Source organism: Fumia xinanensis, from assembly GCF_014384905.1.
Taxonomy (GTDB): Bacteria; Bacillota; Clostridia; order Oscillospirales; family Ruminococcaceae; genus Fumia; species Fumia xinanensis.
This window is the reverse complement of the sequence record NZ_JACRSV010000004.1, coordinates 57,672-115,342: the sequence shown is the minus strand read 5'-3', so window position 1 is coordinate 115,342 and position 57,671 is coordinate 57,672. Positions and strand designations below refer to the sequence as shown.

Below are 57,671 nucleotides of genomic sequence, written 5' to 3'. Positions count from 1 at the left end.
TCATACAGAGGTTTTTTTGCCATTATGTTCTATGAAATGCCCTTACTTAGACGGTATAGACAACTTATCTCTCTGTATCAAACCGGATGGTTCCATACAGCCCTGCCAAACTCTTTATGACACCCGCTATAGCCTTGGGAATATTTTTCAGCTCGATATAGCTTCCGTCGAAAAAAAGGCGCAGGAAATGGCAGGACTCTCACAAAAGCGTCTGCAAATAGATTACGGGTGCAATAAATGCCTATTAAGAGAAGGATGCTCCAAAGGGTGTATGGCAGCAGCCGCTAATTTAAACGGCGACCCATTACAAGACGACGGAGAATGCGAGTATCGAAAGTTGATCTTTTTAAAGCAAAGTCTTTCTAGAATGAAAGGAAATTAAGTGATGAATCAAGACGTTGTTTTTCGCTGCCTTGCCAATGTATTAAGGCAGCCTGTAGAAAAAATATCTTCTATTTCACCGGAACAGGAACTCTCGGAAATCGGGCTGGACTCTCTCAGGTTTATTGAGCTTATCGTGGCATTAGAGGATGAGTTTCAGATCGAGATTCGGGACAGCGACCTGTTATTTGACAAATTCAATACCCTGGCCAAACTGCAAACCATGCTTTCATCTTATTTTGCTCCAGTAAAAAAATGCCTCATTCTGGATTGTGACAATGTTTTGTGGAAAGGGATTGCCGGTGAAGAAGAAATCGTTATAGACGATGATGTAATCGCCCTGCAAAAAGGACTAATCTCTCTATACGAAAAAGGAGTTCTGCTCTGCATTTGCAGCAAAAGTGATCTCCAAACCATCCGCCAGGTGTTCCAGGACAAAAGGATGATTCTCAAAGAAGAACACGTTATATTATCTAAGGTCAATCGAAATGATAAGGTCAGCAACATCCGGGAAATTGCGAGAGAACTTTCCCTGTTCCCCGACAGTTTTGTTTTTGCAGATGATATGCCCTATGAATTGGGGCTGGTATCCGCTATGCTTCCAGAGGTAGAGACGATTTTAGTGGATTACACGAACTTGAATTTCATGGAAAAAATCAAAAGTTCCTTTCCTCACACGGAAAGTGAAGAAAGGAACCGAACAGTTCTGTATCGGGAGCAGAAAAAACGGGAGAAACAGCGGATTTGCTGTGGCAGCGTGGAGGAATATAACGCCTCGCTGCAAACTGTAATTACCTGTGCAAAAGCAGTACAGTCCCAAGCAAAACGGTTATCCGAGCTCTCTCATCGGACAAACCGGTTTAACTTATCCAGTATCAGATATTCTGAGTAGGATATACGTGATATGCTCTTTTGTCCCGATTACCAAGTGGTCTCATTAGAAATATCCGATATTTACGGGGATATGGGAATTGTGGGCATGGGGGTGCTGCGTCAAAATATCATTGAAGGCTTTTTCATTTCCTGTCGGGTGTTTGATCGGGGGATAGAAGAAATGCTGCTGCAAAAACTACAAACCTTGTCCAACGAACCATTGGTAGGAGTTTATCGGCCAAACGAAAAGAATTGCCGGTATGCTGATTTTTATCCGAGTCATGGAGTGACAGTACATGAATCATGATTTCATCCTGGAAAAAATTCAAAAACTTGTGAAAGAAAACATAAGCTGTCCCGAGCTGATTCCTCTTTTAGAAAGACACAAATGCCTGTACCTGCGGCATCTGACAGGAGACGCAAAGGTCAACATGGATATCCAGCTTGCAAAAGCAGCCGCCGCAACACGTTATCAGGTATGCGCGCCTGTTTTTGCAGAAATCCATCAAATTCCCTATGCTGCCATCAAAGGGGCTGTTCTATCTCAGGACGCATACGGTTCTCCTTTTTTCCGGGCATCCGGTGACATCGACACACTCACTTCCAGAGAGTATGTCGATGTCATCAAGAGCATCTTTCAAAAGCATGGATTTATCCAGGGAAAGGTTACGGACGGCGGTATCGTCCCCTACTCCAGAAAAGAGCTGTTATTCCAAACAGCAATGAGCCATCAAACAGCGCCGTTTATCAAAAAGGCGTCGAATCCCTTATGTCCTTATGTAAACGTGGATGTTAATCTGGACATCATGTGGGGTGAAAGTGCGCAGAACACTGATATGGAATATGTGCTATCACACTCGATAGAAATGGAAATTGCAGGGATAACGGTGAAACGGCTCGCGCCAGAGATGGCATTTCTTTCGCTTTGCCTCCACCACTATAAAGATATGAATTCCATTTACCTTTTGTATGAAGGCAGCCTGCGGCTCTCCCTCTTTTGCGATATTTACTACTATACAGTTCGGAATTTACATCTTGACTGGAAACTCCTGCGTCAGCACAGCGAAGCTCTATCAGTTGGGTCGTATTTATACTATTGCCTTTACTATACCAATCAGATATTCGATGATCCCAGCTTGACGAATCTTTTGAAAATGTGGGAAGTTTATCGAGATGACCATTTGCTGGGCAGCCTTAGATTAACGGATGCCGAGCGAAAAACCTGGTCTGTGCCTTTCCCAGAACGGCTTTTTACCGAAAATATATCTAAGTTAATGGATGGAATACTGGACGATGCAGACCGGAAGAAAATTGCTTTAAATAAATGCTTAATGTAATATTAGTGAATCAATATGAGTGAGCATATTTTGGAGTAAATCGGTTTCCTGTTTTTTTGATTTTTTTAAATAGGCTATAAGCTTTTCACGTTCAGCGGAAGAACAGATTCGTCTTATCGTAGATTTCAGTACAAAACCTTTTATTATATTGGCTAAATTAATCAGTTCCTCTGCTTGTACAGCTAACTCATCACTTTTTAATAAGTCCCTGCAAACTTTTAATAGAATGCCTTTATACTCTACTAAAAATTGGACAAACATACGATTATAGTAAGAGCATTTCGATTCATAGAAATTTTTATCTTGAAAATATTTTTGCAGTAAGTCATAACTATTGATTCCGTAAGCAACCTTCTCATCTCCAAGACGCATATAGCTTGCGTTTGTCTTTCCAAGACATTCTAGTATCCGTTCTTTTAGTATTACTAAAACAGATTGGGAATCTTCATAATCCACGGCCAGCCAGGTATTAAACAATTCCCTGTTTGTGATTGCCATAATATCGGTAGTTTGTTCAACGCGATGAGGAAGTTGTTGCTCTTCTACTGCTTCAAAAGCTTTTCTATAGTCATCAAATGACACATTAATATTTTGGTACTTCTCGCCATGAAAAAAGTCGGAGCCAAAGAGTATTTGCGCTTCATCATCATATCCGTAAATAAATAAGTCGTGCATTCTTTCGGGGTTATTAGACCGGTACTCAGAAATAAATTTTTTGCACACATCGGTATATATATATTTGTCGCTATCAATGTTCCATTTTATAAAGGCAATGATATCCTGATTTTGCTCATGAAACCATGTTCTGTCATACCGGTAAACGGTTAGATATGGGCAGTCATCATAAAGATACCGGGTATTCCAAGGGGTGTGATCTCCCCCTAAGTCAATTAACACTTTATCACTTTCAGCATCGTACCAAACAATTGGCACCATCAGATTCAGCAAAATCCAGTTCATTGTTTTTTCCTGGGTTTGCAAAATAGATAAAGCATTAGCTATTACGGGATAGCCTGTTACAATCGGATATTCTACCGGCAGTACATTTTTCATCAATTCCTCCTTGTCAACGGGTGTTTATACTTCCATTTATAGAATAATGCAATTATGTAAAAAAATCAAGAACGTTACTCAACTGGTTAATAGGTCACAGATTATCTGGTAATATGGCCTTTACAGTCAGTCCCCAACCGCTTTTTGCCGTGTTGCCACGTGGTTGGAGTGATAATATTTGGATTTTTAAAGTGTCGTTGGACCAACAGGAAAAGGCAAAAACGTCAAAAAAGGACTGCTGAAAGACCAAATAACGATAATGCACCGCCTGCGGGCTTAAAATGTCATTATAAATATACAGCCAAACTTATCCCAGATTTTTATGGAGATAGGTTTGGCTTTTCTGATTTTTACAGGATATTATTGGGCAGCATCGGCTGCCGCTCTCCTCCGTTTCAGTTTGATTCTCAAAAATCAACTGAAATGGAGGAACTACAATTGAAAAATTATAAAAACAGTGATTATGCCCTTAATAAATTCAGTGAGGGTATCGTATACAAGTTTTCCGATGGTATTGTGGAAGTGACGTTGACTGATTATCTGCGGGATAACCCGGAAAAAACCGAAGCCGACTTTGCCGAACTAAAAGCCCTCTCTGACGCAATATATTATAAACAGGATCGGGAGGACAGTGCAAAAACTCGCCGCAATATTTCCTTGCATAGCGTAGAAACAACAGAGCAATGCTCTACCCTTCCTCTGGAGGACGAGTGGATAGAAACGAACAACCTCAGATATGCAGGACAAGCAGTACAAGGGTTATTAGAAAGTGGCATATTGACCGAAGTGCAGCAGAGAAGATTCGTTTTACATATTGTCAAGGGTCTGTCTTTCAGGCAGATTGCTCAGATGGAAGGGATAAGCCATAAAAATGTAGCAAAATCAGTATATTTGGCTATCCAAAAACTAAAAAAATTATTTAAGGAGTTAGGGTAACACTATCCTGTTTTTAGGACGATAAGTGAAAGCGAGTTTTGCTTTCGCTCAACCTAAACAACACACGGTATCTTGACAACCGAATAGATAATCACCAGATACTTTCCTTTTGCTGCGAGCCCAGACAGCAGTTGCGCCATGATCTGTATCAGTATGATACGGGAAGCGACAAACAACAGGCTATCAGTATTGGAATTTTCTAAATTTTTAGAAAATAGCATTCCAATATGGCCATAACCAGCAAAAGGGACAATGATACTCCTGTCCAGCCACAGCCCCGCCCGAAAGCGGGATCACGCAATGGGGGCAGCTCCGGGCGAACCTCGGAGGGGTGGAATTCCCGTGATGCCGGTATGCTGACGGCAGTCTGATGATTCCCTGTGTTCGGGACGTTGAGGACAAATAGAACACATATTGAAATTGTATAACAAAAGCGGGATCAGTCCTACTGATCCCGCTTTTGTCTACTTAAATGGGAGGTAAACGTGAATCAGATTATCAAAAGGGGGGATCTCTACTATGCAGACCTCAATCCAGTAATTGGCTCTGAGCAAGGGGGCTATCGCCCAGTGTTAGTGATCCAAAATGATATTGGTAATCAGTATAGTCCTACTATGATTGTCGCTCCAATTACCAGCCAAATAATCCATAAAAGTCATCTCCCAACTCATGTGCGGTTATTGCGAGTACCTCCGCTCAAAAAAGATTCTATCATCTTATTAGAGCAGATCCGTACTATCGACCGTGAAAGGCTTGGAGAGTTTATTGGTTCGTTAAACGACATTCTGATGAAACAAGTAGATTACGCGCTTGCTGTTAGTGTAGGCTTAATATATTTTAATGTCGATAACCAAAATCTCTAAATACCGTGGTCAACCGTTCTTCTTTCTGGTATAATATGGATGCACAATTTGTCGGTAAGGAGGAAAGAAAAAATCGAGTTGCCCGTTTTCGAAAGGATAGGTGCCAATGAAAAAAGATAATATTCAGCCATTAACTGATAGTGAAGAAGTTTACTGCGTATCCGACGTAGCCAAAATTCTGAGAATGTCAGAGCGTACCGCTTATGATTTTTGTAGTAAAACCAAAGAATTTATTGTGAAGCGCTGCGGTCCCCGGCTACTTAGAATCAATAAAGCTTCCTTCGACAGTTGGCTGAACAGTTAACAAACGGAGGCATGTATATGGCAAGTATCGTAAATCGTAACGGTAACATCTATGTCGTTTATAAATTAAAAGACAATTTTGGAAACTCTAAACAAGTGTGGGAGTCTGGCTTTGAAAGTAAAGAAGCTGCTCAAGATCGGATCGATAATTTAAAGGTATTGCTGAAGCAGGGAAAAGTCGTCATTCCCAACAATGTGACATTAGAACAATACTATCCCCTATGGCTGGAGAAAAAAGCTCCAAAATGGAGTCCTAAAAACTATTCTACTTATCAGTCTCATTTTGCAAATCACATTATACCCTATTTGGGATATATGCAGATGCAGAAGATTCGGACAAAAGACATTGAAAAGCTTTTTGAAATTCTTAGCAGAACGCTAAAATCTACCTATATCGGGGGTGTACGAGTTCGACCGCTGGAAAGTGATAACTCTATTCCACCGGAAAAGAAAAAATACCTGTCTCAATACACCATTCGCGGGGTTGATACGGCATTAAGAACTTTTTTCAACGATGCTGTGGATGAAAAGCTACTGGCAGAATCTCCTATGCCCAAGGATAAGCCTCAATATGAAAAGGTGGAGAAGGCAATCTGGGATGATGAGACAATGGCATATGCCCTTTCCTTGTTGGAAGAAGATAATAAGCAATTGCTTCATCTCGCAATTCACATGGCCTTTGTAGGGGCATTACGCGGGGGAGAAGTGACGGGTATTTTGATTAACTGTGTTGATCTGAAAAACAGTCGAGTGGCTATTCGCACTATCTTACAGCGTATCACCAAGGAAGCTCTAAAGAAGACCCGAAGAGAGGCTATTTCTTTTGTATTTCCCAATGTAGTTGAGGACAAAAAGGTAAAATCCTGTTTAGTATTAAAAGTTCCTAAAACGAAAAAAAGCGTCCGGGATATGTTTCTTACCGCGCCACTGGTAAAAGAAATTCAGCAAAGATTAGATCAGATTCAGCAAGATAAAAAGAGATTAGGTAATCAATACAACGATTATGGTCTGCTTTTTTGTCTGGAAAATGGAAATCCCATCGAGCCAGCCCTTATCACGAAGTGGTTTGAGGCCTGGCAAAAGGAGCGCAAAGAAAATTTTCCAGAGTTGGACTTTCACGGTTTACGCCACTCTGGGACTACATCTTTTGTAGCCAAAAGCCACGGCGATTACAAATCAGTTCAGGGAATTACGGGCCATTCAACAATGGAAATGATCGAACATTACACCCACGGACAAGACAGTGCACGGAAACGGCTTGTAGATAGGTTTGAGGAAAGTTTTTATAACCAAAATCATAATACCTTTCAAAAAAATATGAATCCTCTTCTGGCGGCACTAGTTGAAAAAGCAAAAGAGGATGCCACGACCCGCACCCTCTTACTGGAGTTATCAAATGATAACCCCGATATGCAAAAAGCACTTCTTACCGCCATTCTTAACGGAAGTTAACTCCCGCAAGAAACAACATAAATCGCACTTGCTCTATTTAATTTTATCTTACTGTACTTATTACACCTATTCCTATCCTTTAGAGAATCGGTTAGACGAAAAATTTGATAAACAACCCAGAAAAAACAAAACTAAAAATACTTTTTCTAACCAAAAAAATATTTCTCTAACCATCTTTTAACCGATTGATTAGAGAAACATTCTCTTATGGTGCAAAGCAACCCGCGAGTCCCATAATAGCGGGCTTTTTTTGGCACGCCCGGCGGGATTCGAACCCACGACCTTCTGATTCGTAGTCAGACACTCTATCCAGCTGAGCTACGGGCGCATATTAATTTTTTCAACCTCCGCGCCACAAGAATTACTTGATTCGTAGTCAAACACTCTATCCAGCTGAGCTAATGGCGCATCATCATGTTGTTTTGTCTCCGTATCGACAACGTATTATATGATAGCATAGCTCGCAAAATTTGTCAACAGTTTTTTACAGGGAAGTCCAAAAAACTTTCTGTTTCAGCTCAAAAGCGCAAGGATATTATTGACAGTTTTGCCCGGTATTTCAATGGTATTCTCCTCGTGCATACTCATAGTTTCCAGCGTGTGAGCATCCGAGTTTGTAATGACTTTATAATCTGCAGCCGACGGATACGGCGGATTTTTCACCTCAATTGTCCGCGTGTTCAATTCCGGCGGAATAAATCCCAGATTGGAGATGACAGAATAAGCTGATTTATCAATATGGGCGGGGATGGGAACGCCCCCGTAGCCCCTCACCTTATCAAAAACCTTTTCGATGGATAGGCTTGTAGCGTTAATGAGAAGCTTTTCCACCGTTCCGATTACCTTATCGTCTTCATCCATAATCAGCTGGTCGCCAAAAATTTCCGGATCGTTGGGCACATCGGGAAGCAGGGCATAGAGCTCTTCTCCCATATTCAGGGCGGCATCCAAGCAGGGAAACAAGGACAATATGTGAACTTCTTCCGCTGTAGTGATTTCGATAGCAGGAACCACCAAAATGCCCTGCTCCTGCCCCAGCTTGCAGATAGACGGCAGGTTCAAGGCGCTGTTGTGATCGCTGACAGCGATAGCATCAAGTTCTAAAATTCCTGCCATGCCGACAATATTATTTGGCGTCATATCGTTGTCGCCACAGGGGGAAAGGCAGGAATGGATGTGAAAATCATAGGTTATCCGCATTCCATCCACCCCCTTTTCCTATGAGCAAAGCCCCAGTTCTTTCGCCAGCTTTAAGGCGGTATCAAAATTTGAAGCCTGCGAATAGAGGACACACACTTCCTGGTCCTTGGCCTTTTGCAGGCAGGCGTCATCCAGACGGATTCCCTCACAGAGGATGACACAGCTAACGTCCGCCAAAACACCCACCGCTACAGTGTTGACGTTTCCCATGATGGTAATGAGGGCGTTATCCTCCTTCGCACGGCCCATGACCATGCTGAGAAGGTCACAGCAATAGATGCCGGAAATATCACGGATATTTCCCTCACCTTCCGAGGCCACTTCCAAACCGTGTTTTTTGGCAAACTCAATTGGCGTCATGGCTGCTGTCCTCCTTCTCTCCGGCCCGGAAGGGCCGGGGGATATACTCCTCAATTTTATGTACATCGTTTAACAGAGTCTGAATATTGGACTTAAAGTTAAAAATACAGTCATCAGTCGAGGCAAGCCCCCGCACCACGTCCTCTGCCAGCGCCCGGCAGGACGGAGCCCCACAGGAACCGCAGTCGAGGCCCTCCAGTTGCTCAGTAATTTCTTCGATTTTGGCCATCTTTTCCATGGCAGTCATCATATCGTCGTCCAGCTTCAAAACCGGAACGTATTCCAGCGGCGTATCCCAAACAATCACACCTTGAAGATCCAAATCATCCGATTCCACGTGGTTCATGCTGACCGGCAGATTCTTGCGGATGCGTTTGAGCTTGGTTTTGGCCACATATGGGTTCTCTACGTTGAGGACACCGCCGACGCAGCCGCCATTGCAGGCGTTTAGTTCGATAAAATCCACATTTTGGAATTTTTCGTCTTCCAGATCTTCTAGAACCCGGATTACGTTCTCGATGCCGTCAGCCGCCAGATAGTTATCGTTGATGAGCCCCGATGACTCTCCGCTGCTGCTGCCCCAGGACAGGCCGATGCGGCCCGCCTCGCTGGAAATGACCGGCTCGTCGTCCGCTACTTCTTTCATAAGGGGGAAAAGCTTTGGATAAATCTCGCTGACAGCCAATACGGCGTCCACTGCGCTCTTCTGGGTTCCCAAAGGCATTTTGGTTGCCGTCACCTTGGCAGCACATGGCGAAATAAACACCGCTCCTATTTTTTCGGGCGGCAGGCCAGTTTTTTCCGCTGCCGCCTTTTTTGCCAGGCGGGCTGCCACCTCAATGGGCGCATTTAACGGCAAAACATGTTCGATGAGGCCGGGAAAACGCACCCGGATAAGTCTCGTCACCGCCGGGCAGGCAGAGCTAATCACTGGCTTTATGAGCTTGCCGCTTTTCATCAGGCTTCGAGTCACGGCGGAGACGATTTCCGCTGCTTTGGCCACTTCGTACACATCGTCAAACCCAAACTTCAAAAGGGCGTTAAGGACGATATCCACGTCCTCCAGGTTGTTGAACTGCGCCATTAAAGAAGGCGCAGGCAACGCAATAACATATTCAAAACGGTGGATGACACTGAGTTCGTCAAAAATCGCTTTTTTGGCGTGATGCGGGCAGACCCGGATACATTCCCCACAGTCGATACACCGTTCGGCGATGATATAAGCTTTTTTGTTCCGCACCCGGATGGCCTCAGTAGGACAGCGCTTGATACAGTTGATGCAGCCCCGGCACTTGTCTTTGTCCAGCGTTACCGAATGGAAAAATTCCTGCATCCCGATTACCCCCTTTTTTCGGTGTGAATCGAAAACCCCGCGGAAGATTCCGCGGAGGCTTTGCGTCAGGTATTTACAGGTTCACCGTCATATAAACGGTGGTCCCCACCCCGACAGTGCTCTCAATGCGCATTTCGTCGGAGTATTTTTTCATGTTTGGAAGGCCCATGCCGGCGCCGAAGCCCAGGCTCCGCACCTCGTCCGGCGCGGTGGAGTAGCCCTCCTGCATGGCCTTGTCGATGTCGGCGATCCCCTTGCCTTGATCCTTGAGCACCATGCTGATTTTTTCCGGTGTGATCTCCACGTCGATATTTCCGCCGTCGGCGTGGATCACCATGTTGATCTCTCCCTCGTAGAGGGCAATGGCAACCTTGCGGATGGCTTCCGGAGAAATGCCGAGTTTTCGAAGCTGTTTTTTCACATTAGAGGACGCTTCTCCTGCCCGGGTGAAATCTTCGCCGTCTACCTCATAGGTCAGTTTCAACGAGTTCATCGGTAACTCCCCCCCGCAATCCGTTGTCCCACAGGAGGCCGCACGCGGTAAACATCCTGTGGCGGGTGCTCAGGAGCACCATGCCTTTTCGGCGCGCCAAAGCGATCATATCATCATCGGGCATTTTACCGCGGACAAAGACGATACAGACCATATCCATCATATCAGCCGTCCGCACCACCTGGATGTTGACGAGGCCGGTTAGCAGCACCGCCTGATTTTTGACAAATGCCAGGACGTCGCTCATCATGTCGGAGCCACAGGCATCGTGCACTTCGGTATCAAGGTTATCTTCTCCGCAGAGGACCTGGGCGTCCAGAAGCTCCGCTACTTGCCGTACATTCATGGGAGTTCCTCCTTCGTATGCTGTTCATGTCCCCCTTGCGGCGAATATGCCAAAAAATCATGATGCCTAGCAAAAAAATAGGGGAATATGATTAATTTCCGGATAAGTTCTTTTCATTATAGACTGTTTTTGCTTTGGTTTCAATAGTTCCGAATCAACTGCCTACTTTTTGTCTAATTTCGACAAAAAAACAAAATTCTCTTATACAAGATAATAGATAGCATTTTTTGCCGAAAAATGCTATAATAAACGGGTATGCATCCATGATATATCTGGCATATCAGAAAAATATGGCAGATAATTTGGAGCCCTGTCCCATATATATGTGACAGGGTGCTTTTCAGAAGGCGGCTGCCGCTTTTTTGAAAGACTCAAATTGCGTCAATCTACCTGCAATCAAATCATAAGGAGGTTCATCTATGTCTAACAAAAACGCCGGTGTTGCATTCAAAGGCACTCCGGAACAGGAAAAAGAGCTCAAAGAGGTCATCCTGAAACACAAGGATCAAAAAGGCGCTTTGATGCCTGTTTTGCAGGAAGCTCAGGAAATTTACGGCTACCTGCCCATCGAAGTCCAGACTATTATCGCGGAAGGCCTTGACATCCCGCTGGAAGAGGTCTATGGCGTCGTCACCTTCTACGCTCAATTCTCACTGTACCCCAAGGGACAATATAAGGTATCAGTCTGCCTCGGCACCGCCTGCTACGTCAAAGGTTCCGGCGACATTTACGACCGTTTACAGCAGCGCCTGGGTATTCAGGGCGGCCAGTGTACTCCCGACGGCAAATTCTCTCTCGAGGCCTGCCGTTGTGTCGGCGCATGCGGCTTGGCTCCCGTCATGACCGTCAACGAAGATGTCTACGGCAAAATTACCCCCGACGACGTGGACGACATTCTGGCCAAATACGCATAAGGGACAAAGTCCACAAACGAAAGGGACCGGTGAAGCTTTATGCAGGAACTGTCGCTGAACGTACTGGACATTGCGCAGAATTCCATCCGGGCGAATGCATCGCTCGTAACCATAACGGTTTTGGAGGACACGCCAAGGCACCTTCTCTCAATTTCCATTGAGGACGACGGCTGCGGCATGACCGAAGAACAGATAAAAAATGTGATGGACCCCTTTTTTACAACGCGGACAACCCGAAAAGTAGGCTTAGGCGTGCCGTTTTTCAAAATGTCCGCCGAAGCGACGGGAGGAACCTTTTCCATCGAATCGGAGGTGGGAAAAGGAACCCGTACAACCGCTACATACCACACCAACCACTTTGATATGCTGCCTTTGGGCGATATCAACGCCACGATGCTGTCTCTTATCTCGGTGAACCCGCAGCTGGACTTTCTCTACAGAAGAGAAATTGACGGAAAGTCCTTCGAATTGGACACCAGGGAGATCCGCACGATTTTGGAAGGTGTGCCCTTAAATTCCCCCGAAGTACTGACGTTTTTAAAGGAATTTCTCACCGAAAACGACAGCGAATTAAACCGAAAATAAAGACACAAATCAATAAGGTGGTGCAGCTAAATGAAAAGCTTAGAAGAACTGAAAGCCATTCGCGACAAAATGAAAAACAATGTCAATCTCCGTGAGGAAAACGGCGACAATATTCGTGTCGTCGTCGGCATGGCGACCTGCGGTATTGCCGCTGGCGCAAGACCGGTGCTCAACGCGTTTACCGAAGAAGTGGCAAAGAGAAATCTCCACAACGTAACCGTCACCCAAACCGGTTGCATCGGCATCTGCCAGTATGAGCCCGTCGTCGAAGTAATCGACGCAAACGGCGAAAAAACGACTTATGTAAAAATGACCGCGGACAAGGTGGCAAAGGTCGTTACCGACCATTTGGTCAACGGCAACGTCGTCAGCGAGTATACCATCGGAAACTTAAAATAAGGAGGTCGCACCATGTTTCGTTCACACGTACTTGTCTGCGGAGGTACCGGATGTACTTCTTCCGGCAGCCAGGCGATTATCGAGTCCCTGGAAAGTGAAATTAAGAAAAACGGGCTGGAGGAAGAAGTAAAAGTCGTCAAGACCGGTTGCTTCGGCCTCTGCGCATTGGGCCCGATCATGATCGTATATCCCGAGGGATGCTTCTACTCGGAAGTGAAAGCAGAGGATATTCCTGAAATCGTCAGCGAACATCTTTTAAAAGGCCGTATCGTCAAACGCCTGCTTTATAAAGAGACAGTGCAGGAAGACGAGGTCAAATCCTTAAACGATACCAATTTCTACGCCAAACAGCACCGTATCGCTCTCCGCAACTGCGGCGTTATCAATCCTGAAAACATTGATGAGTATATCGGTACCGACGGCTACGAAGCGCTGGGTAAAGTACTGACTGAGTACACCCCCGATCAGGTTATCCAGATCATCAAGGATTCCGGCCTGCGCGGACGCGGAGGCGGAGGGTTCCCCACCGGATTAAAATGGAGCTTTGCCGCCGCTAACCAGGCCGATCAGAAATACGTTGCCTGTAACGCCGACGAAGGTGACCCCGGCGCGTTTATGGACCGTTCTGTTTTGGAAGGCGACCCTCATGTGGTTATCGAGGCCATGGCAATCGCCGGTTACGCCATCGGCGCCAACCAGGGTTACATCTACATTCGTGCAGAGTATCCCATCGCTGTTAAACGCCTTCAGATCGCTATTGATCAGGCAAGAGAATACGGCTTGCTGGGCAAAAACATTTTTGATTCCGGTTTTGATTTCGATCTGGAACTCCGCCTGGGTGCAGGCGCATTTGTCTGCGGCGAGGAAACCGCTTTGATGACTTCCATCGAAGGCCACCGCGGCGAACCCCGTCCCCGTCCTCCTTTCCCGGCAGTCAAAGGCCTGTTTGGCAAACCCACCGTTTTGAATAACGTGGAAACTTATGCCAACATTCCGAGAATCATCCTAAACGGCGCTGAGTGGTTCAGCTCCATCGGCACCGAGAAGTCCAAGGGTACTAAAGTGTTCGCCTTGGGCGGTAAAATCAAAAATACCGGCCTTGTAGAGGTTCCTATGGGTACCACCCTGCGGGAAGTCGTCGAGGAAATCGGCGGCGGTATCCCCAACGGAAAGAAATTTAAGGCTGCTCAGACCGGAGGGCCTTCCGGCGGATGTATCCCCGAGTCCCATTTCGATATCAAGATCGACTATGATAATCTGATTGAGATAGGGTCCATGATGGGCTCCGGCGGTCTCATCGTTATGGACGAAGACACCTGTATGGTGGACATCGCAAAATTTTTCCTGGAATTCACCGTGGACGAATCCTGCGGAAAATGTACCCCCTGCCGTGTCGGCACCAAACGTCTCTATGAGATGCTCGACAAAATCACCCGCGGCCAGGCGACACTGGAAGACCTGGACAAAATGGAAGAGCTCTGCTACTATATCAAGGCAAACTCCCTCTGCGGCCTGGGTCAAACGGCCCCTAATCCGGTTTTATCGACCCTCAAATACTTCCGTGACGAATATGTCGCTCACGTAGTCGACAAGAAATGCCCTGCCGGCGTTTGTAAACACCTGATGCAGGTCGTCATCCTGGAGGATAAATGTAAAGGCTGTACCCTATGCGCCAGAACCTGTCCGGTGGGTGCTATCGAGGGAACCGTCAAGAATCCTCATGTGGTCAATCAGGACAAATGTATCAAGTGCGGCGCCTGCATTGAGAAATGTAAATTCGGCGCTATCGTAAAGAGATAAGGAGTGTGGCCCAGCATGGAAATGATTAACTTAAAAATCAATAATATGCCTGTCGCTGTTGCCCCCGGGACTACAATCCTTGAAGCAGCACGCCAGGTGGGAATCGATATCCCGACCCTCTGTTATTTGAAAGACATTAACGAGATCGGCGCCTGCCGCATCTGCACCGTTGAGGTCAAGGGCGCCAAAGCCCAGGTCGCGGCTTGCGTCTATCCCGTTAACGAAGGCATGGAAGTGTTCACAAACACCAAAAAGGTTTTGGATGCCCGCCGTACCAACCTGGAGCTTTTGCTCTCCACCCATAACAAATCCTGCCTGTCCTGCCTTAAAAGCGGCGACTGCGAATTGCAGAAGCTCTGTGTGGACAACGGCATCTATAACGAAAATGCCTTCGAGGGCGAAAAAAATGAGTATGAGATTGACGATTCCGCCGCTCATATGATCCGCGACAATAGCAAATGTGTCCTCTGCCGCCGCTGTGCAGCAGTCTGCCGCCAGTGGCAGGATGTGGGCGTCATCGGTGCCAACGAGCGCGGCTTCAAAACAAATATCAGTTGTGCATTTGAAGCGAAACTGGGCGAAACCTCTTGCGTTTCCTGCGGCCAGTGCATCGTAGCCTGCCCCACCGGCGCTTTGATGGAAAAAGACTACACCGCAAAGGTTTGGGAAGCATTAAATGATCCCGAAAAGACCGTTATCGTCCAGACCGCTCCTTCCATCCGTGTCACTCTGGGCGAGGCGTTCGGTATGCCTATCGGCTCTAACGTGGAAGGCAAAATGGTCGCCGCTCTCCGCAGAATGGGCTTTGACGGTGTATTCGATACCGACTTCTCCGCTGACTTGACCATTATGGAAGAGGCTAACGAGTTTGTAGAACGCGTCCAGAACGGCGGCGTTCTGCCCATGATTACCTCCTGCTCTCCCGGATGGGTCAAGTACTGCGAACACTACTTCCCCGATCTGCTGCCCCACCTGTCCAGCTGCAAATCGCCCCAGCAGATGTTTGGCGCCATCGCCAAAACCTGGTACGCTGAGAAAAACGGCATTGATCCCAAAAATCTCGTCGTCGTCAGCGTCATGCCCTGTACCGCCAAAAAATTCGAGATGGGCCGTGACGATCAGGCCGCTGCCGGCGTTCCCGACATCGATATCGCGCTGACCACCAGAGAGCTTGCCCGCCTCATCGAAACTGCAGGCTTAAACTTCAAAAACCTGCCCGACGAGGAGTTTGACAATCCTTTGGGAACCGGTTCAGGCGCTGGCCTCATCTTTGGCGCTACTGGCGGCGTAATGGAGGCTGCCCTCCGCACCGCCAACGACTGGCTCAATGGCAAGGATATGCAGCCGGTGGAATTTAACGACGTCCGCGGTACCGACGGCATCAAGGAAGCTACTTACAACATTGCTGGCATGGATGTGAAGGTTGCGGTCTGCTCCGGCCTTGCTAATGCTAAGAAGGTCCTCCAGATGATTAAGGACGGCACAGCCGACTACCAGTTCATCGAGATCATGGCCTGTCCCGGCGGCTGCGTCAATGGCGGCGGACAGCCCTTCCAGCCCGCTTCGGTTCGCAACTTTGTAGATCTGAAAGCGCTCCGTGCCAAAGCCCTCTATGATACCGATTCTGGAATGGGGCTCCGCAAATCCCACGAAAATCCCTGGATCAAGACCCTGTATTCCGAGTATCTGGAAAAACCCGGCAGCCACAAGGCACACAAGATTTTGCACACCTCTTATGTGGCGAGACCCAAATATTAATTCGTCAAAAATCCCCGGTTTGCACCGGGGATTTTTTCTAAACTGTTACCTGGGAGTGATGGAAATGAAACCGCTTATCATCGGGTTTGCCGGCGGTTCTGCCAGCGGCAAATCCACTATTTGTTTAAAACTCAAGACTCTTTTAGAGCCTTATTTATCCGTCACATTAATCAATGGCGACTGCTATTACAAGGAAAAATTGCCCAATACCACGGCCCCCTTTACCGGAAAACTCTATGTCGAATACAACCACCCAGATGTTATGGATTTCGAAGCGATGGACAGCGCAATTATAGAGGAAGTGAAAAAAAATCCCGACGTAATCCTTATTGAGCAGGCTATGCTTTTCTGCTGCGAAAAAATCCGAAACCGGTTAGACGGAAAAGTTTATGTGGATTGTCAGGCAGACGAGCGCCTGGCCCGACGACTGAAGCGAAATATGGAATACGGTCAGGATTTTGAAGAAATCCTATCCTACTGCCTAGATTCCGTCCGCTACCGGTACGACGAATTTGTAGCTCCCACCCGCTGGTATGCGGATATCATTCTAAATGGTTCCTCCATGCCGCAAAACGGCACTGAAATGATCGCTGCATGGATTCAAAGGAAAGCGACAGAGCAAAAAAGAGAGAAAACTTCTTTGTAAAGCCCCTGAATATATGCTGTTTTTGGGAATAATATAGAAAAATAGTGAATGGGCTGTTTGTTGGAAAAAATTTTTAGAAACCAAAATGGCCCTATTCCCAGAAAGGAATGATAAATTCTATGCAGCAGAATAATCCTGACGTTCAAATGCTCAACGACATTTATAAAAATTCTCAGATGGGTCGTAAGACTCTGGAGGAAATCACAGAAATTACAGAAGACCCCGACTTTCTGCAGGTTTTACAAAAACATCGGGACTGGTATACCCAGATGAATGACGAAGCTTCCCTCCTTCTCCGTTCCCATGGTGAAGAACCAAAAGGGCCCGGCATGTGGGACGATGTGTCCGCTTCATTGATGATTAAAGTAAACACCCTTACTGACCGCTCTCCTTCTCATCTGGCTCAGATGCTTGTTCAGGGAAGTTCGATGGGAATTGTCGATATCCAAAAGGAAATGAACCAGCAAGGGGCAGATACTGACCCGGATATCCTGAAATTAGCTAAAAAACTGGTGGAGGGAGAAGAAAAAAATGTAGAAATTCTTAAAAAATTTTTGTAAAAAAAGAGTATTTCTATTTTTATCGACAAATATCGATTGATTTTTATGGTACTATTATTAACAGAGTATTTCGTATAACTGCAATTCGAAATATTGTCTCGCTATAGTGAACAAAATTAAGACATCTCTCGATTCCTTTGGCAATGATGCGAGTGAATCGTTTTAATCCTGACCTTAAACTTCGATTCCCAAAATATTTCATTCAAGATGGTGACACCGTGTATGGCCGTAGATATCGCGCAAATCGATAATTTGCTCCATAACCAAAGAAACTTCGCCAAACTGATTTCCTCCCGTGTTTTTATGCAGAGCGTCCGTTTGGCTGTAGGGGATTTTATGGATCTTAAAACGCTTTTAACCCTTCACTTTGTAGAGAAGTGCTCCATCAAGCAACTGGCGGATTACTATCAGGTCAAACCGGCATTGATAGAGGATTGGCTTGGAAAAATTTATCGTATTACCGCTGCGTTGATCCGAAAGGGAATTCTTCGGTTTGAATAAATAGAAAGGCAGAAACGGCTTTGTTTCTGCCTTTTTGCCTATCTATAGGAAAAATCCCCGCAAAATTATACTGCGGGGATTTAAAATTAACAGGAAAATCTATTCTTCTACAATTTCATCGCTGACAATCAAAACTTTCTCGACAGTCGTTTTTTCGACTTCTTTGCGCCGGGTTCGCAAGTCCTTGATAAATCCAGCTATTATCAGCCCAATTATTATCATAATGGGCAACGCAGCGCAAATAGAAAGCGTTTGCAACAGACTCAAGGTGCTTTCGTTGAACAGCAACGCTGTGGGAAGAACAATAAAAACAATGCACCAGAAAATTCGAAGCTGTTTGCTCGGTTCTTCGTCACTTTTGATGTTTTTGACTGAGTAGGAGGAAATGACCAGCGTCAAAGCATCAAATGTGGACGCGTAGAAGGCGATCATGGCGAGAACCAGAACAATCATACCGATTTTAGGCCACGGCAAGGTTCCAAAAATTTGGAGAATGGCCTCGGCTGGTTTTCCACCTGCCGCCAGGATTCCGGCCGGATCGATGATGCCGTGGGTTTGTTGGTAGAGACCGTAATTTCCGAACACAATAAAGGAGAGGAAAGTAGCAGAAACACCGCTGATATATGCTCCGATAATGGTCTGACGGATGGTGCGGCCCTCAGAAATTTTGCCGATGAAGAATGGAGTCGCGACTGACCAGGAAATCCAGTAAGCCCAGTAGAAAATCGTCCAATCCTGGGGAAAGCCAGTGTTTCCGTCACCGGAGAGGCGTAGAGGATCCATCCAGGTAGACATGGAAATAAAGTTGTTGGCTACCCCACCCAGTCCGGTAATGCCGCTTTCAATGATATATCGAGTGGGCCCAAAAAAGAAGAAAATTGCTAGCAGCAGGAAGAATAAAATGATGCAGACAGTGGCCAGTTTAGAGATGCCTTTGATTCCAAACAGTACTGCCAATGTAAAAACCAGTGCGATAAAGGCGAGAATGCAGATATCTACAATGGGAGAAGCTTCCATGCCGGTCAGGGTGCAGAAAGCCCCGGACAGCAGGGGGGTCGCCACTGAGAATGTGGTAGCTGTAGCTGCAAGAAGCCCCACGATGGCAAAAATATCAATAACTTTTCCCAAAGGGCCGTCAACCTTTTTGCCGAAAATAGGTCGGCATGCTTCGCTCATTCGCTGCTTATGGGATTTTTTGACGTACATCATATACCCGTAGGCGGCGGCGGGAAGAATATAAAATCCCCAAGCGATGGGACCCCAATGGAACAGCGGAAACATAGAGGCATAATCCTGACGCTGTGCTGCGGTCAGGGCCTCAATGCCGAATGGGTGAGAGTTATAATAGAAGCCCCACTCAATCAGAGAGTAAAACAATATATCCGCCGCCATAGTGGAAGTAAAAATCATGGCGCCCCAGCTGAAGTTGGAGTGACGGGGTTTTTCCAGATTTCCCAGTTTGATATTGCCGTATTTGGAAAACGCAATGTATAAGGAAATGAGCAGCACGCCCAGTCCAAAAATCATATATAAAAAGCCCAGATCGTTGACGAGGAAGCCTTTCAAGCTGCCTAGAATCTGTGTGGCGCTGTCGGGAAAGAGCATCAGCATTCCCGCCAGAACTAAAATAGCAATCAGCGGAAAAATAGTAATCCCCCAGTCGATTTGCTGTTTTTCACCTGTTGTCTTTTTCACTGTCATTCTCCTTTGCTGTGGCCGTAGGATTCCTCCCAAGCTGCCATATTTACAACTGCCCGGTCAAACCGGTCCTGCCCATAACTGCCGTAATCGTCGCCTTTGGATTCTTTGAGGACGGTCCACACACTCCACAAAAAGTCCTGTGCAATCTGAAAAATCAGAATCTTCTCCTGATAGGGAGCTAAGTCTACTTCTTCGCCCATAAAATAATAGTTGAAAAACAGTTCCTGATCCTCAGGTGCAAACTCGTTTTCCAAAAAAAGGGAGGCCACATCAAACATGGGATCGTTGATGCCGGAATATTCCCAGTCAATCAGATAGAGCCGCCCATTATTTCCATTTTTGACCAAGTTATTGGCCAGCAGGTCGTTGTGGCATGGCTTCTGATCCCAGCCCAACTCCCGCAACCGCTGCTGAAGAGCGAAAAATTGAGGCCGCAGTTCCGTATAACCGTCGTACATCCTGTCTGCACAGGGGCCGTCGAACAGGCTTTCATATTTAAGCGTTTCGTCAAATGGGTTGAAATCATTTTCCATAACGAAATCTGAAGTGTGAAGCTGTTTTAACATATTTGCCACCAATTTGACGTTCTCTTCCAGCTTGACGGTTCGACCGTTAAGGGTTTCAGCGTTTTCGATGTATTCGCTCAATTTCACACCGGTTTCTGCGTTGCAGTAAACAAGCTTGCAATTCATCCCTCTGTCAGAGGCGATTTGCGCATTGCGCTTTTCATTCGCCCTGCTGATCATGCTCTGAGTCATAATCCCGGGAAGCCGGAGAATGTACTCTTTATCTTTGAGCGCCACATAGTAATTCTTATTGGTGAGGCCTCCGGCAAAGGAAATTTCCACAATATCTTCCCTGGAAATGTGAAGAATATCAACAATAGTATCCGCGGCAAATTTCTCTTTCATTTCCGTTTCCTTCCGCAGAATACGGGGATAAACGATATTGATAAGATTCTGGTACTGCTCGTTGGTCTCCACTTTGCTCCAGACCAAATCGTCCACCATAACGCCGGTGAATCGGTATATTCTCCCGATGTTTTCCAGCACATATTCAAAGTTTAAGAAAGGGTTCTGATTGCCGTCAAAGTATTCCATCATTTTTTCGAACACTTCCATGGAAATTTTTGCAATACCAGTAAGCTCTCCCTGAACTTTGTTGATCTGATGAATGTCTTTGCTGATGCGGAAAATATTTCCCTCTCTGTCCAGTTCAACAAATGCTTCATCGCTGTGCCCACTGGGTGCCGCAATGACGGTGGAAAAAGGATTTTTTTCCTTGAGCAGTTCGTTAACGGCCCGCTGCTCAAACACGACGTCGCTTTTCAGCACGAGAAAATCCTCATGAAGGAGGCCCTTCACCAAACTGAGGCCATACATGGTGCCAGACCATTTATAGCGCGGATTATTGATGATGGTCACATTTTGCTTGCCGCTGAGATGTTCAGCGAGCTGATCTGCCTGATAGCCCGCCACCAGCACAAACTGCTCGATGCCGCAACTCTCCAAAGTTGCGAGATTCCGGTCGATGATCAGGGTATCATCCAGCTTCAGCATCGAAACCGGATGATCAAAATCGTCCCGGCGGCCCGCCGCAAGAATAATCGCCGTCCGAATGCGGCCGCTCCCCTCGGATTTAAGGGTAAGCTTTGTCGCCCTCTGGGTCAAAAGGGTGTTCTCCAGCAGTTCCTGCCCTTTTGCAGTAATCAGAAAACGGGAACGTTTACCGTCTCTGGAAACAGTCAGGTACCCCTGCTGCTCCGCTTCCTTTAATAGGGCGTTGACCTTCCCCACAGAAAGCCCTACCGCATTGGCCAAATCCCGCTGGTTCGTGACAGGCTGTTTGTTGATTGCCTTTAGAAGCTGAAACAAATCTTCCAAAACCAGGACTCCTTTGTTCAAATTTTGAATGTTCAATATATGAACATTGTACTCACCTTTTGTTCATTTGTCAAGGCTTTTTTAAAAAAAGTGTAAAAAATTTGCGGTTTTTTTGGAGAAAAGTATTTTCACATTGAAAGTTTTCTCTCATCGTGATACAATAATTCTGAAATGTATAATTTCTCTAAAATATCATTTATAAAAGGAAGGTTGCACCATGATTTTTAAAAATGGTTCGGTATTTACCGACAAAGGCGTTTTCGAATCGGTCGACGTTCAGGTACAAAACGGTCTCATCGCTAAAGTAGGAGCGAATCTCAGCTCAGACGGCGAAGAGGTCATAGATTTAAAAGGAAAGAAATTACTCCCCGGCTTTATTGACATCCACAGCCACGGCTGCGGCGGAGCAGATTTCTGTGACGGCAGCGAAGAATCGTTCCAGAAGATGGCGAACACCTACATCAGGGCTGGTGTCACCACTGTCATGACTACCTCGATGACATTGCCTCCGGAAACTTTGAGTCAGCTTTTCAAGGTCTACAAAAATTTTGCCGACAATCAGTCCACGCAAGGCTCCCGTCTCTACGGAATTAACATGGAGGGTCCGTTCCTCAGCAAGGAGAAAAAGGGTGCTCACGTGGAAGAGTACATTATTCCGGCGGATATCGAGCTCTTTAAAAAGCTCAATGAAGAGAGCGGCAACCGGGTACGTTTGGTTGACGTTGCTCCTGAAGTTCCCGGAAATATGGATTTCATCGCCGAGGCAAAGGACATTTGCACTGTTTGCGTAGCCCACACCAATGGCAACTACCAAACCACCATGGACGCCTATGAAAAAGGCGCTACCAGCACCACTCACCTATACAACGCTATGACCGGCCTCAGCCACCGGGAGCCGGGCGTCGTGGGCGCTGCTTACGACTCGGACGCTTTCGTCGAGCTGATCTGCGACGGCATCCACATCCACCCCGCCGTCATCCGCACCACATTCAAGGTGTTTGGCGAGGACCGGATCTGTATGATCTCCGACTCGATGTGTGCCGCCGGTATGCCGGAAGGTGTCTACGAACTGGGCGGGCAGGCCGTTTATGTAAAAGACGGCAAGGCTGCTTTGGAAAATGGCACCATCGCTGGTTCGGTTGTTAACAGCCTCATCGGTGTCAAACGCCTGATGGAATTCGGCATTCGGGAAGAGGCAGCTCTCAAGGCGGCCACTATCAACCCCGCCAAGGCAGTAAAAATCGACAGCTTGACCGGAAGTATCACCGAAGGCAAGTGGGCCGACCTGCTCATCGTCGATCCGACCTATCATGTTGAAGCGGTCTATCGCGACGGCGTAAAACAGAAAATTTAAATACGAAGATAAAAGTGCCCTGCAAACCTAGGTTTGCAGGGCACTTTGCTATCCCACAAGCTTATGTAGGGCTGTGAAAATCGGGACGGTTTGTGAGCCCAAAGCTGATGGAAATAGCGGAGTTTACATTACTCATAGCCTCCGGCGGCAACTCTCCCATTTTCTCTTTCAGACGCTTTTTATCTATGGTGCGGACCTGTTCCAAAAGGACGACGGAGTTTTTGGCCAAGCCGCAGCTTTCTGCGTTGAGCTCAATATGGGTCGGGAGCTTCGCCTTGTCTTTCTGGCTGGTGATGGCGGCCGCGATGACGGTCGGGCTGTATTTATTTCCCACGTCGTTTTGCACGATCAGCACCGGACGCACACCCCCCTGCTCGGAACCGACGACGGGACTTAAATCGGCGTAATAAATTTCTCCCCTTTTGATTGACACCTTGATACACTCCTTTGGTCTTCGTTTTCTGTTCCTATTATGCACGGGAAAAATCGGGTTCATTCAATCCATAGGAAAATTTTCGGAAAGCGAGCTGCACCAAAAAGCAGTCGGTTTTTCCTCTACATCATATCCCTTTGAAACTCGGAGTGTACCAAAAAGGAATTATTGCAGAAATCGCTCTATAATCAGGCGTTTTGGGTCAATAATTCTGGTTCTTGCACCGCCTGTCCGTCGGAGATTTCGATGATCCGCTGAGCACAAGCGGCAACTTTTTGATCATGAGTGATGAGCACAATGGTTTTTCCCTCCTGATGGAGCTCTTTGAGTAGGCTCATCACTTCCGCACCGGTCTTCTGATCCAGGTTTCCGGTAGGCTCGTCGGCCAAAATGATCGGCGGCTTTCCAACAATGGCGCGAGCGATAGCGACTCTCTGCTGCTGACCGCCGGACATCTGGTTAGGACAGTGATGGAGCCTCGACGCCAATCCCATCCTTGTCAGCGCATCAATTGCTGCCGCCTTCCGCTCATGTCGGGGTACACCTCGATATAACAGGGGCAATTCTACGTTTTCCAATGCCGACAAACCCGGAATCAAATGAAATCCCTGAAAAATAAAGCCGATTTTTTCATTTCGGATAGTGCTTAACTCATCGTCGCTGAAATGGGAGACATCCTGTCCATCCAAGAAATAACTCCCTGTCGTGGGTACGTCGAGGCAGCCTAAAATGTTCATCATGGTGGATTTTCCCGATCCGGAACTTCCCACCACCGCCACAAACTCCCCTTTTCCTACCGTGATGTTGATTCCCCGCAAGGCTTTTACCTCATCTTCCGCCGACGGATATATTTTAAATACATCTTGTATCTCGATTAAATTTTCCATTTTCAGCACCATTCCTTTTTTAATTTGTTGCTTTCATCCCTTAAAAATAGACGAACAGCAGCAAATTTACACAGAAAACTCCTGTTTTTCACATTACCCGCTCTTCTCACATTAGTTTGCCCTTTCTTTTTTGAAATTTTTGTGAATTCGCAAGTCTTTTCCTTTGTAAACCCATCGGCCTCTGATATAATAATTGTATAAAATGGTATGATATGGCCAAAAAATAGAAGGAACGTGAAACGGATTATGACTCTCAACATCGTGCTGGTGGAACCGCAGATTCCCCAGAACACTGGCAATATCGCCCGCACCTGCTCGGTGACAGGCGCGCGGCTCCACATCGTCAAGCCAATGGGATTCTCTATCGACGACAAAAAACTCAAACGGGCGGGGCTTGACTACTGGGGCGAGTTGGACATCACCTATTACGAAAGCTTAAGTGATTTTTACACGAAAAACAGTGGCGCCTGCTATTACTTTACCACCAAAGCGCGGCATAATTACTGCGACGTTGCCTATCCTGACAACTGCTATTTGTTTTTTGGACGGGAAGACGCTGGGCTTCCCGAAGAACTCTTAAAACAGAATCCGGACAGCTGTGTGCGGATTCCCATGCGGAAAAATATCCGCAGCCTTAATTTGTCCAACAGCGTTGCTATTGGCGTATACGAAGCCCTTCGCCAGTGGGACTTCCCAGAATTAGAGGAAAAGGGAAATCTGGCCCGTCTCAGCTGGGACGACACAACCGAATCTTAATGGAGGAAAAATAGAATGAATAAAATCAAAATTGCCACCGATTCCGCCTGTGACATCCCCGCGGAACTGGAAATTCAGTACGGCATCCGTATTTTCCCCTTTGCCATCACCGTAGACGACCAGAGCTTTACCGAACGGATGGACTTTACGCCTTATGAGTTTTACGATGTGCTGAAAAACTGCAAAAAAATCCCCTTCACTTCCCAGTACACACATATGCAGTTCCTGGAAGGGTTCGAGGAGATTTATAAGGAAGGCTACAGCGACCTGATTTACGTCTCCATCAACTCCAAGGGTTCCAACACCTATAACAACTCCCTCATGGCACGGGAACAATTTTATGAGGCCCATCCCGAAGCGAAAAACACCTTCCGCATCCACTGCCTCGACTCTCGATCCTACTGCCTGGGCTACGGATATCCCGTCCTGAACGCCGCAAAAAAGGCACAGCGGGGCGCACCTGTATCGGAAATTCTCGATTATCTTCAGAACTGGCTCAAGTGCAGTCGGATTTACTTTGCCTCCTATTCCCTGGAGTTCGCCAAAAAAAGCGGGCGCATCAGCTGTGCCGCAGCCTTTGTGGGAGAATTGATGGGGTTAAAGCCCATCATCACCTTTGAGGACGGAGAATCGAAAATTCTCGACAAAGTCCGGGGCGAAAAAAGTATCGTCCCCGCCATCGTCAAGCTCGCTACTCAAAATATGATCCCCCAGACTCATTACGCCATCATCACCGGTTCCGTCAAGGAACACGGAGAGGAGCTGCAGGCTGAGATGGAAAAGGCAGTGGGATATGCTCCGTCTCTCGTCGCGCCTGCGGGAGCTGCTATCAGCATCAACGCCGGACCGGATGTAGTTGCGGTGGTTTTAAAAGATAAGAGCAAAATTTAAGTGCCAAAATTATAAATTTTCTGTTATCCCCTTGCAAAAAGGCAAAAAATGTTATAAAATAACGATGGATTGTTTTGTATTTAACAAACTAAAAATATTTTAAATTGGAAGGATGACGACAATGACCTCTTACAACAAGAAGACCGTTGAGGACATCGATGTCCGCGGCAAAAAAGTCCTCGTTCGCTGCGATTTCAACGTACCCCTCAATGAAAATGGAGAGATCACCGACGACAAACGTATCCGCGAATCCCTCAAAACTTTGAAATATCTTCTGGACAACGGTGCTGCCGTAATCGCCTGCTCTCATCTGGGACGTCCGAAAGATGGCTTTGACATGAAATATTCTTTGGCTCCTGTTGCAAAACGTCTGTCTGAACTGCTGAACATGGACGTTATCATGGCCAAAGACGTTATCGGCGAGGACGCCAAAGCGAAAGCCGCCGCACTCAAAGGTGGAGAACTGATGCTTCTCGAAAACGTCCGCTTCCACAAAGAAGAGAAGAAAAACGACCCTGCATTCGCCAAAGAGCTCTCCTCTATGGCCGAAGTTTATGTCAACGACGCATTCGGTACCGCTCACAGAGCCCATGCTTCCACCGCCGGTGTGGCTGACTACCTCCCCGCTGTCTGCGGCTACCTGATCCAGAAAGAAATCTCCATCATGGGCGGCGCTTTGAGCAATCCGAAACGCCCCTTCGTCGCCATCCTGGGCGGCGCTAAAGTTTCTGATAAAATCGGCGTTATCAATAACCTTCTCGAAAAAGTAGACGTTTTGATCGTCGGCGGCGGCATGGCCTACACCTTCAACAAGGCAAACGGTTACTCCATCGGCGACTCTCTGTGTGAGGAAGACAAAATTGAGCTGGCTAAAGAGATGATGAAAAAGGCTGAGGAAAAGGGCGTTAAATTCCTGCTTCCCGTGGACAACAAAGCTGGCGACAAATACGCTCCCGACTGCCACGCCATCGAAGTGGACTCCGACAATATCCCCGACGGCTACATGGGGCTTGATATCGGTCCCAAAACCCAGGAAATTTTTGCTGATGCCATCAAAGGCGCAGGCACCGTCGTCTGGAACGGCCCCATGGGCGTTTCCGAGTGGGAAAACTTTGCCTCCGGCACCATTGCGGTTGCCAAAGCGGTTGCTGACAGTGGCGCTATCTCCATTATCGGCGGAGGCGACTCTGCTGCTGCTGTTGAGAAGCTGGGCTTCGCCGACAAAATGACTCACATCTCCACTGGCGGCGGCGCTTCTCTCGAGTTTCTGGAAGGCTTAGAGCTCCCCGGTATCGCCTGCCTGCAGGACAAATAATTTTAGTAAAAACACTTTCCGTCGTCGTGGCAAAACGGCGGCGGAAGTTTTACGTTCACAGAAAAATTTTTGGAGGAACTGAAAATGAATAAATCTTTGCGTAAAGCCGTCATTGCCGGCAACTGGAAAATGAATAAAACCCGCCCTGAGGCCAAAGCTCTCATCGAAGAACTGAAACCCTTGGTGGCAAACGCTTCTTGCGACGTGGTGGCCTGCGTTCCCTTTACCAATCTGGAAACTGTTTTGGACGCCGCAAAAGGCTCCAACATCAAAGTAGGCGCTCAGAATTGCCACTTTGAAAAATCCGGCGCTTTCACCGGTGAAATTTCCGCCGACATGCTCAAAGAAATGGGCGTGGAGTACGTGGTCATCGGCCACTCCGAAAGAAGACAGTACTTCGGTGAGACCGATATCACCGTCAATAAGCGTACAAAGGCCGCTCTGGCTGCCGGGCTGAAGGTCATCCTCTGCGTCGGCGAGATGCTGGAGGATCGGGAAAACGGCATCACAGAAGAACTGGTTGCCCTTCAGACCAAAATCGCTCTCAAAGATGTTTCCAAAGAAGACCTGAAAAACGTTATCATCGCTTACGAGCCTGTTTGGGCCATCGGCACCGGCAAAACCGCTACTTCTGAGCAGGCAAATGAAGTTTGCGCTGTTATCCGCAGCGTCATTGCCAAGGTGTACGACAAAACGGCGGCTGACGGTATGACCATCCAGTACGGCGGCTCCATGAACGCCGGGAACGCGGCGGAACTGTTGGCTCAGCCCGACGTAGACGGCGGTCTCATCGGCGGCGCTTCACTGAAAGCTCCCGACTTTGCCGTCATTGTAGACGCTGCTACAAAAGGTTAAAAACTTTGGGGTGGGAAGTCTTCCCGCCCCTTTTGTGAATGGAGGATTGCTGTGAAGAAGATGAATTCCTGCCCCAAATGCGGCTCCTCCGATGTGATCCGCGTTCCCGGCCGTGCAGGCGCATATGGAACCGGAAACAACATCCCCTATGGCCCGACAATCTTCAGCTACATCCCTGTCACCCGCTTTGTCTGCGGAAGCTGCGGATATACCGAAGAGTGGATCGAGAGTCGGGACGATGTTGAAAAACTCCGCAGAAAATATTGATTTTTCACCAGAAAGGAAACTATTTATGAGCAAAAAACCGGTAGCACTTTTAATTATGGACGGTTTTGGCGAAAATCCGTCCGATTACGGCAACGCCATCGCCGCCGCCAATACCCCGAACCTGGATAAACTCATGGCGGAATGCCCCACTACCATGATCGGCGCCAGCGGCCTTGACGTGGGACTGCCCGATGGCCAGATGGGCAACTCCGAGGTGGGTCACACCAACATCGGCGCGGGACGGGTTGTGTATCAGGAGCTCGTTCGCATTACCAAATCCTTCGAAGACGGCGACGCACTGAAAAACGAAGCGTTCCTAAGGGCCGTCGAAAACTGCAAGCAAAACGATTCTGCCCTCCATTTGATGGGACTTTTGTCCAACGGCGGCGTTCACAGCCATCAGGAGCACCTATACGGCCTGCTTCAAATGGCAAAAAAGATGGGACTTACGAAAGTTTACGTCCACGCTTTCCTGGACGGCCGTGACGTTCCCCCGTCTTCCGGCGCTGACTTCATGAAAGAACTGGTAGCCAAAATGGGAGAGATTGGCGTGGGTAAAGTGGCGTCCGTCATGGGACGATTCTACGCCATGGACCGTGACAACGCCTGGGATCGGGTAGGTAAAGCCTATGCTGCCATGGTATATGGAGAGGGGAACAGCGCCTCCTGCCCTGTCAAAGCCATCGAGGGCTCCTATCAAGAGGGCGTCACCGATGAGTTTGTCGTCCCTGTGGTCATTGAAGGCACTGAACGCATCAAAGCAAACGACAGCGTGATTTTCTTCAACTTCCGCCCCGACCGTGCCCGCCAGATTACCAGAAGCTTTGTCGACCCGGATTTTAAAGGGTTCGAGCGGAAAAACGGCTGCTTCCCTCTAACCTTTGTCTGCATGACCCAGTACGACGCCACTATGCCTAACGTGCTGGTCGCTTACAGCCCGAAAGAACTCACCATGACGTTCGGTGAATATATCAGTCAAAAGGGCCTGACCCAGCTGAGAATCGCCGAAACGCAGAAATACGCCCACGTCACCTTCTTCTTCAACGGCGGCGAGGAAAAAACCTTCCCCGGCGAAGATCGGATTTTAGTTCCCTCCCCCAATGTAGAGACTTTTGACCAGAAACCGGAAATGAGCGCCTACGAAGTCACCGACAAGGTGGTTGAAGCCATCAACGACGACAAATACGACGTTATCATCCTCAACTGGGCCAATTGCGACATGGTGGGCCACACCGGCATCATGGAGGCCGCCAAGGCCGCTGTCGAGGCGGTGGACACCTGTGTCGGCAGAACGGTTGACGCCATTCTCAAAAAGGGCGGAGCGGCCCTCATCACCGCCGACCACGGCAACGCGGAAAAAATGTGCGAGCCGGACGGTTCCCCCTTTACCGCCCATACGACAAACCCCGTGCCGCTGATTCTCGCCGGATGCGACTGCAAGCTGCGGGAGGGCGGACGTCTCGCCGACTTGGCTCCTACCATGCTCCAGATCCTCGGTCTTCCGAAACCGGAAGAGATGGATGGAGAGAGCCTAATTCAGAAGTAAAACAGTTTTCATCAAATAAAAAATCCGCTGGTATACGCCGGCGGATTTTTTATTTGATTCAGGAAACTGTAACTGCCCCCAGCACAGCGGTGCAGTCGAGGATAACCGTCGGGACGTTGGCTCCCGGCGCCGCGCCCAAAGCTTTGCCAGACACATCTCCTAAGATAGGGAGATTCCGATAGACGATTTTCACATTTTGAGGGACGATAACATCCACGCTGCCCAAAATGGCGTTGCAGAAGATGGTGATGTCTTCTTCGACGATGCAGTCGGATAGATCCACGCTGGCACTCCCCAGCACGGCGGTGCAGGTGGCACCTATAAGGCTCACCGGCTGACTTTTCACGTTGCGGCTGGAAAGAATCGCTGTATAAGAAGGATTGGCGTCAAAGCTACCCTCTATTATCCGGGCTTCCACCCGATGGGAATGCGGTCGGGAGCCGCGGCTTCCCACAACCGCCCGGAGGACAAAGTAAAGCCCCAGCACCACCAAAACGATGGCGATGACTAGCGTCCAGCTGATGACCGGGATCCAGCCCTGGGCCCGTGCCAAAAGCATGATGCCCAGCAGCAGGACAATGATGTTCCCGATGTCAATCCGGTTTTCCACCATACTGGCGAGAGCTGGCACGATCAAAAACACCGTCCACCAACCGGGAAAGAAGAAGGAACCCCCATCCCCCAACAGCCTGCCAACTAAAAAGACTCCGCCGAAAACTAAAAGGACAATTCCCCAAAGCAGCATATTGATATTCTTTTTCATACAGTGTACTCCCTTTCGTTCTGTAGATCCGCCAGCCATTCCAAATCAGAATACAGGCAGTAACCAAACCCACATATTTTCCCCAGAATAACGATTCTACTTAATGAAACGATTTAAAAAAGCAAAATCCGCCAATCCGGGAAACCGGACGGCGGATTTTTAACCAATCATCATTATTCAGCAGGATTGGGAGCGCCAACAGGGCAAACGCCTGCGCATGCGCCGCACTCGATGCACTGTTCCGCATCGATCACGTATTTGTCATCACCCGCAGAAATGCAGGAAACGGGGCACTCTGCCTCGCAAGCACCACACGAGATGCATTCGTCGTTAATCTGGTATGCCATGGGGATTACACCTCCTTCGTTTAACTGTACTTATTCTAACACATTTTTGTTAAAATGCAAGCAATATTGAAAAAATTTACGTTTATAGGCTATTCTTTTTCCAGATTACTCAGTTCTTTGAGTTCTGCTTTATCCACCCGAATGGAAGAGTCTTTGATGATCTTCACCTCATTGCGTTTACAGACTTTTGGGGCCGCATCGGGTCGACTGTGGAGGGATACTTTCAGCACACCGGTCAGCAGGTTTACGTCCACCACGGTACCGGCGCCCTCGTCAGTCTGGACCAGCGCGCCGTTTTTTGGGGTGATCTTTAAAAGGGACTCGTAAGCGTCCTGCTCATATTTGAGACAGCACATGAGCCTCCCGCAGGTACCGGAAATTTTGGTGGGGTTGAGGGATAGGCTTTGCTCCTTGGCCATCTTGATGGAAACCGGCTGAAAATCGCCCAAAAAGGTGTTGCAACAGAAGGGCCGTCCGCAAACGCCTAACCCCCCCAGCATTTTAGACTCATCCCGGACGCCGATCTGCCGCAGTTCAATGCGGGTACGGAAAACACCGGCTAAATCCTTGACAAGCTCCCGGAAATCGATCCGTCCGTCAGCGGTGAAGTAGAAGAGGATTTTATTCCCGTCAAAGGTGTACTCCACATCCACCAAATTCATTTCCAGCTTATGCTTTGTAATCTTCTCCTGGCATATTTTAAAGGCCTCCCGCTCTTTTTGGCGGTTTGCCTCCAGCTGGGCCAAATCCTTTTCAGTTGCGATGCGGATAACAGGCTTTAGGGGGGCAATAATTTTGTCGTCCTCTACCTGCCGGTTTGAGATGACAACATCGCCGCATTCCACCCCGCGGGCAGTCTCGACGATTACCTTGTCAGCCGAAGTGATTTTCTCTCCCTTAGGGGAAAAATAATAGGTCTTTCCGGCGTTTTTAAAACGAACGCCAATAATTTCGGTCATAGGTATATTTGCCTTTCCGGCTCTCAAAAAGAACCTTATGTTTATCGTTCCATAATGGTCTTCAGCCTGGCGCAGAACAAATTCTGCATCAGGGTACCATTACCATTATACAATATTTTCGAGCGAATTTCATCTGTAAGTTCATGGATATGTACTGCCTGCATTGGCCGGATTTTCTGACTGAGTGCCGCTGCTTGCCGCAGATTCGTGCTTCCCGTCCCCGCTATAGCCACCTGTGCCATCATTGCGTCTAAATCGGTAAGCAGCTGCAAAAATCCGTCTTTGTCGCCGTCAAAGGGGCTTAGAGCCTCCAAAATGTCATACTCCCGCTCAGTGGTAAGACTTCTCGCTACCGTAAGTGCCCGGTCAAACCCCTGCCGGCAGGTTTCTTCCTCCATATAGGCAATAGACCTGCCCAAATTTCCGTTTCCGTAGGAAAGGGCATCCTCCAGTATAGCGGCCTCCCCGTCGGGGTAGTGGCTGAAAAGCCATTTTTCCGCCTGATAGAGGGAAACCTCCTGCATCTCAAGGCAGAGGCAGCGGGATGCAATGGTCTCCGGCAAAGCGGAAATGTTGTTTGCGGTCAAAATAAAAACTACGTAGCCGGGCGGCTCCTCCAGTACTTTCAACAGTGCGTTGGCTGCCGATAAGTTCATGGACTCGCTTTCCTCGATGATGACAACCCGGTACCCCGACTCGTTGGGACGGATGTAGACCTGCTCCCGCAGGGAGCGCACCTGATCCACTAGGATATTTGCTTTGCCCTCCGGCTTCTGCACCATCACCAAGTCGGGGTGAACGCCTTTTTCAACCTTAAGGCAGGCAGAACAGGTTTTGCAGGGGCGGTTCTCTCCCCGGCACAAAATAGCTTGAGCAAAAATGCGTGCCAACATCCGCTTTCCGGTGCCTTTGGTGCCGTGGAGAAGATAGGCATGATTTAAAGGGCCGCCGCTTGCAGCGTTTTGCAGTGTCCGTACGGTGTTTCCATTTCCAATAATCTGATCAAACATCATTAGATTTTTTCAAAGCGTTCAACATCAGTGACGATAATTGTCGCGCCGCCGACGGTAACTTCCACTGGAAAAGGAGTATATCCGCCCATTCCACCGTAACCTGAAGAGGAGGAAACCATCTGTTTGCGCTTTTTGGAGTGTTCAGCAATAATGCTGATGGCGCGATCCACGTTTTCCGGCTCGGTACAAATGAGGAAAGTAGTATTGCCCGCCTTCAAAAAGCCGCCGGTAGACGCCAGCTTGGTGGCAAAGAAGCCGTTTTGGGTCAATGCCGCAGAAACAGCAGAGCTGTCATCACTGCTGACGATTGCATAAATAAGTTTCATATAGATGCCTCCTTTTGTATTTTCAAAGCGCGGGACTCTTTTGGGGTACCCGCATCCCTGTTTGTATAGAACCTTCTATTCTGAACCTATTTTACCACTTTCACCGATAAAATTCCACTATTTTTGAGAAGATTTTTTTCCGCCTCTCCAATGCGCTCCCCCGCCGTGACGATGGGGATGGCGGGAGGGCAGGTCACTTTGTTTTCCGCGGCGATCCGGCCAATGGAGTCCTCTACCGAAATTCTTTCGGACGGGGCGAACACCGCTTTTCGGATTTCAAGGGCTCTCTTAGGTGCGAAAGCGCAGTCGGGGTACGGGATGGGCGGCAGCGGTGGGAGGGATCGGAAGGCGGAAACGATACGGCTGAAATCGGCTTTTTTGTTAAAAGGCGAAGGCATCAGCACAATTTTCCCGCCACCCACGTATTCGGGTTCAATTGCGTATTTCCGCAGCCTGGCGGCAACCGCAATATCTTCATAACCGAATCCTTGGCAGTCAACGGTGATTTTCGTCACATCGGTCCTTCGCTCTAGCAAACACACACCGAGTCGTCTAAGCTGAGTTTCTGTCTCTTGCACTTGCTGCGCCAAAGCCACAAAATCGTCCTTCGCCTGCTCTAGCAAATACTGGTTGCAGAGGTCTAATGAAGCGAGAATCAAATAGGACGGGCTGGTGGAGCCGAAAAGCGCCATTTTTGCCTTCAAATCCTCCTTGGAAATATCCAAATTGGAATGGAAATACCCTCCTCCAGTCAACACCGGCAGGGTTTTATGGGGACTGTCGCAGCAGAGGTCCGCTCCCAGGGTCATAGGATGAGTGTCCGTTTGCCCAAAACGGAGATGAGCGCCGTGGGCGTTGTCTACAAGCAGAATCGCTCCGTGCCGGTGGACGGCCTCCGAAATTTTCTCGATATCAGCTGTTACGCCGTAATAATCGGGACTTGTGAGATACACGGCTTTGATGTCTGGATTTTCGTCTAGGGCAGCTGATATCTCCTTAGCGGTGGCCGGCAGACACAATCCGGTCTCCCCGTCGTAAGGAGGAAAAACCCATACCGGTTCCACACCGGTCAGAGCACAGGCGTTGACAAAGGCAATGTGGCTGTTGCGGACGGCGAGAATTTTTTTGGTAAATTCGGATGCCACAGCGACCATTGCCATAATCGATAGGGTAGATCCGCCCGCTGAAAAGCAGGTTTCCTTTACACCGTAAAGTTTTGCCGCAACCGCTTCCGACTGCCCGATGATCCCTTCGGCCTCGTATAGCGCGTCGGCACCCTGCACTTCGGTGATGTCGTAGGGAAGCATCGAACAGTATGGTTCCGGGTAAAAATCTACCCGTCCCTTGTGTCCGGGCATATGAAGCCTGCTGCCGGATTTTCTGGCATACTCCTTCAAAAAATGATAGATGGGAGAAACTTCTTTAGTAAAATGCATATTCAGCTCCTATAACATTATGTATAATAAATGAAAATAAGCGGGTATTTCTACCCGCTGTAAAATCATTTGAACATTTTGAATTTCATGAGAATTATCAGTGCAACTATCGCCGTAACGACGGAAATCAGCGTCGGGAACCACCAAACCGGAATCTGTAGCCCGGACACGTTCATACCGTAATAACTGAACACCATGGTAGGAATGGTCATCAAAATAGTGACCGACGTGAGCACTTTCATAACAGCGTTAAGATTGTTGTTGATAATAGATGCGACAGCATCCATGGTGCCCGACAAAATGTTGGAGTAGATGCCGGACATCTCGATGGCCTGATTGAATTCGATGAGAGTGTCCTGCAAAAGGTCCTCGTCCTCTTCGTATAAAGTGAGAGTCCGTCCCCGGGACAGCTTTTTGAGAGTGGTTTCGTTAGCTCTGAGGGAAGTAGAGAAGTAAACCAGAGATTTTTCCAATCCCAAAAGCTGGATAAGAGCCTCGTTCTTCGTCGAATTGGTGAACTGGTTCTCCATCCGGGAGGACAGCCGCTCAATCTGTTTCAAATATAGGAGGAACCTCTGAGCGATCCGCAGCAGAATAATCAGCAGAAAGCGAGTACGAAATCTCGTCTCCACGTTGCGAACGGTACCGTCCACGATTTCGTCAATGACAGCGGTCTCCGACGAACTAATGGTAACAAAATATTTTGGGGTGATGATGATGCCGAGGGGGATGGTGATGTAGGTTATCGTAGTCTCCTCGTCTTCAACCCGATAGGGCACGTCAACGACGACAAAAGTCTGGTCGTCTTCTTTTTCCATACGTGAAGCCTCTTCTTCGTCAAGAGAGGCACTGACGAAGCCGCTGTCCAGCCCCAAACAGCTCACCAAATATTCGATTTCTTCTTGGGTCGGCTGAGTCACGCGGACCCAGCAGCCCTCTTCCTCTTTGGGCAGCTGAACCAGTTTATTCTCCATGGTCTTATAAAAATTCAGCATACCGCACCTCCCAAGTTTTTCTAACGCCAGGCGCTTATTCTTTCGGCTCCCCATGGCCGTCAAAATCCTCTGAGTGTTTGACCAGCTCGATGGGGAATTCGCCCTGTACGCCCTCGGTGCTGTCGGATTTGAACAGAACCTTCGCCGTCTGCAGCATCAGCTTTAAGTCCACCCAAATACTGTACTGCTCGATATACATTAAGTCCAAAATCAACTTATCCTTTGGCGTAGTATTATATTTTCCGAGGATCTGTGCGAGACCAGTGAGCCCCGCTTTTACTTTCAGCCGGTATTTGAATTCCGGCAGAATTTCCACGTATTTTTCGGTAATTTCCACCTGCTCCGGGCGGGGGCCGACGATGCTCATTTCTCCCTTGAGAATATTCAGAAACTGAGGCAGTTCGTCAATACGAAGCTTACGGAGCACCTTGCCGACTTTGGTAATGCGGTCATCGCCTTCTGAGGCGAGCCGCTTTTTATTTTTGTCCGCGTCTACGATCATGGTGCGGAATTTTAGAACATTGAAGGCTTTCCCGTCTTTGGTGACACGAGGCTGCTTGAAGAACACTGGACCGCCGTCCTCCAGTTTAATAGCCAGTGCTTCCAAAAGCATGACAGGGCTGGCAATAATAAGTCCGATACCGGACACCAGGATATCGCAGGCGCGTTTGACAACGCTCTGTTCAAAAGTGAGGCCGGTGACGCGGGATTCCAGCACCGTCACGTCATCCACTAGGGTATGGATGGAGTGTTTGGTGATGATGTCAGACAATTCTGGGGTAATAAAAGTCACTTTGTCGTGCTGATAGCAGTATTCCAACAGCCTTCTCTTATCCACATCGGCAATGGAATACAGAAATACCATCTGGTTATCTAAAATCATCTGTTCCAGCGTCTCATCCTGTACGTTAATAAGGGAGGTAATCTCGTATTGCTTTTTGTACTTGTTGATTTTTGCGACAAAGTTTACGAGGCCTTCTTTATTGCCGTAAACCACCAGCACCTTTGCCGGCGGATTGATTTCAAAGTACCAATAATTGCCCAGCGAGGCAAAAATATTGATCATGACGGTCTGCAAAATCACAATTCCGACGAGCGCAAACAAATCATGCCAAAAGTTTTGATTGGGAAAGTTGATGCGCATGATACTCAGTTCAAAGTACGAAATTACATCCGTGATAAAAGTGGCTAGGAACACAGAATAAACGATTTCCTTGGTTTTTTTGATGCCAATGGCAAACCCGCCGTATATCTTGATGAGGCAAAGCCCCGCAATGACGAAGGTGGACATGGAAATACCGGCTGTCCTGGAAAACCGGAACAGTTCTGGCTCCACAAGGCCGAACAAACCGAAAAAGATTACAAACAGGACGACGAACAGCAGCGCCTTAAAACCCAGTAGGAAAGTGCGCTCCAGCTTTTTGACAAAATGCTTTACCATGAAAATGGTCCTCCTTGTTTTCAGAAATTCCTAAAAGAATAATCTTTAAAGAACGTCCGATGAAAACTAAAATTAGCCGTTCGCTTATTATACCATAATTCGGCAGGATATGCAATCTTTTTACAGCCCTTAAATAGCCGTCAGACATGGTAAAAGCGCCAAAACGGCGCTTTTTTGTTTTCCCGTTTTCCTAAGCGGGTGATGCGGTTCAGAATACCATATTCCGATTCATTTTCAAAGCCCTGTTTGGACAAATGAGTCCTCAGTCGAGCCTTCTTTTGATGATTCCAGCGGCTCGGAGGCAATCTGCCGTGCAAAAGCGTCGCAGTTGATGTCCGCGTTCAAATGCTCCTGCCAATACTGGTATGCCGCCTTGCTCTTTTTTTCAATATTCTCCTTGCTTATGCGGCAGAGGCCTTCCAGCACCGTTTTCAGCTGCTCCGCTGTGATGTCTGGCGGCATCAACATACCGTTTTGGTTGTTGACCACATCTCTGACGCCGTCCACCTCGGTGGCCACGACAAAAATATGGTTGGCCATGGCTTCCATCATGGCGGTGGGGACACTTTCAGAAATGCTGACGCTGATAAAAGCGTCCACATAGGTGTCCCGGTAAAGCTCGTAGATTTCATCATGGCTCAGCTTTCCGAAAAATTTATACCGGATGCCGGTTTTGCTGCCCAGCTTTTCCTTGGCGTACTGGATTAGCTCATTCTTTTTAGCGCCGCTCCCGATGTGATCCCATTCGATACAGCCATGCTCCACCTGGCTCAAAGCGTCTACCAGAAGGGGGAGCCGTTTGTCATCTTCGATCTGGCTGCAACTCACAATGCGGATATAATATTCCTCCAGCGGTTCCACAAACCCTCGCTCCTGTCCCCGCACGCCCATGGGCGCCAGCTGAAACAGGTTAGGATCACAGTCCGGGGTGGTAAATTTCTGCAAATACCGCTCCCGACAGCGCTCGCTGGTAAAGTAAATGCCGTCGATAGCGTGATTAACGATGTAGTTGAGAGTATCCCGGCGGCGGTGGGTCTGGGGGTTATACATATTGGCGTTGTGGCAGCGGGCCACCACCTTGATGCCGTTTTCGCAGTATTCCTTCAGGCAGCAGAGGCCGTAGACGTAGTTATTGAGGTTCGCACTGTAAATAGTAAGCGGCTTTTCCTGCTCAAAAAACTCCAACGTGCGCACATAGTCGTACATTATCTTGCTTTCCACCAGCGCGGAGAGGGTGTGCTTGCGATATTTTTTGTTCCAGACGCCCCGCTCCTTTGCCTGCGCTTTTTCCTCGGCGTATCCGTGGCTTAAAAGGCACTGTATCTTATAAAACAGCCGCTTAAGGCCGCCGGTTTTTTCTGCCGGGCGGGAAAAAGTCACCTCTTTTGGAAGCGCCCGAGTCATCAGCCGATCAGTGTCGGTGGTAATGACGTGGACGTTGTAATACCGGGTCAGGTACTCGATTTCGGTTTCCAGATAGCTTTCCTGCGCGCCGCAGGGATAGTGCTCCGTCACCAGCAGCAGGTTCTGATCCTTCGACATGGTCTCCCCCTCCAAAAAATTTATATATCTCATTTGCCTGGGATCTCAGCCCCAAAAGCAATTCAATCAAACGGTTTGTCTATATGATAGCACAATTTTGTCGTTTTTTAAAGGATTTTCCAATTATTTTACAACGATTTCCCTGCCCAGATGTACCGAATAGAGGATGCACTCTGCAATCCCCTCTGGAAACACCCGCCGGAGTGCCCGCTTGTAAAGAGCAAGCTGCCCCGCATAACGTTCTACCAAAATTTCCGGGCTTGCAACCGCATCGGTCTTGAAGTCGATGATAACACCTTTCCCGTTTTCCTCCAGCACGCAGTCGGCGATTCCCTGGATGAGAATAGAAGCGCTTCCCTCGTAGCCCGCCTCATCCGCCGCTACCGAATCGAAAAATTTGTATTCCCGCAGCACCCGGTCGGCTTTGAGAATTCGGTCCATAAGGGGAGATTCCAAAAAGGCACGGAGCTTTTGCAAGTCTACCACAGCTCCCTCCGCGGGAGTCAGGTACTTAAGCTTGATTAGTCGGCTGAGTTCCGCCTGAGCGTCTTTCCTGCCTGCCTCAAAGTCGATAAATTGCAGCACCCGGTGGAAAATGCTCCCCTTTTGAGCCGGGGTAAAGCCTTCTTCGGCCAGAAATTTCGGCGCGGAAAGGCGCACGTCCCCGCTGTCAGGATGAGTGATCTCGGTCACCGACAGCTTGGCGGGAGTGACAGTGTCCAATAAATACGGATAAGAGTAGTATATCCGTTCCCGAAGCTTTTCCAGCATTTCGGGGTCGGGTTTTACAGAAATTTCATCGGAAACAGCTTCCAGTTCTTCCCGTTCCACCGGGCCGAGAAGTTCAATGGGACAGCTCTCCTGTTCCACGACGGAAATTTCGTACTTTTCCCGAATTCCCCAGAGGGCCGGATGAAGCAGAAAGGCAGCCAACAGCCAGTCGGAATAGCTCGCGGCTTTCGATGCCGCATAGGGATGGATCTTCCCTTCCCCGTCCAAATCCGTCTCGATTTTGCGGAGCTTTCGGTCTAACGCTTCTTCGGTAATATTTAAAATCAGCTTTTCCTTAGCCCTGGTCATCGCCACATACAAAAGACGCATTTCCTCGGACAAAAGATTTTGCTGTTCAAAATTTTTGACTGCCAGATAAGGCACTGTGTCGTATCGCAGGAGTTTATCCCGGTCGATATACTTAAGCCCTAACCCCAACTCAGTATCCGTGACCACGTCGCCGTGCAAATCCATCACATTGTACTTTTTGGAGCAGTTGGCAACAATGACGACGGGGAACTCCAGACCCTTTGACTTGTGGATGGTCATGATTCGCACCGATTGGGCCGCCTCGTTTAAAGGATTGGCTACCTCAAAGTCCTTGCCGTTTTCCATCAGGTAATCGATGTAAGAGACAAAACCGCTCAGTTCTCCGTCGCCTCCCGCCTCGAAATCGAGAGCGTATTTTAAGAGCAACTTCAGGTTAGCCTCCCGCTCGGAAGGTCCGGCAAAGCTGGACATGACTTCGATAAAATCGGTGGTGTCATAGATGTACTGGATGAGCTTTTGGATGTTCATAACGGCGCTTTTTTCCCGCAGCAGGTGAAAGGTGCGGATAAAATCCCGAGCCTTCCTCTTGCCCCGGTCCGCCTCCAGCAGTAGGGAAGCGTACAGGCTTTTCCCCGGGTGGTAGACGAAAAGCGCCCCCAGTTCGTCACAGCTGAAACTGAACATGGGCGACAGCAAAACCGCCGCCATGGGGATGTCCAGCATGGGGTTGTCGAGCACCTTTAAAAGGCTGACCATCACCGATACTTCCCGGGAGGTAAAGTACCCCGACGAAGCCCCCAGCACCGCGTCCACTCCCTCCTCTTTGAGGGCGGCGGCAAAAATGCCGTCGGTGTCCCGGGCGCTCCGCAGGAGGATGACGAAATCCCCGCCCCGACAGGGCCGTAAAACGCCGTTTTCGGTTACCGGCATCCCATCGCGGAGCATTTTCCCGATTTGCCGGGCGGTTTCCCGCGCTTCCACCACCAGCCGGTGTTCGTCGGTTTCCTCCTTATTCAGATGGATCAGCTGGAGAGCCGTTTCCGGCGGCGCATCGGGCAGATCGGGATAGACCGCCCCGCAGTTTAACCGCTCCTGCATATCGTAGGCGACATTCCCCAATTCTCGAGTCATCAGCTTCTCAAACACGGCGTTGACGCCGTTCGTCACCCCCTCCCGGCTCCGAAAGTTTTTGGACAGGGAGATAAAGGCGGGGTAACGCGCCCCGTCATAAGGAAAAAACGTTTCCTTTTTTTCGAGGAACACCGCCGGGTCTGCGTTTCGGAAGCGGTAGATGCTCTGCTTTAAGTCGCCCACCAGAAAGAGGTTTTCCCCGTTTCGGGAGATACAGCGGAATATGAGGTCCTGGAGCCGGTTGGTGTCCTGGTACTCGTCCAGCATGATTTCCTCAAACTGGGCGGAAAAATCCACCGCAAAGGGGGTTGGGTTCCCATCCTCGTCGGAAACGAGCCGCAACGTGAGGTAGGCAAAATCGCCGAAGTCCCCGATGTTCAATTCCTGCTTTTCTGCGTCGAGAGCCTCGTAAAACGCCTTTGTCAGGTTGAAAAGCGCTTCTACCAGCGGGGCCTGGGCCTGCAAGTCCGCCCGATACTCCGCCTCGGTGCAGGGGATGAGCTTGCGAAAACCTTTCATTTCATCCTTGACCATGTCCCGCAGGGCACTGAACTGCTCCTTTACCGCCGGGTCGCTGTCCCTTGGAGCCCGGGAGAGCTTTGCAAAAGAAAAATCCTTCAGCGCCGCGTAAATGCCGTCCCACTGACCGGTCTCACAGGCAGAGGATAGCTTGTCCAGTTGACTGAGGTCGCTGAGACAGGCGGGAGAGTAGGCCTTATAAATTCCTTCGTCCCCTTCCAGCACCGAGAGCGCCCGCTTTGCCACCTGCCGGCAGTAGCTTGCCCCCTGAGAAACCTTTGCCATAAGCTGTCTGCCCCAGGAGGTGTCCTCTATGGGCGAGCCGCTTTGATACCGGCTGAGTTGCTCATCCATCCACTGGAATGGGAATGGAAGGGAGCGAATTTTATCGTAGAGCCGCAGCACTTCCACTTTGAGCCGGTTATCATTTTCCTCGCCGAAATACTGCACCAGCCGGAGAAAGTTTTCCTCTCCTAACCGGTACTGGTTTTCCAGCAGTTCTTCCAGCACCTCGTCCTTGAGTCTTCCCAAAAGGGTGTCGTCCGCCACCCGCAGAGAGGGAGAAACACCGAGCTGCTCAAAATTTTCTCGAACCACCGTGCCAAAGAAGGAGTCGATGGTGCAGATCTGCGCCCGCTCCAACAGCAGCATTTGGTGCTGTAAAAAGCCGTCGGCAGGGTTCTCCCGCAGCAGTTCCCGAAGCCGGGCCGCAACCCGTTCCCGCATTTCCGCCGCGGCGGCCTTGGTAAAGGTGACCACCAGAAACCGGTCGGCGTCCACCGGATGCTCCCGATCGGTGATCCGCCGGATGAGCCGCTCCACCAGCACCGCCGTCTTGCCGCTTCCCGCGGCCGCCGACACCAAAACTGAGCCGCCCCTAGCCTCGATGGCGTGGAGCTGGTCCTCCGTCCACATTCTGCCCATCGAAATTCCTCCTTTCATCCAACATTTATTGTTCTTCGGGCGTGCCGATCACGTCCTCCATGGTTCTTTTAGGCACTGAACGGCAGCCGTCTGACGGTTCGTGACCACAAATCGCCCGGTAATCGCAGTAGGAGCAGGGAACAGTCATCCCCGCCTGAACGGGGTCGGGGGTTATTTCTCCCCGGTAGAGCCCTGCACCCATCTGCTCCACCAAACTTTCGGTATAGCGTTCCAATGCCGCAAATTCCTTGAGGGTCGCTAAATATTTCCCCTTGAGGCCGGTTTTTCCCTGAGATACCGGGATAAATTTTCCATTTAAATCCTTTTCCATGGCGCAGAGGATCTGCTCATCGTTGAGAAGCAGCCCGCTCATAGCGTAGCTTTTCTGCTCCGCCTGTTTTTGAGCTTCCGCGGTGGCATCCCGCTGCAATATGGGTTTCGGATTCCCCGCCGGCATGTAAAGGATGCCCGCAGGACGAACATTTTTGTATTTATCGTTCTGGGTACGCCAAATCGCGAAAAGATAGAGGAGCATCTGGAGGTTTAACCCTTCCGCCATTTTGCTCACGTCAAATTCCTTGCCGCCAGACTTGTAGTCGATGATGCGGACAAAGCTTTCTTCCCCCACAGCGTACAAATCCACCCGGTCCACCTTGCCGGAGACCGTCACGGTGTGGTTCTCGTCTACTGGCAGATGGAGGGGGGATACCTTTCCGTTTTCCCGGATGGGCTCTTCCAGCCCTATGACCTTAAATTCCGTCTGGGCAAATTCCTCCCGGAGGGAGGAAAAAATCCGGTAGAGGGTGTTTTGAAGCCGCCGGTAGAAATAGAGGAATTTTTGAGGCTTCTCCCCTTCGCCGCCCATGACCCGGTTTAAGTATTCTGTCAAGTAACGGTCAATCTGCCGCCGCAGCTCCTCTTCGGTGATGTGCACCACGTCGCACTGCTCCAGAATCCGGTTTAAGAGGTAGTGGATGACGTTTCCCCGGTTTAAAGGGTTCAACTCCGCCTTTTGAGGCGTATAAAGCCCCAGCCCGTATCGACAGAAGTACTGAAACCGGCAGGTGTAATACCGCTCAATCTGGGAGGGGGAAACCGCCGCCACCCGATGAAACAGCGAAGCCAGCTTTTGCTGCTCCCACACCGCAAAGCGCCGTTCCCGTACGGGGGATGGCAGTTCTAATTTTCGCCGCAACTCCCGTCTCGCCGTCAGGGGACGGCTAAACAGTTCCTCGCAAAGGGAACGGTCGGTGAGATTCATCACCTCCTTGCGGGACGCCTGCCTGAGTTTTCTCAGCTTGTCCCGGTATAGGGCGTCCTCTTTGAGGAGTTCTTCCACCGTCGCGAAAAAAACGGCGTCGCCATGGGAAACGGCGCCTTTTCTCCGTCCGCTGCCCGCTTTGGCCGCCTGTTGGAAAGCGGTAGAGGCATTTCGGCAGAAAAAGTCCCGTCCCAAATTCTTCTCATAAACAACCGGCGTACTGGGAAAAATCGCCCCAAAGCCGGTGACCAGCGCGGAAGGATACTTCTCTCGGCCGCTGATGTCCCCCTGGGAAAAGGTGATGATGAGTTTTTCCGACGGGGAGGTCAATGCCTTGTAGGCGACAAACCGCTCGTCGATGAGCCTTTGCTCGGCAAAATTTGATAGCTCCAAACCATTCGAACTGAGCTGCTGCCGTTCCCGGTCGCTGAAAATCCCGCCGGAGGAGGGCACCAGAGGAAACACCTTGTCGTTTGCCCCGATGAGAATGGCCGCTTTTTTATCCTGCACCCGCACCCGTTCGGCGCTTCCCACCAGTACGCTGTCCAGGGTTTGGGGCCGCCGTCCCAAATCGTAGGTGGAGGCGCTCAGGAGAAAAAGCTCCTTGTATTCCCGGAAATTGAGGTTTTGCCCTTTCAAAGAGCCTTCCAGCGTGTCCAGTATTTCCATCAAAACATCCCAAACCCGCTTTTCGTTCTCCGCCTCTTCCAGACGTTTTTCTTGTTTGAGGCGGCCAATCCGCTCCGAAATCATCTGAGGGACACTTAACTGCTGTAAAATCTCGTAGATAGCCCGGCTCACCGACTGTTTTTCCTCCGCGGTTTGACGAAACGCATTGATACAGTCAAAGCAGAGCGCTCGAACCTTTTCGGCGTTTTTCAGACGAAGCAGTTCCTTCTTTTTCAGGGGACGGTCGTAGAATCCCATGGGGTTTTGCTTAAATTCTCGGGAAAACCCGTCCTTGTCCACGTTCCAGACGTAGAGATAGCGCTCGAAATCGTCGATTTCGGTAAGGCTCACTGACAACAGGCCGCATTTCAACATGGGAAGCAGCTCCTTGCGGCTCAGATTAGTGACAGTCGCGCCCAACAAATGGGACACAAACCGGATGAGGGGCATGGTTTCCACGCTTTCGGGCCGGTCGAAAAAACAGGGAATCTCATACCGGTCGAAAGCCGCTTGCAGGATGTGCCCGTAGCTCTCCAAATCCCGCCCGATGACGACAATGTCCTCGAAACGGTAGCTGTCTTTCTGGACAAGCTCCCAAATCTGGGCCGCCACAAACTCCATTTCATCGAATTCGTTTAAAAGCCCGACGCAGGCTACCGTCTCGTTTTTCCCCTCAAACGTCAGGGGATTGTTTTTGAGTGCCTCTTTTGCAAAATGAGAGAGAGCCTCCGATGAAAACCGCAGCGGCTCTTCGAGAATGATGGGCGGCAGCAGTCTACATTCCACTTTATACGCCAACGATTTAAGCCCCTTTTCTGTCTCTCTCAGCCCGTCGAAAAGCCCGTACTCCCGCTCCCCTTCCGGCAGGCAGAGGGACACCGTCACTTCATTTGCCTGTTGGAGGGCCAGGCCGAGAATCTCCTTCTGCACCGCTGTAAAACTCTTAAATTCGTCTAGATACAGGGTACAGCCGGAAAAATATTGCCGCTCCGAAATAAAGGTTTTCGCCCGGCTCAATGTGTCGGAAGGGTCTACAAAACGCTGCGTCAGCAAAGCGTCATACCCGCTGTAGATGAGCCCCAGGTCAAACAGCTTGTCCTTTAAGAGGCCTGCTTCTGTCTGCAGCGCCTCTGATGTCAGCATTTCAGGGGTAATACCGGCGTTTTTCATTTCCTCCACCGTGTCTAGCATTGAAAGGACAAAATCCGGTTTTCGGGCGTTTTTCCCGTAGAGGCGCAGCTCGTCCCCACATTCTTTTAAGGCAAGTCGCATGGTAAGGATTTTGGCGGTATCAGTGGCGTAGTCTCCCGCCATGCCACCGTACTGACGGAACACGTCGTCGCAGAGACGCATAAAGCTCAAAACTTTAACTTTCCCCGCTCGCTCGGCACCCAACAGCTCGTAATACTCCCGTTCCGTCTCAAAGGAAAACTGTTCCGGGACAAGGAGGATGACGTTTGCCTCGTTTCCTTCACAGTGTTTTGCGATTTCCCGGCGGATAAAGCTCGATTTGCCGGTACCGGCAGCGCCTTTGATAAAACGAAGCATCTTCTCATCCCCTTCCACGACAGAAATATTTGATTTTATTATACAATTTTCTCTTTCCGATAGCAAGCAAAACGCCTTCCGGCGGAAAATCCGACCAAAAGGCGTGTGACAACTATTTAAAAAAATCCTTTACCCGCTCAAAAAGCTCCACTGCGTAAAACCGCACCTCATATTCCGGTTTGGATTCGACGATCTCCCGCTCCCCTTCTGTCAACGTGCGGGCCAGAGCCGCTTCTCCGTCCTCTGACGCTGCCGGGACACAAAGGGCAGGATAGAGCACACACCACCAGTTATGCCCTTTGGCATCGCCAATGGTCACTCGCACCGCGTCGTAATATCCGGCGGGCATGGTAAAGTCCTCGTATACACGGGTATCGAAAAACATATGGGTGAGTTCAGCCTGGACTTCATCATTGCAGCCCCATTTCAAAAGCTCGTCCCTGGCGATTTCTTCGATACGCGGAAGGCTTTCCTGTGCCTTTTCCTCCGCTGTCTCAAGGCTGTCGGATAGGTAAAATAGGCTGTCGGTCTCCTGCAAAATTCGATCCCGCACCCGGAGTTTAAGCTCCTGATCCTCAACGGAATCTGAATTTGCAAGAATGTGCAGGCGGAGAACATTCTCTCGTATATCGGCGCACTGGGCGGCAAAGGTGGAAAAACTGTCCAGTATTAGTATAAACAAAAATGAAAATATAAAGAAAATCAAAAATCTGGCGGTCGGGTTTAAGCGTGTTCCATGCTGTCTCATCTGGTCAACGTCCTTTCTCTTTGAGATTTCCTTCAAAGTTTGGACTGTATTTCCAAAAATATACAGCAATAAAAATTACTGCTCCAAAATCACCCGGACACCTCGGGACACCGGCTCTACCAGATAGGCATGATACCGGCTGGTAAAACGCCCTCTTGTGGCCATGGCGAGGATCAGGGAACCGAATACCCCAAATACAGCCGCCCCACTGCCGGTCATCATGGCGGCGTTTGCGCCGTAATCCAGCATATCTTTCTTGATTTGTCGGATTTCGTCCAGAGGTGCGCTTTCTTCCAGCACGTTGTACATATACCGGGAAAAGGAAGAAACATTGCTGCTCATAATGGCGTGCAAAAGCCCTTCAGTGTCCGGCCGTTTGCTGGAACCCATCTCATCATAACGCTCATAGGCCTCTTTGGTGTCCACACCGACTCCCCGGGGCTTTACCACTACAAATTGGGCCATATTAAGTGGCGCTATAGAATACACTTTTTCGCCAATGCCCTGTACTCTGGCGGTGCCGCCTTCGATACAGAAAGGCACGTCGGCTCCCACACCAAGGCCAATTTCCTGAAGCTTTTCTTTGGAAAGCCCTGTATGATACAGTTGGTTCAGGCCGACGAGCACCGCGGCAGCATCGGCGCTGCCGCCGCCCATCCCCGCCCGGGACGGAATGTGTTTCTCGAGAAAGATCTCTACGCCTCCATCAATTTTCATCTCCCTGAAAAAGGCCGCTGCCGCTTTATAAGCGGTGTTTTCCGGGCCGTTGGGAATCTTTGGCCGATCGACGGTCAGGGAAATTCCCTCCTCCCGCTTGATGAGCGCCACCCGGTCATACAGGCTCACGCTCTGCATCACTGAATCCAGAAGATGGTATCCATCTTGTCGGACACCGGTGATGTCCAGCGAAAGATTGAGCTTTGCCGCCGCCTCCAAAACGATTTTATTCATGACGAAAGTTCCCTCCTATATTTGCCGTCACATGGCTAAATTTGTTCCTGTATCCATCCTGCAGCTTCTCCAATATCGTCTGCCACCGGGCAGCCGCAGGTCAAAAGCCGCTCCTTGTCCTGATGTCCCGCAGCCACCAGCAGACAGGAGGCACCTACTCGTCTCGACACCTCATAGTCGTGCAGAGTGTCTCCGATAAAGAGCAAATCCTCCCCGGACAGACGGTTTTGTTTCATCCACTCCTCCGCCAGCTCCGCCTTGCTGTGGGCGAGGCAGTGGTTTAAGGCCAGCACCTCATCGAAAGCATCCTGTATCTTCAGACGATGGATTTGCTCTAAGAGGCAGTCCCGCTGGGATGCTGACAGAATCACCTGCCTTACGCCGCTGTACTTAAAATCGAAGAGAACCTGTCGCGTCCCCGGAAACAGCCGGCAGTCCATACTGTCCCGTCTATACAGAGCCATGTATTCATCGGCCACCGATTCATAGTTCTCCACCCCGAAGTCGAAACCCGCACGCTCATAATAATCTTTGATGGGAAAGCCGAATATCCGGCGGTATGCTTCCAGGCTGGGAACCGGAGGTTTACCCCGCTTGCGGAGCATCCGGTTCATAATGGCGCAGTTGAGATTCACGTCGTTGAGCAAAGTGCCATTCCAGTCCCACACAATGGTTACACGCTTCATCCGTCTTTTCCTTCTTTACAGGTTTAATATGGGGTTTCGCCGCACGTGAATTGCCTTCACCGGGCACATTTCGTGGCAGCAATAGCATTTGATGCAGTTTTCGTGATAAATGTGCGCTTTGCGGTCCTCAATACGGATGGTTTTGGCGGGACAGCTTTCAGCGCACTTGCCGCAGCCGATACAAACACTCTTTTTCACCTGGGGCCGCGGAGTAAGCAGCCGATTGACAGCCGGTTTCACCACCGGGCGCAGCGGAGCCGGTACAAAAGCCATAAAGTCTATACCTTTTGACCGGGGCTGTTTAAAGTCCTCGTATACCAGCAGAGGATCCCCGCACACCTTTACATCCTCCGGCGACATTGAGCAAAGCCCCCGCTCCGCCGCGTTCACAATGGTGTAAGTCTGTTCGGTTGGGCGGTGGATCACCTTGGACAGCGCCAGGTCGAGCTCATAGGGCGACGCGGCGCAAAACGTCATCCCCGTCTCCCGCAGGCTCCCCGACGAGGGACCGTCGCCCTCCATGGATACCACCGCGTCCACAAAGGTGATATCCGGCTTCACCGTCTCGCACAAATCGACGAGCATGTTGCAAAAGTCCTTTTCCTCGGGATACCGCCAGTGGAATTCTGGCTTCATCAACCCAGGCACGCAGCCAAACAGGTTCTTCACCGCGCCGCTTAAGCCCGCCATACAGTGGGTCTTGAGCTTGGCGATAGAAATAATGAAATCTGCCTCCACAATAGGATTTATGAGGTCGAACCCCTTGCAGATGACGCCATTCGGGTTGGAAACATATGTAGAACCGATATTCTCGTTGAGTTTGACGTTCCGCCTCCGGGCGATGTCTTCCATGCCAGTGGCCTTATAGATACCCGTCAAAAGCGGCTTCGAATAAACTCCTCCCGGGCTGTCAGCGATGGTGATATCTGTTACGCCCAACGACTGCAAATGCCTCACAACCGCCTCCACTAAGGCGGGATGAGCGGTGGTGCCCTCCTCCGGCGCCCGCTTCATCAAAAGATTGGGCTTGAGGACCACTTTGATGCCGGGTTTGCAGATTTCGTCCAGATGGAGCCGCGCAAAATGGGCATCAACGCTCTCATCAATCACTTTCTGCTCATAGCAAGCTGTGTGCTGAATGGAAACCAACTGCATCAAACCCTTTCTCGTATCATGTAAAGAAACGGGATGGGCAATCTGCCCGCCCCGTCTACAGTTAATCTCTATGCTGTCCCTGCCGTACTTCTTCCACGAATTCCCCGATCCGTTTCACCGCTTCGTTTAAATGGTTGACGGAATAGGAATAGGAAACCCTCACAAAGCCTTCTCCGCTGTCTCCGAAAGCGGTTCCGGGGACGACGGCCACCTTTTTGCTGTAGAGCAGCTTTTCGCAGAACTCGTCCGACGTCATGCCGGTACTCTGGATACAGGGAAAAACGTAAAACGCCCCCTGCGGCTCAAAGGTGTGCAAGCCGATTTTGTTGAAAGCGTCCACGATAAAACGCCGCCTCATGTTGTATTCTTCCCGCATCTGGCAAATGTTTTCCTCACAGTGGTCAAGCGCCTCGATAGCCGCATACTGGGCGGTGGTAGGGGCGCACATGATGGCGTACTGATGAAGTTTTGTCATCTGCTTGATGGCCGACGCAGGGCCAGTGGCAAATCCCAGCCGCCAGCCGGTCATGGCAAAGGTTTTGGAGAAGCCATTGACGATGATGGTACGCTCCTTCATCCCGTCGATCTCCGCGATGGAGACATGACGGCCGTTATAAGTAAGCTCGGCGTAAATTTCGTCTGACAAGACGATAATATCGTGTTTCCGTAAAACCTCCGCAATTTCCTCCAGATGTTCCCGGCGCATAACCGCTCCGGTGGGATTATTTGGAAACGGAAGGACCAAAACCTTGGTCTTGTCGGTGATAGCTGCCTCCAGTTGCTTAGCAGTCAGCCGGAATTCGTCCTCCGCCACTGTTTTGATAGGCACCGGCACCCCGCAGGTCATGGTGACGATGGGGGCATACGCTACAAAACAGGGCTCAGGAATCAACACTTCCTCACCGGGATTCACAAAAGCGCGGATGCAAAGGTCAATGGCCTCCGAGCCGCCCACTGTGACCAGTACTTCAGTTTTCGGATCGTAGCTCAAATTAAATTTACGCTCCAGATAGCGGCTGATGGCATTTCGCAGCTCCGCTAAGCCCGCGTTGGCCGTATATGCGGTTTTCCCCATCTGGAGGTTTTCGATGCCCGCCCTGCGGACAGAATATGGGGTTTTAAAGTCCGGTTCACCCACCCCCAGCGAGATGACCCCTTCCATCTCGTTGGCGATATCGAAAAAGCGCCGGATGCCGGACGGCTTCAAGGAAGCGGTCCGGCTGGATATCAAGTTTTCAATGTTCATCACAGGGAAACGTTCCTCCTCTCGTCAATGCCGTCCTGTCCCATGAGTACGCCCCGGTCTTTATACCGGGAGAGCACAAAATGGGTAGCCGTCGAAACGACCCCGTCCAAAACCGCAAGACGCTGTGCGACGAAGAGGGCGATGTCCTTAAAAGTTTTGCCCACCACCTGTACGTGGAGGTCATAGCCGCCGCTCATGAGGTAGACGCTGTCCACCTCATGATAGCTGCTGATTTTCTGGGCAATTTCCTCAAATCCAAAATCCCGTTTGAGAGTGACTTTCAATTCGATGACCGCTTCGACAAATTGGGTGTCGATCTTGTCGTAGTCCAGAAGCGGCTTATATCCGCGAATGACGCCTTTTTTTTCGTATTCCGCGATGGCGGCTTCAACCTGCTCCTTTGTCATATTTAGCATGACCGCGATTTTGTCGGCCTCGATTCTGGCATTCCCGTTCAAAATTTGCAGCAGTTTATCCATACTGGCGCTCATTCCTTTCTTTCCATAAAATAAATTAAAACCGTTTCTTTTGCCGGTTCTTTCCTTAGTATACCAAAATACAGCGGAAATGAAAACCCTTTTTTCCACGACTTCTCAAAAGAAAACTGATAAATTTTGTGGAAAAACACAGGACTGGTGGAGGTCTAATGCTGGATTCCGATAAAATTCCGGCAAATACTGGTCAAAGCCTGCAAATTGTGGTAAGATAAACGCAGTAGAACTGCGTTTATCGCTGAAGAAACCCTTTGAGGACGTTGTCCTCAATTTTGCCTACAAGGGGCAAAACCGGATTTCTTGCATCATAATAAATATGGTAGACTATGAAAGATTATAAATCGCATTGAAAAAGGCAGTTTGAAAGGGTGCCTTTCAAATACAGCGTTTTGCGTCTTTGCCGCGAAACCAGCCAAACCATCCGGAAAGGAACGTTATTCTTTATGAAATCTGTGGACAATTCGCTGCAAAATACAAACGGCGGCTTTGACAGCAAAATCGGCTTTATCCTCGCTTCCGTCGGCTCGGCTGTGGGTATGGGCAATATCTGGATGTTTCCCTACCGGCTGGGTTCTTACGGCGGCGCCGCATTTCTGATTCCCTATTTTTTGTTTATCGTTTTATTTGGCATCGTCGGCCTGTCCGGCGAGTTCGGTCTGGGACGGCTCACCGGAACCGGCCCTATCGGCTCTTATGACTATGCGATGAAATCCCGGGGCAAAAAAGGCGGCAAGTTGTTAGGGGCCATTCCCCTCCTCGGTTCTTTGGGCATCGCCATCGGCTACGCCGTTATCGTCGGCTGGGTGCTCCGCTCGGTGTGGGGCGCTGTAACGGGAGACCTTATAAGCATCCCGTCGGACGAATATTTTGCGGGAGCCACCGGACAATTTGGAAGCATTCCCTGGCATGTCATCGTGGTGGCCCTAACGGTGATCATCCTTATCGGCGGCGTTTTAAAGGGCATCGAAAAGGTCAATAAAATCATGATGCCCGCCTTTTTCATCCTGTTTATCGTCATCGCCGTTCGGGTGGCCTTTCTCGACGGAGCGGGTGAAGGCTACCGCTACCTTTTGATGCCCAAATGGGAATATCTCTTGAAACCTGAAACCTGGGTCATGGCTATGGGACAGGCCTTTTTCTCCCTTTCCATCACCGGCTCCGGCATGATTATTTACGGAAGCTACCTGAAAAAGAAGGAAAATATCGTTCATTCCGCCGGCATGACGACATTGCTCGATACCTGTGCCGCGCTGATCGCAGGCTTCGCCATCATCCCCGCTGTTTTCGCCTTCCAGTTGGATCCCACGTCGGGCCCGCCCCTCATGTTCATCACTTTGCCGAAGGTCTTTGCTCAGATGCCCATGGGGCGGCTTTTCGCAGCGTTGTTTTTCCTTTCCGTCCTATTCGCGGGGATCACCTCGCTGGTCAACATGTTTGAAGTCTGTTCCGAAGCGGCCCAGAAAGAGCTTCGGATGAAGCGGATTCCCTCCATCCTGTTGGTGGGCGCCGCCGTACTCTTGGTGGGCATTTTCATCGAGTACGAGCCCTTCCTGGGCGCCTGGATGGACGTGATCACCATTTATGTGGTTCCCTTCGGCGCGATGCTGGGCGCCATCATGATTTACTGGGTGCTGGGCACCAAAAAAATCGACGCGGAGCTCAATATCGGCCGAAAAAAGCCCTTGGGAAAATTCTTTGACTTCTGCGGAAAATATGTCTATATCCTACTGGCGGTGGTCGTGTTTATTCTAGGCATTGCCTACCATGGAATCGGATAAATTATTATAAGAAACTGCTTGCTTTTCAAAAACGGATGTGATACACTGATGGAAAATTAGTGTATCACATCCGTTTTTGAGATTTTCTCACAATAAAGGAGGGCTTTTCTCATGATCGATGAAATGTACTTTTATGACATTTACCCTAAAATCGTACAGGAAGACAAAAAAACGCCCATCACCATCCGAACTCTGTCCAGCCATGTGGCGTTCCAAGAAGGTGGGGACTATGTCGTCCGTATCTACCCTATGACGGCGGACATCTACTCCGATACCCGTCCACCAGTTATCGAGTATCCTGTCAAAGCCCTTCACGGCTCCATCCTTTTCTCCCACGCCTTTGTGGGCGAACAGGAACACATGGTGCGAATTTTCCGCAGAGGCGAGGACCGCTGGTTTGTCCAGCTGTCCATCTATTCTCTTAAAGAAGACCTCTTTGACCGGTATCCCTATCGCGGTGACTTTCACGTACACACTTATTTCTCCGACGGCAGGGAATCCCCGGAATTTGTGGCCGCTATGTACCGGCAGGCGGGCTTCGATTTCATTTCCATCACCGACCACGGCCGGAGATACCCCTCCATAAGCGCCATCGACGCCTACAAAGACATTCCCATGGATTATAAAATCTATCCCGGCGAGGAAATCCATCCGGTGAAAAGCCACATTCACATTATCAACTTCGGCGGCGATTTCAGCGTCAACGACTTATGCCGCACCGTGGACGAACAGAATAATATCTTCCCCGTACCGGAGTGGATGGAAAAAGTGGAGGCTGCCGCCAAGGAGCTGGGCGAGCTGCCGGAGGGAGTCGATCCCTTTGTCCATGCCTGCTGTCTCGAGGTATTTAAGCAAATCAAAGCGGCAAACGGCATGTCCATCTTCTGCCACCCTTACTGGATTCCCGATGTCTACCACGTGACTCCCGGCTTTACGAAATTTTACCTGGAAAACGGCTTTGCCGACGCCTTTGAGTTGTTAAACGGCCACACCTTGCGGGAAAACAACCTCCAAACCGCCTTTTGGCACGACATGTGCGCGGGCTGCTGCAATATCCCTATCGTGGGCAGCAGCGACTCCCACGGCACCGTCAATCGGAATCTGTTCAACGAGCAGAAAACCATTGTCCTAGCCCATGAGAATACACGGGACGCCATCATCGAGGCGGTCAAGGGTGGGTACAGCATCCCCGTTGAAGAATACGAGGGAGAAGAGCCCCATTTTTACGGCAGCTATCGGATGGTCAGCTATGGCATCTTCCTAAACCGCAACTATTTTCCACTCCACGACGAGCTTTGCTACGAGGAGGGCCGGCTGATGCGGGCCTACATCGGCGGAGACAGCGGAGCGCGGGACCGACTGGTGGGTTTGAATGGGCAAACCGCCCGTTTGATGGAAAAGTATTTTGCTAAATATGAATAAGCGAACAAAAAGCCGGGAGTCGTTGACTCCCGGCTTTTTCATTCTGATTATTTAAAGCTTTCTGCAAATTCTCTGCCTAAAGCTTTTGCATTGGCCAAATCTTCTTCAGTGGGGACGAACACCACCCGGAAGCCGTCGCTGAACACCTTCATTTTGAGGCCTTCCAGACGGGCTTTGACGTTGGCAGCGGCCTCTCCACTCCAGCCGTAAGAGCCAAACACCAGCGCCGGACGCTTTCCACTGTTGACCGCGTCCACATGGCTTAGAAGCTGCCACACAGGAGGAACCGCATCCCGGTTGATGGTGGGAGAACCGATGGCGAACGCATCGCAATGATTCAGCTTTGCCGACAGCTCGCCTATATCGTGTTTGATGATATCATAGGTCTCGACTTGAGCGGCCGGCAGTACTTCTTTAATACCCTCGGCTATCTTCTGGGCAAGCTGGCGCGTATTTCCATAAGCCGAGCAGTAGAAGACCGGAATCTGAGGAACATCGTTGGGCTTTATATCGCACCACTGGGCGTATTTTTCCAGCGCGTAGCCGATGCGGCCGTCTTTTGTGAGGATGGGGCCATGGCTGGTGCAGATAAAGTCGATATCGAGACCTTCTATTTTATCGAGGCCTTTGCGCACGTAGGAAGGAAACGGCCCGAAAATCGCATCATAATATTCCTTCAAAGCCTTCTCGTAGCCCGCCGGTTTGGTGACATTATAGTCAAAAGTATAGGGCTCGCAGTAGTGGCAGCCGAGAAAATCGCAGGAAAAGAGCACCTTATCTTCCGGAAGATAGGTAAACATGGAATCCGGCCAGTGCAAAAACGGCGCCGACAGGAACCGGAAGGTCTTACCGCCTAAGGGAAGCTCTTCTCCGTCCTTGATGACGTGAATTTTCATATCCGGCAGATTGGTGATCCCCTTGATGTACAAGGAACCCGCCTGGGTACAATATACCTCGGCATTGGGGTTGTGACGGAGTACTTCTCCCACAGCGCCACTGTGGTCGGGTTCGTTATGATTCAAAATAATGTAGTCGATCTCTTCCAAAGGGCAAATTTCTTCGATATTGGCGAGAAACTGCTTGTGAAACGTCTTATGGCATCCTTCCACTAGCGCAGTTTTCTCAGAACCTTTGACAATATACGAGTTATAGGTAGTACCATACTCAGTATGCATCACGATGTCGAATACCCGCATGCTGGGATTCATGGCGCCGACGGAATAAACGCCATCTAAAATTTTAACAGCCGACATATTTTCTTCTCCTTTATTTTCATAGCTACACAAAGAAAGGCAGACACTTCTGTCCGCCCTCCCCTTTTTCCCATTTGATTATTCTGCTTCAAACAAATCCTTGCCGACGCCGCACATAGGGCAGGCAAAATCCTCAGGCAGATCTTCAAATTTGGTGCCGGCGGCGATTCCCATATCGGGAGCGCCTTCTGCCTCGTCATAGATCCATCCGCAAACAGTGCAAACATATTTTTTCATTATGATACCATCCTTTCAAGATGTTTTTTCCTTTGCCAGTCTCTGGAATCTTTTCCCTGAGATTGATTTAAATATAACACGGCTTTTATTCTTTGTCAATTGCTTTTAGAATTATTCTAATGTCATTTACAGTTTTTTTACTTTTTTGAAAGCAGAGGTTTTAAATATTGTCCCGTGTAGGATTCCTTGACCTTGATAATCTCTTCCGGTGTGCCGGTAGCCACAATCGTTCCTCCGCGGTCGCCGCCTTCCGGTCCAAGATCAATGATGTAGTCTGCTGTTTTCAATACGTCCAAGTTGTGTTCAATGACGACGACAGTATTGCCGCCTTCTACCAGTTTTTGCAGTACGTCAATGAGCTTGTGCACATCGTAGGTGTGCAGCCCAGTGGTGGGTTCGTCCAGAATGTAGATGGTGCGCCCGGTGCTTCTCTTCGAAAGCTCGGTGGCAAGCTTCACCCGCTGGGCCTCGCCGCCGGACAGAGTGGTAGCAGGCTGCCCCAGCTTGATATAGCCTAAGCCTACTTCGTACAGTGTGGCGATCTTCCGCTGGATTTTCGGGATACTGTCAAAGAAGTGCATGGCCTCTTCCACCGTCATTTCCAGCACATCATGGATATTCTTGCCCTTATATTTTACCTCCAAAGTCTCCCGATTATACCGTTTCCCCTTACACACTTCGCAGGGAACATAAATATCGGGCAGGAAATGCATTTCGATTTGCAGAATACCGTCGCCCTGGCAGGCTTCGCAGCGCCCGCCCTTGACGTTAAAGGAAAACCGCCCGCTGCTGTAGCCTTTCATCTTCGCTTCCTGAGTCTGGGCGAACAGCTCTCGGATGTCGGTAAAAACGCCGGTATAAGTGGCGGGATTCGACCGAGGAGTCCGGCCGATGGGCGACTGGTCGATATCGATTACTTTGTCCAGCTGCTCAATGCCGATGAGTTCGTCAAAATGTCCCGGCTTAATGCGGGAGGTGGACAAAGTCTGGGCCAGCGCCTTGTAGAGAATTTCGTTGACAAGGCTGGATTTTCCCGAACCGGACACACCGGACACGCAGGTAAAAGTCCCCAGTGGAATCTCCACGTCTACGTTCTTCAGGTTATTTTCAGCGGCGCCTTTGATAACGAGTTTTTCCCCGTTTCCTTTTCTCCGAACCTCTGGAACTAGTATTTTCCGCTTGCCAGTCAAATACTGCCCCGTCAGAGACTTTTCGCAGTTCATCACATCCTGCAAACTGCCCGCGCAGACGATTTCCCCACCGTGGACGCCGGCTCCCGGCCCCACATCGACAATGTAGTCGGCGGCCCGCATGGTGTCCTCATCGTGTTCCACCACGATGAGGGTGTTGCCGATGTCCCGCAGCCGTTTGAGCGTCGCCAGCAGCTTGTCGTTGTCCCGCTGGTGCAGGCCGATGCTAGGCTCGTCCAGAATGTACAGCACGCCTACCAGAGAGGAACCGATCTGGGTCGCCAGACGAATGCGCTGGCTCTCTCCGCCGGAAAGGCTGGCCGAACCACGGGAGAGGGTCAGGTATTCGAGCCCAACCGCCTGCAAGAAACCCAGCCGTTCCCTGATTTCCTTGAGGATTTGCTCGGCGATCATGGTGTCCCGTTCCGACAGCTCCAAACCGTTCACAAAATTTAAAGCATCCGTGACGGACAATTTACAGAGATCGCTGATATTTTTATCACCCACCGTGACACTTAAGTACTCTTTTTTCAGCCGTTCGCCGTGACAGTCAGGGCAGAGTACCGCGCTCATACAGGTGGCGATTTCATCCCGGATGAAACTGGATTGGGTCTC

55 protein-coding genes and 1 tRNA gene (2 of these 56 cut by a window edge) are annotated in these 57,671 nt (G+C 49.5%); 25 read left to right on the top strand and 31 right to left on the bottom strand.

Translation table 11 applies throughout. The annotated features are described in order from the left end of the window. The 4 genes in view from H8710_RS11665 to H8710_RS11650 are tightly spaced (at most 12 nt apart) and all read left to right on the top strand, a layout consistent with a single transcriptional unit that may run on beyond the window. A protein-coding gene (locus tag H8710_RS11665; protein WP_249295943.1) for a radical SAM/SPASM domain-containing protein crosses the window boundary here: on the top strand, nt 1–382 show its end. 635 nt of this gene lie to the left of the window's left edge; 382 of the gene's 1,017 nt are visible here — the last part of the coding sequence; its start codon lies off the left edge, out of view; its stop codon occupies nt 380–382. Nucleotides 383–385: 3 nt separating this feature from the next. Further along, on the top strand, nt 386–1,273 hold the full coding sequence (locus tag H8710_RS11660) for an HAD-IIIC family phosphatase (protein WP_249295941.1): 888 nt from the start codon (nt 386–388) through the stop codon (nt 1,271–1,273). Nucleotides 1,274–1,285: 12 nt separating this feature from the next. Continuing rightward, nucleotides 1,286–1,561: a hypothetical protein gene (locus H8710_RS11655; protein ID WP_249295940.1), complete on the top strand. Its 276-nt coding sequence runs from the start codon at nt 1,286–1,288 to the stop codon at nt 1,559–1,561. Further along, nucleotides 1,551–2,591 (top strand): nucleotidyltransferase family protein, encoded by a 1,041-nt coding sequence (locus H8710_RS11650; RefSeq protein WP_249295938.1) that lies wholly within the window; start codon nt 1,551–1,553, stop codon nt 2,589–2,591. The genes H8710_RS11655 and H8710_RS11650 overlap by 11 nt, the downstream gene beginning before the upstream one ends. On the opposite strand, the gene H8710_RS11645 is transcribed toward H8710_RS11650, so the two are convergent. Then, entirely contained in the window at nt 2,583–3,644 is a 1,062-nt protein-coding gene (locus tag H8710_RS11645; RefSeq protein WP_249295936.1) for a hypothetical protein, read from the bottom strand. The two genes, H8710_RS11650 and H8710_RS11645, sit on opposite strands and share 9 nt — an antisense overlap. A 168-nt stretch (nt 3,645–3,812) precedes the next feature. Between H8710_RS11645 and H8710_RS11640 the strand changes: the two genes are divergently transcribed. The 4 genes from H8710_RS11640 to H8710_RS11625 all read left to right on the top strand — a co-directional run bounded on the left by H8710_RS11640 (nt 3,813) and on the right by H8710_RS11625 (nt 7,198). After that, the gene (locus H8710_RS11640; protein ID WP_249295934.1) at nt 3,813–4,580 is read left to right on the top strand and encodes an RNA polymerase sigma factor; all 768 of its coding nucleotides are present in this window, start codon (nt 3,813–3,815) and stop codon (nt 4,578–4,580) included. A gap of 485 nt (nt 4,581–5,065) precedes the next feature. Then, the gene (locus H8710_RS11635; RefSeq protein WP_249295931.1) at nt 5,066–5,443 is read left to right on the top strand and encodes a type II toxin-antitoxin system PemK/MazF family toxin; all 378 of its coding nucleotides are present in this window, start codon (nt 5,066–5,068) and stop codon (nt 5,441–5,443) included. Between the two features lie 106 nt (nt 5,444–5,549). Beyond that, a complete protein-coding gene (locus H8710_RS11630) occupies nt 5,550–5,747 on the top strand; it encodes a helix-turn-helix domain-containing protein (RefSeq protein WP_249295929.1) in 198 nt (65 codons plus the stop codon). A gap of 17 nt (nt 5,748–5,764) precedes the next feature. Then, nucleotides 5,765–7,198: a site-specific integrase gene (locus tag H8710_RS11625; RefSeq protein WP_249295927.1), complete on the top strand. Its 1,434-nt coding sequence runs from the start codon at nt 5,765–5,767 to the stop codon at nt 7,196–7,198. A 251-nt stretch (nt 7,199–7,449) separates the two neighbouring features. On the opposite strand, the gene H8710_RS11620 is transcribed toward H8710_RS11625, so the two are convergent. From H8710_RS11620 to H8710_RS11595, 6 genes are all read right to left on the bottom strand, one after another. Further along, nucleotides 7,450–7,526 (bottom strand) — tRNA-Arg (locus H8710_RS11620). Between the two features lie 185 nt (nt 7,527–7,711). After that, complete coding sequence (locus tag H8710_RS11615) at nt 7,712–8,398, bottom strand: hypothetical protein (RefSeq protein WP_249295925.1); 687 nt, start codon at nt 8,396–8,398, stop codon at nt 7,712–7,714. An 18-nt stretch (nt 8,399–8,416) separates the two neighbouring features. Next, on the bottom strand, nt 8,417–8,758 hold the full coding sequence (locus H8710_RS11610) for a DRTGG domain-containing protein (protein ID WP_249295923.1): 342 nt from the start codon (nt 8,756–8,758) through the stop codon (nt 8,417–8,419). Beyond that, the gene (locus tag H8710_RS11605; protein ID WP_249295921.1) at nt 8,745–10,091 is read right to left on the bottom strand and encodes a [Fe-Fe] hydrogenase large subunit C-terminal domain-containing protein; all 1,347 of its coding nucleotides are present in this window, start codon (nt 10,089–10,091) and stop codon (nt 8,745–8,747) included. The genes H8710_RS11610 and H8710_RS11605 overlap by 14 nt, the downstream gene beginning before the upstream one ends. Before the next feature lie 73 nt (nt 10,092–10,164). Beyond that, the gene (locus tag H8710_RS11600) at nt 10,165–10,584 is read right to left on the bottom strand and encodes an ATP-binding protein (RefSeq protein WP_249295919.1); all 420 of its coding nucleotides are present in this window, start codon (nt 10,582–10,584) and stop codon (nt 10,165–10,167) included. Then, on the bottom strand, nt 10,559–10,930 hold the full coding sequence (locus H8710_RS11595; protein ID WP_249295918.1) for a DRTGG domain-containing protein: 372 nt from the start codon (nt 10,928–10,930) through the stop codon (nt 10,559–10,561). The genes H8710_RS11600 and H8710_RS11595 overlap by 26 nt, the downstream gene beginning before the upstream one ends. 419 nt (nt 10,931–11,349) lie before the next feature. Between H8710_RS11595 and H8710_RS11590 the strand changes: the two genes are divergently transcribed. From H8710_RS11590 to H8710_RS11555, 8 genes are all read left to right on the top strand, one after another. Then, entirely contained in the window at nt 11,350–11,844 is a 495-nt protein-coding gene (locus tag H8710_RS11590) for an NADH-quinone oxidoreductase subunit NuoE family protein (RefSeq protein ID WP_249295916.1), read from the top strand. Nucleotides 11,845–11,883: 39 nt separating this feature from the next. Beyond that, nucleotides 11,884–12,429 (top strand): ATP-binding protein, encoded by a 546-nt coding sequence (locus tag H8710_RS11585; RefSeq protein ID WP_249295914.1) that lies wholly within the window; start codon nt 11,884–11,886, stop codon nt 12,427–12,429. A gap of 30 nt (nt 12,430–12,459) precedes the next feature. Beyond that, the gene (locus H8710_RS11580) at nt 12,460–12,828 is read left to right on the top strand and encodes a (2Fe-2S) ferredoxin domain-containing protein (protein WP_249295912.1); all 369 of its coding nucleotides are present in this window, start codon (nt 12,460–12,462) and stop codon (nt 12,826–12,828) included. Between the two features lie 12 nt (nt 12,829–12,840). Then, complete coding sequence (gene nuoF, locus H8710_RS11575; RefSeq protein ID WP_249295911.1) at nt 12,841–14,628, top strand: NADH-quinone oxidoreductase subunit NuoF; 1,788 nt, start codon at nt 12,841–12,843, stop codon at nt 14,626–14,628. 15 nt (nt 14,629–14,643) lie between these two features. Beyond that, nucleotides 14,644–16,386 (top strand): NADH-dependent [FeFe] hydrogenase, group A6, encoded by a 1,743-nt coding sequence (locus H8710_RS11570; protein ID WP_249295909.1) that lies wholly within the window; start codon nt 14,644–14,646, stop codon nt 16,384–16,386. Between the two features lie 64 nt (nt 16,387–16,450). Continuing rightward, nucleotides 16,451–17,032 (top strand): nucleoside/nucleotide kinase family protein, encoded by a 582-nt coding sequence (locus H8710_RS11565; protein ID WP_249295907.1) that lies wholly within the window; start codon nt 16,451–16,453, stop codon nt 17,030–17,032. Between the two features lie 107 nt (nt 17,033–17,139). Further along, entirely contained in the window at nt 17,140–17,592 is a 453-nt protein-coding gene (locus H8710_RS11560) for a hypothetical protein (protein ID WP_249295905.1), read from the top strand. Nucleotides 17,593–17,814: 222 nt separating this feature from the next. Then, the gene (locus H8710_RS11555; RefSeq protein WP_249295903.1) at nt 17,815–18,093 is read left to right on the top strand and encodes a hypothetical protein; all 279 of its coding nucleotides are present in this window, start codon (nt 17,815–17,817) and stop codon (nt 18,091–18,093) included. 99 nt (nt 18,094–18,192) lie between these two features. Here the strand turns inward: H8710_RS11555 and H8710_RS11550 are convergent, their stop codons facing one another. Together H8710_RS11550 and H8710_RS11545 are read right to left on the bottom strand one after the other, a co-directional pair. Beyond that, nucleotides 18,193–19,788 carry a BCCT family transporter gene (locus H8710_RS11550; protein WP_430413314.1) on the bottom strand — a complete coding sequence of 532 codons (1,596 nt, stop codon included), beginning with the start codon at nt 19,786–19,788 and terminating at the stop codon, nt 18,193–18,195. Between the two features lie 2 nt (nt 19,789–19,790). Further along, nucleotides 19,791–21,677 (bottom strand): phosphotransferase, encoded by a 1,887-nt coding sequence (locus tag H8710_RS11545; RefSeq protein ID WP_249295900.1) that lies wholly within the window; start codon nt 21,675–21,677, stop codon nt 19,791–19,793. Between the two features lie 217 nt (nt 21,678–21,894). On the opposite strand from H8710_RS11545, the gene nagA reads away from it, so the two are divergent. Next, nucleotides 21,895–23,031, top strand: a complete 1,137-nt coding sequence (gene nagA, locus H8710_RS11540; RefSeq protein WP_249295898.1) for an N-acetylglucosamine-6-phosphate deacetylase — start codon at nt 21,895–21,897, stop codon at nt 23,029–23,031. A 61-nt stretch (nt 23,032–23,092) separates the two neighbouring features. Here nagA and H8710_RS11535 read toward each other — a convergent pair whose 3' ends face one another. Both H8710_RS11535 and H8710_RS11530 read right to left on the bottom strand, forming a co-directional pair. Next, nucleotides 23,093–23,464 carry a type II toxin-antitoxin system PemK/MazF family toxin gene (locus H8710_RS11535; RefSeq protein WP_249295896.1) on the bottom strand — a complete coding sequence of 124 codons (372 nt, stop codon included), beginning with the start codon at nt 23,462–23,464 and terminating at the stop codon, nt 23,093–23,095. Between the two features lie 188 nt (nt 23,465–23,652). After that, a complete protein-coding gene (locus H8710_RS11530) occupies nt 23,653–24,351 on the bottom strand; it encodes an ABC transporter ATP-binding protein (RefSeq protein WP_249295894.1) in 699 nt (232 codons plus the stop codon). A 246-nt stretch (nt 24,352–24,597) separates the two neighbouring features. Here H8710_RS11530 and H8710_RS11525 point away from each other — a divergent pair, with 246 nt between their 5' ends. The 6 genes from H8710_RS11525 (at nt 24,598) to gpmI (ending at nt 29,981) form a co-directional block, all read left to right on the top strand. Beyond that, nucleotides 24,598–25,107: a tRNA (cytidine(34)-2'-O)-methyltransferase gene (locus H8710_RS11525; protein ID WP_249296127.1), complete on the top strand. Its 510-nt coding sequence runs from the start codon at nt 24,598–24,600 to the stop codon at nt 25,105–25,107. A 15-nt stretch (nt 25,108–25,122) separates the two neighbouring features. After that, nucleotides 25,123–25,998, top strand: coding sequence for a DegV family protein (locus H8710_RS11520; protein ID WP_249295892.1), 876 nt, complete (start codon nt 25,123–25,125; stop codon nt 25,996–25,998). A gap of 121 nt (nt 25,999–26,119) precedes the next feature. Next, nucleotides 26,120–27,313, top strand: coding sequence for a phosphoglycerate kinase (locus H8710_RS11515; RefSeq protein ID WP_249295890.1), 1,194 nt, complete (start codon nt 26,120–26,122; stop codon nt 27,311–27,313). Nucleotides 27,314–27,397: 84 nt separating this feature from the next. Beyond that, nucleotides 27,398–28,168, top strand: coding sequence for a triose-phosphate isomerase (tpiA, locus tag H8710_RS11510; protein ID WP_249295888.1), 771 nt, complete (start codon nt 27,398–27,400; stop codon nt 28,166–28,168). 60 nt (nt 28,169–28,228) lie between these two features. Then, nucleotides 28,229–28,435: a hypothetical protein gene (locus H8710_RS11505; protein WP_249296126.1), complete on the top strand. Its 207-nt coding sequence runs from the start codon at nt 28,229–28,231 to the stop codon at nt 28,433–28,435. A gap of 25 nt (nt 28,436–28,460) precedes the next feature. Beyond that, a complete protein-coding gene (gene gpmI / locus H8710_RS11500) occupies nt 28,461–29,981 on the top strand; it encodes a 2,3-bisphosphoglycerate-independent phosphoglycerate mutase (protein ID WP_249295886.1) in 1,521 nt (506 codons plus the stop codon). A 58-nt stretch (nt 29,982–30,039) separates the two neighbouring features. Here the strand turns inward: gpmI and H8710_RS11495 are convergent, their stop codons facing one another. The 17 genes from H8710_RS11495 to H8710_RS11415 form a co-directional block, all read right to left on the bottom strand. Then, nucleotides 30,040–30,744 (bottom strand): LiaF transmembrane domain-containing protein, encoded by a 705-nt coding sequence (locus tag H8710_RS11495; RefSeq protein WP_249295884.1) that lies wholly within the window; start codon nt 30,742–30,744, stop codon nt 30,040–30,042. A 173-nt stretch (nt 30,745–30,917) separates the two neighbouring features. Beyond that, nucleotides 30,918–31,091, bottom strand: coding sequence for a DUF362 domain-containing protein (locus H8710_RS11490; RefSeq protein ID WP_249295882.1), 174 nt, complete (start codon nt 31,089–31,091; stop codon nt 30,918–30,920). A gap of 89 nt (nt 31,092–31,180) precedes the next feature. Then, nucleotides 31,181–32,050, bottom strand: coding sequence for a PSP1 domain-containing protein (locus H8710_RS11485; protein ID WP_249295880.1), 870 nt, complete (start codon nt 32,048–32,050; stop codon nt 31,181–31,183). Between the two features lie 41 nt (nt 32,051–32,091). After that, entirely contained in the window at nt 32,092–33,063 is a 972-nt protein-coding gene (gene holB, locus H8710_RS11480; RefSeq protein ID WP_249295872.1) for a DNA polymerase III subunit delta', read from the bottom strand. After that, nucleotides 33,063–33,389, bottom strand: coding sequence for a cyclic-di-AMP receptor (locus H8710_RS11475; protein WP_249295870.1), 327 nt, complete (start codon nt 33,387–33,389; stop codon nt 33,063–33,065). Before H8710_RS11475 ends, holB begins: the two co-directional genes overlap by 1 nt. Nucleotides 33,390–33,475: 86 nt before the next feature. Then, nucleotides 33,476–34,825, bottom strand: coding sequence for an aminotransferase class I/II-fold pyridoxal phosphate-dependent enzyme (locus tag H8710_RS11470; RefSeq protein ID WP_249295868.1), 1,350 nt, complete (start codon nt 34,823–34,825; stop codon nt 33,476–33,478). Nucleotides 34,826–34,890: 65 nt separating this feature from the next. After that, entirely contained in the window at nt 34,891–35,820 is a 930-nt protein-coding gene (locus tag H8710_RS11465; RefSeq protein WP_249295866.1) for a magnesium transporter CorA family protein, read from the bottom strand. A gap of 34 nt (nt 35,821–35,854) precedes the next feature. Then, the gene (locus H8710_RS11460) at nt 35,855–37,261 is read right to left on the bottom strand and encodes a sugar transferase (RefSeq protein ID WP_249295864.1); all 1,407 of its coding nucleotides are present in this window, start codon (nt 37,259–37,261) and stop codon (nt 35,855–35,857) included. 234 nt (nt 37,262–37,495) lie between these two features. After that, nucleotides 37,496–38,803 carry a glycosyltransferase gene (locus H8710_RS11455; protein ID WP_249295862.1) on the bottom strand — a complete coding sequence of 436 codons (1,308 nt, stop codon included), beginning with the start codon at nt 38,801–38,803 and terminating at the stop codon, nt 37,496–37,498. Between the two features lie 123 nt (nt 38,804–38,926). Further along, nucleotides 38,927–42,418, bottom strand: a complete 3,492-nt coding sequence (gene addA, locus H8710_RS11450) for a helicase-exonuclease AddAB subunit AddA (RefSeq protein ID WP_249295860.1) — start codon at nt 42,416–42,418, stop codon at nt 38,927–38,929. Between the two features lie 25 nt (nt 42,419–42,443). After that, nucleotides 42,444–45,896: a PD-(D/E)XK nuclease family protein gene (locus H8710_RS11445; protein ID WP_249295858.1), complete on the bottom strand. Its 3,453-nt coding sequence runs from the start codon at nt 45,894–45,896 to the stop codon at nt 42,444–42,446. A 112-nt stretch (nt 45,897–46,008) separates the two neighbouring features. Continuing rightward, entirely contained in the window at nt 46,009–46,644 is a 636-nt protein-coding gene (spoIIR, locus tag H8710_RS11440; RefSeq protein WP_249295856.1) for a stage II sporulation protein R, read from the bottom strand. Between the two features lie 75 nt (nt 46,645–46,719). Beyond that, complete coding sequence (ispE, locus tag H8710_RS11435; protein WP_249295847.1) at nt 46,720–47,595, bottom strand: 4-(cytidine 5'-diphospho)-2-C-methyl-D-erythritol kinase; 876 nt, start codon at nt 47,593–47,595, stop codon at nt 46,720–46,722. A gap of 35 nt (nt 47,596–47,630) precedes the next feature. Then, entirely contained in the window at nt 47,631–48,281 is a 651-nt protein-coding gene (locus tag H8710_RS11430) for an HAD family hydrolase (RefSeq protein ID WP_249295845.1), read from the bottom strand. 15 nt (nt 48,282–48,296) lie between these two features. Further along, nucleotides 48,297–49,436 (bottom strand): DUF362 domain-containing protein, encoded by a 1,140-nt coding sequence (locus tag H8710_RS11425; RefSeq protein WP_249295843.1) that lies wholly within the window; start codon nt 49,434–49,436, stop codon nt 48,297–48,299. 61 nt (nt 49,437–49,497) lie between these two features. Continuing rightward, complete coding sequence (locus tag H8710_RS11420) at nt 49,498–50,682, bottom strand: aminotransferase class I/II-fold pyridoxal phosphate-dependent enzyme (RefSeq protein WP_249296125.1); 1,185 nt, start codon at nt 50,680–50,682, stop codon at nt 49,498–49,500. Then, a complete protein-coding gene (locus H8710_RS11415; RefSeq protein WP_249295841.1) occupies nt 50,682–51,161 on the bottom strand; it encodes an Lrp/AsnC family transcriptional regulator in 480 nt (159 codons plus the stop codon). The genes H8710_RS11420 and H8710_RS11415 overlap by 1 nt, the downstream gene beginning before the upstream one ends. A 458-nt stretch (nt 51,162–51,619) precedes the next feature. Here H8710_RS11415 and H8710_RS11410 point away from each other — a divergent pair, with 458 nt between their 5' ends. Both H8710_RS11410 and H8710_RS11405 read left to right on the top strand, forming a co-directional pair. Continuing rightward, nucleotides 51,620–52,954: a sodium-dependent transporter gene (locus H8710_RS11410; RefSeq protein ID WP_249295839.1), complete on the top strand. Its 1,335-nt coding sequence runs from the start codon at nt 51,620–51,622 to the stop codon at nt 52,952–52,954. 111 nt (nt 52,955–53,065) lie between these two features. Further along, nucleotides 53,066–54,376, top strand: coding sequence for a PHP domain-containing protein (locus tag H8710_RS11405; protein WP_249295837.1), 1,311 nt, complete (start codon nt 53,066–53,068; stop codon nt 54,374–54,376). Between the two features lie 47 nt (nt 54,377–54,423). Here the strand turns inward: H8710_RS11405 and H8710_RS11400 are convergent, their stop codons facing one another. The 3 genes from H8710_RS11400 to uvrA form a co-directional block, all read right to left on the bottom strand. Continuing rightward, nucleotides 54,424–55,629, bottom strand: coding sequence for an FprA family A-type flavoprotein (locus H8710_RS11400; protein ID WP_249295835.1), 1,206 nt, complete (start codon nt 55,627–55,629; stop codon nt 54,424–54,426). 78 nt (nt 55,630–55,707) lie between these two features. Beyond that, entirely contained in the window at nt 55,708–55,866 is a 159-nt protein-coding gene (rd, locus tag H8710_RS11395; protein ID WP_249295833.1) for a rubredoxin, read from the bottom strand. A 137-nt stretch (nt 55,867–56,003) separates the two neighbouring features. Beyond that, on the bottom strand, nt 56,004–57,671 hold the 3' portion of the coding sequence (gene uvrA, locus H8710_RS11390; protein ID WP_249295828.1) for an excinuclease ABC subunit UvrA. 1,164 nt of this gene lie beyond the right edge of the window; only the last 1,668 of its 2,832 coding nucleotides appear in the window; its start codon lies beyond the right edge, outside the window; the stop codon is at nt 56,004–56,006.

Coding starts and splice junctions, on each gene's coding strand:
- H8710_RS11505 (WP_249296126.1), top strand. CDS start 28,229: ATGAATTCCTGCCCCAAATGCGGCTCCTCCGATGTGATCCGCGTTCCC.
- H8710_RS11600 (WP_249295919.1), bottom strand. CDS start 10,584: ATGAACTCGTTGAAACTGACCTATGAGGTAGACGGCGAAGATTTCACC.
- addA (WP_249295860.1), bottom strand. CDS start 42,418: ATGGGCAGAATGTGGACGGAGGACCAGCTCCACGCCATCGAGGCTAGG.
- H8710_RS11465 (WP_249295866.1), bottom strand. CDS start 35,820: ATGCTGAATTTTTATAAGACCATGGAGAATAAACTGGTTCAGCTGCCC.
- H8710_RS11650 (WP_249295938.1), top strand. CDS start 1,551: ATGAATCATGATTTCATCCTGGAAAAAATTCAAAAACTTGTGAAAGAA.
- H8710_RS11445 (WP_249295858.1), bottom strand. CDS start 45,896: ATGCTTCGTTTTATCAAAGGCGCTGCCGGTACCGGCAAATCGAGCTTT.
- H8710_RS11460 (WP_249295864.1), bottom strand. CDS start 37,261: ATGGTAAAGCATTTTGTCAAAAAGCTGGAGCGCACTTTCCTACTGGGT.
- nuoF (WP_249295911.1), top strand. CDS start 12,841: ATGTTTCGTTCACACGTACTTGTCTGCGGAGGTACCGGATGTACTTCT.
- H8710_RS11610 (WP_249295923.1), bottom strand. CDS start 8,758: ATGACGCCAATTGAGTTTGCCAAAAAACACGGTTTGGAAGTGGCCTCG.
- H8710_RS11520 (WP_249295892.1), top strand. CDS start 25,123: ATGAATAAAATCAAAATTGCCACCGATTCCGCCTGTGACATCCCCGCG.
- H8710_RS11420 (WP_249296125.1), bottom strand. CDS start 50,682: ATGAACATTGAAAACTTGATATCCAGCCGGACCGCTTCCTTGAAGCCG.
- H8710_RS11570 (WP_249295909.1), top strand. CDS start 14,644: ATGGAAATGATTAACTTAAAAATCAATAATATGCCTGTCGCTGTTGCC.
- H8710_RS11405 (WP_249295837.1), top strand. CDS start 53,066: ATGATCGATGAAATGTACTTTTATGACATTTACCCTAAAATCGTACAG.
- H8710_RS11590 (WP_249295916.1), top strand. CDS start 11,350: ATGTCTAACAAAAACGCCGGTGTTGCATTCAAAGGCACTCCGGAACAG.
- H8710_RS11560 (WP_249295905.1), top strand. CDS start 17,140: ATGATAAATTCTATGCAGCAGAATAATCCTGACGTTCAAATGCTCAAC.
- H8710_RS11625 (WP_249295927.1), top strand. CDS start 5,765: ATGGCAAGTATCGTAAATCGTAACGGTAACATCTATGTCGTTTATAAA.
- H8710_RS11415 (WP_249295841.1), bottom strand. CDS start 51,161: ATGGATAAACTGCTGCAAATTTTGAACGGGAATGCCAGAATCGAGGCC.
- H8710_RS11580 (WP_249295912.1), top strand. CDS start 12,460: ATGAAAAGCTTAGAAGAACTGAAAGCCATTCGCGACAAAATGAAAAAC.
- gpmI (WP_249295886.1), top strand. CDS start 28,461: ATGAGCAAAAAACCGGTAGCACTTTTAATTATGGACGGTTTTGGCGAA.
- H8710_RS11430 (WP_249295845.1), bottom strand. CDS start 48,281: ATGAAGCGTGTAACCATTGTGTGGGACTGGAATGGCACTTTGCTCAAC.
- H8710_RS11585 (WP_249295914.1), top strand. CDS start 11,884: ATGCAGGAACTGTCGCTGAACGTACTGGACATTGCGCAGAATTCCATC.
- H8710_RS11455 (WP_249295862.1), bottom strand. CDS start 38,803: ATGTCGAAGGATCAGAACCTGCTGCTGGTGACGGAGCACTATCCCTGC.
- H8710_RS11495 (WP_249295884.1), bottom strand. CDS start 30,744: ATGAAAAAGAATATCAATATGCTGCTTTGGGGAATTGTCCTTTTAGTT.
- H8710_RS11525 (WP_249296127.1), top strand. CDS start 24,598: ATGACTCTCAACATCGTGCTGGTGGAACCGCAGATTCCCCAGAACACT.
- H8710_RS11425 (WP_249295843.1), bottom strand. CDS start 49,436: ATGCAGTTGGTTTCCATTCAGCACACAGCTTGCTATGAGCAGAAAGTG.
- tpiA (WP_249295888.1), top strand. CDS start 27,398: ATGAATAAATCTTTGCGTAAAGCCGTCATTGCCGGCAACTGGAAAATG.
- spoIIR (WP_249295856.1), bottom strand. CDS start 46,644: ATGAGACAGCATGGAACACGCTTAAACCCGACCGCCAGATTTTTGATT.
- H8710_RS11660 (WP_249295941.1), top strand. CDS start 386: ATGAATCAAGACGTTGTTTTTCGCTGCCTTGCCAATGTATTAAGGCAG.
- H8710_RS11515 (WP_249295890.1), top strand. CDS start 26,120: ATGACCTCTTACAACAAGAAGACCGTTGAGGACATCGATGTCCGCGGC.
- H8710_RS11470 (WP_249295868.1), bottom strand. CDS start 34,825: ATGCATTTTACTAAAGAAGTTTCTCCCATCTATCATTTTTTGAAGGAG.
- ispE (WP_249295847.1), bottom strand. CDS start 47,595: ATGAATAAAATCGTTTTGGAGGCGGCGGCAAAGCTCAATCTTTCGCTG.
- H8710_RS11410 (WP_249295839.1), top strand. CDS start 51,620: ATGAAATCTGTGGACAATTCGCTGCAAAATACAAACGGCGGCTTTGAC.
- H8710_RS11630 (WP_249295929.1), top strand. CDS start 5,550: ATGAAAAAAGATAATATTCAGCCATTAACTGATAGTGAAGAAGTTTAC.
- H8710_RS11605 (WP_249295921.1), bottom strand. CDS start 10,091: ATGCAGGAATTTTTCCATTCGGTAACGCTGGACAAAGACAAGTGCCGG.
- H8710_RS11400 (WP_249295835.1), bottom strand. CDS start 55,629: ATGTCGGCTGTTAAAATTTTAGATGGCGTTTATTCCGTCGGCGCCATG.
- H8710_RS11655 (WP_249295940.1), top strand. CDS start 1,286: ATGCTCTTTTGTCCCGATTACCAAGTGGTCTCATTAGAAATATCCGAT.
- H8710_RS11645 (WP_249295936.1), bottom strand. CDS start 3,644: ATGAAAAATGTACTGCCGGTAGAATATCCGATTGTAACAGGCTATCCC.
- H8710_RS11615 (WP_249295925.1), bottom strand. CDS start 8,398: ATGCGGATAACCTATGATTTTCACATCCATTCCTGCCTTTCCCCCTGT.
- H8710_RS11475 (WP_249295870.1), bottom strand. CDS start 33,389: ATGAAACTTATTTATGCAATCGTCAGCAGTGATGACAGCTCTGCTGTT.
- holB (WP_249295872.1), bottom strand. CDS start 33,063: ATGATGTTTGATCAGATTATTGGAAATGGAAACACCGTACGGACACTG.
- H8710_RS11555 (WP_249295903.1), top strand. CDS start 17,815: ATGGCCGTAGATATCGCGCAAATCGATAATTTGCTCCATAACCAAAGA.
- H8710_RS11595 (WP_249295918.1), bottom strand. CDS start 10,930: ATGAATGTACGGCAAGTAGCGGAGCTTCTGGACGCCCAGGTCCTCTGC.
- H8710_RS11530 (WP_249295894.1), bottom strand. CDS start 24,351: ATGGAAAATTTAATCGAGATACAAGATGTATTTAAAATATATCCGTCG.
- H8710_RS11565 (WP_249295907.1), top strand. CDS start 16,451: ATGAAACCGCTTATCATCGGGTTTGCCGGCGGTTCTGCCAGCGGCAAA.
- H8710_RS11485 (WP_249295880.1), bottom strand. CDS start 32,050: ATGACCGAAATTATTGGCGTTCGTTTTAAAAACGCCGGAAAGACCTAT.
- H8710_RS11490 (WP_249295882.1), bottom strand. CDS start 31,091: ATGGCATACCAGATTAACGACGAATGCATCTCGTGTGGTGCTTGCGAG.
- rd (WP_249295833.1), bottom strand. CDS start 55,866: ATGAAAAAATATGTTTGCACTGTTTGCGGATGGATCTATGACGAGGCA.
- nagA (WP_249295898.1), top strand. CDS start 21,895: ATGATTTTTAAAAATGGTTCGGTATTTACCGACAAAGGCGTTTTCGAA.